Here is a 57671-nt window from a genome sequence, read left to right on the forward strand (position 1 = left end):
CTGCGCGCCAAGGCGCATTGTGCCGCCCAGATCGCTCTTCTCGGTACGGACTTCGACGTTGCCGTCTTCATCGCGCCATTCGGTAATCAGGGCCACCACCGGGTACTTACAGTCTGGCACAAATTCCGTGGAGTTGGCGTTGTCCATGCCCACTACGTTACGTGCAAACTCAATCAACGCAACCTGCATACCCAGGCAAATGCCCAGATAAGGAATATTGTTCTCACGCGCAAAGCGCGCCGTCGCGATTTTACCTTCAACACCGCGGTAGCCGAAGCCGCCCGGGATCAGGATTGCATCAAGACCTTTCAGGATCTCAACGCCACGCGTTTCGACATCTTGCGAATCGATCAGCTTGATGTTGACGGTGACACGATTCTTCAGACCACCGTGCTTCAGCGCTTCGATAACTGACTTATAGGCATCCGGCAGTTCAATGTACTTGCCGACCATACCGATAGTCACTTCGCCTGCCGGATTCGCTTCTTCGTAGATAACCTGTTCCCATTCTGACAGATTAGCTTCCGGACAGTTCAAGCTGAATCGTTTACAAATATAATCGTCAAGGCCCTGAGATTTCAACAGGCCCGGGATTTTATAGATGGAATCGACATCTTTCAGAGAAATCACCGCTTTTTCCGGAACGTTACAGAACAATGCAATTTTTGCACGTTCATTAGCCGGAACTGCGCGATCGGAGCGGCAAATCAGGATATCTGGCTGAATACCGATAGAAAGCAGCTCTTTTACAGAGTGCTGAGTCGGTTTAGTTTTGACTTCACCTGCCGCCGCCATGTAAGGAACCAGCGTCAGATGCATAAACAGCGTGTGCTCACGGCCAATTTCTACGGCCATCTGGCGAATCGCTTCAAGGAACGGCAGAGATTCGATATCCCCAACGGTTCCGCCGATTTCGACCAGAACAACATCATGACCTTCACCGCCTTCCAGAACGCGCTCTTTAATGGCATTCGTGATGTGCGGGATAACCTGAACTGTTGCGCCCAGGTAGTCGCCACGGCGCTCTTTACGCAGAACGTCGGAGTAGATACGACCCGTAGTGAAGTTGTTGCGGCGGCTCATTTTGGTACGAATGAAACGCTCATAGTGACCCAGGTCCAGGTCGGTTTCAGCGCCGTCTTCGGTAACGAACACTTCCCCGTGTTGGATTGGGCTCATAGTACCTGGATCGACGTTGATGTACGGATCCAGTTTCATCATGGTTACATTGAGGCCACGGGCTTCAAGAATGGCTGCCAGGGAGGCTGCGGCAATGCCTTTTCCCAGAGAGGATACGACCCCGCCGGTCACAAAAATATAGTTCGTTGTCATGCTGGACCTGAGAAGTTAGGGTGAAACGATGGAATTACCAAGACGGGAAAGTAGTATACCCGAACATGACGAGCGCCACAAACTTTCATTATCCCCTCTCCTTCGTTCTTCAAGCCGCACCGGTGTTGGCTTCCTTCACTCACCCCAGTCACATAGCATTTCTATGTTCCTGGGGATTCTTTCAGTCGCCGCCTTGTTGCGACTCGAATAACTCGAAGAGGCAGTATACAAGGTGTTTCATCAACATAACGGGAAGAGAAAATAGCCTCTTTTGGGTAAATGTTTTTGACGTAAATCAAGCGCTTGTTATTTAAAAAATCACACAAATCGCCCTTGACCGACGAAATCCCTTAGAGATCAATTTCCTGCCGTTTTACCTGTTGCCAGACTTCTTCCATAGTTTCCAGATCAACACCAGTCATTTCCAGACCGCGCGAAGCCACAATTCGCTCAACTTCACGAAAACGCCGCTCAAACTTCTCGTTCGCTTTCTGCAATGCGGTCTCTGCTTTAGTGCCTAAATGCCGGGCCATATTAACCGTAGCAAACAGCAGATCGCCCATTTCCTCCTCCAGTTTAGCCTGGTCGACAACAGCCTGCTTAGCCTCAAACATGACTTCGTCGATCTCTTCGTAAACCTTGTCGACAACCGGTCCTAACGTTTTCCAGTCGAAGCCAACATTTGAGCAGCGTTTCTGGATTTTTTGGGCGCGCATTAATGCCGGTAAACTGCGGGGAATATCGTCGAGTGCGGAATGCTGTGCCTTCTGGGCGCGTTCTTCACTTTTGATTTTTTCCCAACGGGTCAAAACCTCAGTACTGTTACTGGCAGAAACATCAGCAAAAACATGTGGATGACGGCGTTCAAGTTTATCGCTTATCGCAGCACAAATATCATCAAAGTTGAAGCGTCCTTCTTCCTGCGCCATCTGGGCGTAAAACACAACCTGGAACAGCAGGTCGCCCAGCTCTCCGCGCAGGTCGTCAAAGTCTTCACGCGCAATCGCGTCCAGCACTTCATAGGTTTCTTCGAGGGTGTAAGGGGCAATAGTGGAGAATGTCTGCTCTTTGTCCCACGGACAGCCGTTCTCCGGGTCGCGCAGGCGCTGCATAATACCGAGCAGTCGGTCGATTTGATTCATTGGAATGTCCTGAAATTTCAATACAGTAGACCGAATAAGGCGACAACCGACATCCGGCAACATAGCAATGCCTGATGGCAACGCTAACGCGTCTTATCAGGCCTACAAGGTTATCCGGCCTACAAAATAATTAATTACCGTGCAAGCGACGTGCGTCGATCACATCCGGTACCTGGTTCAGCTTGCCGAGCACGCGCCCGAGCACCTGCAGGTTATAAATTTCGATGGTCATATCGATGGTGGCCAGCTGTTGTTTGGTATCACTTCGGCTGGCAACGCCCAGCACGTTCACCTTCTCGTTGGCGAGAATCGTAGTGATATCACGTAACAAGCCGCTGCGATCGTTGGCCTGGACGCGAACCACCAGCGAATACCCTGCCGAGTAGCTTTCGCCCCAGACTGCATCAACAATACGTTCCGGCGCATGGGAGCGCAGCTCAGCCAGCTGTTCACAATCCGCCCGGTGCACGGAAATACCGCGTCCCTGGGTAATAAACCCGACAATCTCATCGCCAGGAATCGGCTGGCAGCAGCGGGCGATGTGGTGCATCAGGTTACCTACCCCTTCCACCACCACACGACCGTCGTCTTTACGACGGCTCTGCGGTGCTTGCGTTTTCTGCTGAAGCTGTTTCAGCGCGGCGGCATCCTGTTCGGCAGCGCTTGGCTTATTAAACTGCGCCTGCAGGAAGTTCACCATTTGGTTGAGGCGGATGTCTCCTCCGCCAATCGCCGCCAGCAACTCGTCCAGCTCATTGAAGCTGTAGCGCGGTAGCAGGTGTTTTTCCGCCTCTTTCAGGCTGATACCTAAATGCGCCAGCTCATCGTCGAGGATCTGGCGACCAGCAAGGATGTTTTTGTCGCGGTCCTGTTTACGGAACCAGGCGTGGATCTTCGAACGCCCACGACTGGTGGTTACGTAGCCAAGGTTAGGATTCAGCCAGTCGCGGCTTGGGTTTGGCTGTTTCTGGGTGATAATTTCAATTTGATCGCCCATCTGCAGCTGGTAAGTAAACGGTACGATGCGCCCACCAATTTTCGCGCCAATGCAACGATGCCCCACATCGCTATGAATGTGGTAAGCAAAATCGAGCGGCGTGGAGCCCGCAGGTAAGTCTACAACGTCCCCTTTTGGCGTAAAGACGTACACGCGGTCATCAAAGACCTGGCTACGGACTTCATCCAGCATTTCACCGGAATCCGCCATCTCTTCCTGCCAGGCAATCAGCTTACGCAGCCACGCAATGCGATCTTCATGACCAGAACGCGCCGCGCCTGAAGCGGTGCCCTCCTTGTACTTCCAGTGCGCCGCGACGCCCAGTTCGGCATCTTCGTGCATCTGTTTGGTACGGATCTGAATTTCGATGGTTTTCCCGCCCGGCCCCAGTACAACCGTATGGATTGACTGGTAGCCATTGGGTTTCGGATTAGCAACGTAATCATCGAACTCATCCGGCAGATGGCGATAGTGAGTATGTACTATCCCGAGTGCGGCATAGCAGTCCTGTAAACGCTCTGCCACGATACGCACTGCGCGTACATCGAACAGTTCATCGAAGGCCAACTGCTTTTTCTGCATTTTGCGCCAGATGCTGTAGATATGCTTCGGACGTCCATACACTTCGGCTTTGACGCCTTCCGTTTTCATCTCTGAGCGCAAATGACCGACGAACTCATCAATGTAATGTTCCCTGTCGATACGACGTTCATGCAGCAGCTTGGCTATGCGTTTGTATTCAGCCGGGTGCAGATAACGGAAGCAATAATCTTCCAGCTCCCATTTTAATTGCCCGATTCCCAAACGGTTGGCCAGCGGTGCATAGATATTGGTGCACTCTTTTGCCGCCAGAACGCGTTCATCTTCCGGCGCGTCTTTCACTTCACGCAGATGGGCAATCCGCTCTGCCAGCTTGATGACCACACAGCGGAAGTCATCTACCATTGCCAGCAGCATACGGCGGACGTTATCGACCTGCTCGGAAGAAACTGAATCGGTATGCGTGGCTTTAAGCTGGCGTATTGCCGCCATATCACGCACACCGTGGATAAGATGAACAATGGATTTGCCCACGCTCTCGCGCAGGATGTCTTCACTGACCACGTTGGCATCAGCCAGAGGGAACAGCATTGCTGCACGCAGCGTGTCGATATCCATGCTCAACATGGAGAGAATTTCTACCATCTCCACGCCACGCCACAGCAGCAGATCCGCATCCGGATGCCCCTGTGTCTGCTGGAGGCAGTACGCCCAGGTTTCGGCTAAGCGTTCACACGACTGCTGGCTGGAGATCCCCAGACTCGCGATCCATTTCTTTGGATCAAACTCACCAGCTTTATTTATATGTGCACTTCTTACCGCAACCATTGTCCTCTCCTTAAGGGGCCAGGCCTGTCGAAGTCGACAAGCCCTACCCATTGTCTTTCATGCTGCATTACAACCCGAAATCCAATGGGTACAAAATTCATTACAAACGCTCAAACAGGACCATTGATTCCAGGTGTCCAGTGTGCGGAAACATATCGAGCATCGCCAGTCGCCGTATGGCGTATCCAGCGTTGAGCAAAGCATCGCTGTCACGAGCCAGCGTTGCTGGGTTACAGGATACATAAACAACGCGTATAGGTTCTAATTTTATAATATGTTGCATCACACCTGCAGCCCCCGCACGCGCAGGATCAAGCAATACTTTGTCAAATCCGTTTTTCGCCCACGGCTGTCGGGTAACATCTTCCTCAAGGTTTTCATGAAAGAATGTCACATTGTGTAATCCGTTATTCAGCGCGTTTTCTCGGCCTTTTTCCACCAACGCCGGAACACCTTCCACGCCAACCACGCTTGCTGCCCGAGTTGCCAGCGGTAGGGTAAAATTTCCCATTCCACAGAACAGATCGAGTACACGATCTTCAGGTTGCACATCCAGCCATTCCAGCGCACGGGCGACCATTTGTTGGTTTACCCCTTCATTGACCTGAATAAAATCGCGCGGGCTGAAGGTTAACCGTAGTCCATTTGAATCATACCAGGGCGATTCTTCTGATATTGATTCCAGTATCTCGCTTTGCGGGGCCAGAAACAAAGACAGCCCCTGAGAATGCGAAAAGCATTCCAGTTTTTCTTTATCCGCAGCACTCAATGGCGCCGTGTGGCGCAAAATCATCAGGGTTCCGCTTCCCGCCTGTACCAGCTCAACATGGCCTAGATGGCGTAACCCTTGCAGACTTTCCAGACACGCTCTGAGATGGGGCAATAACGCCTCAAGCTGGGGCACCAAAATAGGGCATTGTTTGACATCGATAATGTCGCTGGAACCGGATTTGCGAAACCCCATCTGCAATTTTTGTTCTTTTGGCCGATAGTTCAGACTCAAACGTGCGCGACGACGATAGCCCCACGGGGCATCAGCTATAACATCCGACACCTCACATTTCATTAAACGCGACAACGCCGCGCTTTTGCTACGCTGCTGCAATGAGATGCTGGCATGCTGCTGCTGGCAACCGCCGCACACGCCAAAATGCGGGCAACGTGGCACTTCACGCTGTGGGCTGTCGTTTAAACGTCGTTTTACTTGCGCGCGGGCAAACTGTTTTTTATCTTCGGTAATCACCACCTCGGCGCTTTCCTGGGGTAGCAATTCCGGTATAAACAACGCCTTTCCGTTATGGCGAGCGACGCCCTGACCGAAAGGATCAAGGTCATTGACGGTAACGGTTATGATCTGACGCGTCGTCACGCGTCGTTTTGCAGAGTAGAATTGCGCCATCGACGAGATATTTCTCTATTTAACAGTGTGACCCTAATTGTCCCATAACGGAACTCCATGACCAACTACAGCCTGCGCGCACGCATGATGATTCTGATCCTGGCCCCGACCGTCCTGATAGGTTTGTTGCTCAGTATCTTTTTTGTTGTGCATCGCTATAACGACTTGCAGCGTCAACTGGAAGATGCTGGTGCCAGCATCATTGAACCACTCGCGGTCTCCAGCGAATATGGCATGAACCTGCAAAACAGGGAATCCATCGGCCAGCTTATCAGCGTGCTGCATCGTCGCCATTCCGATATCGTGCGGGCAATTTCTGTTTATGACGAAAATAACCGACTGTTCGTCACCTCTAATTTTCATCTCGATCCGTCTGAAATGCAGTTGGCGACAGGTTCACCGTTTCCCCGGAAGCTGAGCGTCACCCGGCACGGGGATATCATGATCCTGCGAACCCCTATTATATCGGAAAGCTATTCACCGGATGAATCCGCCGTAAGCGACGCCAAAAACACCAAAAATATGCTGGGGTATGTGGCGCTTGAGCTGGACCTTAAGTCCGTTCGATTGCAGCAGTACAAAGAGATCTTTATCTCCAGCGTAATGATGCTGTTTTGTATTGGTATTGCGTTAATTTTCGGCTGGCGTCTGATGCGCGACGTGACCGGCCCGATTCGCAATATGGTGAATACCGTTGACCGAATACGTAGAGGACAACTCGACAGCCGCGTGGAAGGTTTCATGCTGGGCGAGCTGGATATGCTCAAAAATGGCATCAACTCGATGGCTATGTCTCTCGCTGCTTACCATGAAGAGATGCAGCACAACATCGATCAGGCCACCTCTGACCTGCGCGAAACGCTGGAGCAGATGGAAATCCAGAACGTCGAGCTGGATCTGGCGAAGAAACGCGCCCAGGAAGCGGCACGTATTAAGTCTGAGTTTCTGGCAAACATGTCCCACGAGCTGCGAACACCGCTGAATGGCGTGATTGGCTTCACCCGTCTGACGCTAAAAACCGAGCTCAACACCACACAGCGCGATCACCTGAATACCATTGAACGCTCGGCTAACAATCTGCTGGCCATCATCAATGATGTACTCGACTTCTCCAAACTTGAGGCGGGCAAGCTGATTCTGGAAAGCATTCCGTTCCCGCTGCGCAGCACGCTGGATGACGTCGTTACGCTGTTAGCGCATTCATCCCATGATAAAGGGCTTGAGCTGACGCTGAATATTAAGAATGACGTACCGGACAACGTCATCGGTGACCCGTTGCGTTTACAGCAGGTGATCACCAATCTGGTCGGCAATGCCATCAAATTTACCGAGGGCGGTAATATCGATATTCTGGTCGAGAAACGCGCCCTCAGTAACACGAAAGTGCAAATTGAAGTACAAATCCGCGATACCGGGATCGGTATTCCTGAGCGCGATCAATCCCGTCTGTTCCAGGCTTTCCGTCAGGCGGATGCCAGTATTTCCCGGCGTCATGGCGGAACCGGGCTAGGTCTGGTCATTACGCAAAAACTGGTCAACGAAATGGGTGGAGATATCTCCTTCCACAGCCAACCTAATCGGGGTTCCACGTTCTGGTTCCATATCAGCCTCGATCTCAACCCTAACGTGCTTATTGATCGTTCGACAACCCGATGCCTTGCCGGTAAACGACTGGCCTACGTCGAACCTAACGCCACCGCCGCACAATGCACGTTAGATATCTTGAGTGAAACACCGCTGGAGGTGATTTACAGCCCCTCGTTCTCCGGGTTGCCAGCGGAGCACTACGACATTTTGCTGCTCGGCATTCCGGTCACTTTGCGCGAACCACTCACCATGCAGCATGAGCGGCTGGCAAGCGCAGCAGCGATGACCGACTTCTTGTTGCTAGCCTTGCCTTGTCATGCACAAATTAACGCTGAGAAATTGAAACAGGGCGGCGCGGCGGCGTGTCTGTTGAAACCTCTCACCTCAACCCGCTTACTGCCTGCGCTGACAGAGTATTGTCAGCTAAACCACAGCGCGGATCCGCTGCTGTTGGATGAAAGCAAAATTGCGATGACCGTCATGGCGGTAGACGACAACCCGGCGAACCTCAAGCTGATTGGCGCATTGCTGGAAGATAAGGTACAGCACGTCGTGCTGTGTGACAGCGGGCATCAGGCGGTGGATCGCGCCAGACAAATGCCGTTTGACCTGATCCTGATGGATATTCAGATGCCAGACATGGACGGTATTCGTGCCTGCGAACTGATCCACCAGCTTCCTCATCAACAGCAGACACCGGTCATTGCGGTCACCGCACACGCCATGGCCGGGCAGAAAGAGAAGCTGCTCAGCGCCGGGATGAACGATTACCTGGCGAAGCCTATCGAGGAAGATAAGCTGCATAATCTGCTGTTACGTTACAAACCGGGCGCAAGCACATCGCTGCGGGTACTCACCGCAGAACCTCTTGAGCCGGTCGTCAATCCGAACACGACGCTCGACTGGCAACTGGCATTAAGGCAAGCCGCGGGTAAGAACGATTTGGCGCGGGATATGCTGCAAATGCTGATCGATTTTCTGCCTGAGGTGCGTAACAAAATCGAAGAGCAACTGGTCGGAGAGAACCCCGAAGGGCTAGTGGATATGATTCACAAGCTGCACGGCAGTTGCGGTTATAGTGGTGTCCCCCGCATGAAAAACCTGTGTCAGCTCATTGAACAACAGCTACGCAGTGGAACCAAAGAAGAAGAGCTGGAGCCTGAGTTTTTAGAGCTTCTGGATGAAATGGACAACGTTGCACGCGAAGCGAAACGGATATTGGGGTAATATTCGCCGGATGCGGCGTAAACGCCTTATCCGGCCTACAGGTTTCACTGTTTACCGTAGAGCCGATAAGCGTCGCGCATCGGGCAGTAAACGCCTTATCCGGCCTACAGGTTTCGCTGTTTGCCGTAGGCCCGATAAGCGTCGCGCATCGGGCACATCGACGAATGCGGCTAACAATTCAGCGTAATTGCTGCCCTGCTTTAAGCGTTGCGGCTACGTTTCGCGCCGTCATTCGTACGTTGTCGCTCGCGTTCTTTAGCGCCTCATCCAGGGTACAGATGGTATAGATGACGCTGAAAACCGCATCCAGCCCATGCTCGTGTACGACCCCCACATCGGCCGTCAGGCTACCTGCGATACCGATAACCGGCTTGTTGTAACGCTTTGCGACCTTCGCCACGCCAACCGGAACCTTACCGTGAATGGTCTGACTATCCATGCGCCCTTCACCTGTGACCACTAAATCCGCATCCGCAACGCAGGCATCAAGGTGTAACGCATCGGTCACTATCTCAATACCGCAGCGTAACTGTGCGCCGCAAAACGCATACAGCGCCGCCCCCATACCTCCAGCCGCACCACCACCGGCCAGATCCAGCACGTTGACGTCCAGATCGCGGGCAATAAGTCGCGCATAGTGCGTGAGCGCCCGATCCAGGCGGGTAATCATCTCCGGCGTAGCCCCTTTTTGCGGACCAAAAACCGCAGATGCGCCCTCTTTTCCAGTCAACGGGTTGGTCACATCGCAAGCCACTTCAATACGGCACCCGGCAAGACGGCTGTCTAACTGAGAAATATCAATCCGGGACAGAGATTCCAGACCGATTCCGCCTTGCGCAATTTCGTTATTTTGCGCATCCAGCAATTTTGCTCCCAGCGCTTGCACCATCCCGGAACCGCCATCATTGGTGGCGCTACCGCCAATCCCAATGATGATATGCTCAACGCCCGCATCCAGCGCATGACGGATTAACTCCCCGGTTCCCCAGGAGGTGGTTTTCAGCGGATCGCGTAGCCTCGCAGGAACTTGTTCCAGTCCGCTGGCGGCCGCCATTTCGATAAACGCCGAGCGCTCATCACCAGATAAACCATAAAATGCCTGAATTGTGTTGCCCAAAGGGCCGGTAACATCAACATGCACAAGGTGACCTTGCGTTGCGGCAACCATCGCTTCGACCGTTCCTTCACCGCCATCTGCAACCGGGATCTTCATGTAATCCGCATCGGGCCAGATCTCACGAAACCCCTGCTCAATAGCCGTTGCCACTTCAAGCGCACTCAAACTTTCCTTATAGGAATCCGGTGCGATTACTATTTTCATAAAGCATCCTTACGCATGTTGACTGTGTTAAGCATACACCAGGAGAAAAACCGCTCACCCTATGGGAGCGGTCCCAGTTCGCTTAGCGTACCATGCACGGACGCTTATTATCAAACGTCCAGTTCGGGATCAGATACTGCATTCCCATCGCATCATCACGCGCCCCCAGTCCATGTTGCTGGTACAGCTCATGCGCTTTCATGACCTGATCCATATCCAGTTCCACGCCCAGACCCGGTTTTGCCGGAACCTGCACCATACCGCCTTTGATTTCAAACGGCTCTTTGGTCAAGCGCTGGTTGCCTTCCTGCCAGATCCAGTGGGTATCGATAGCGGTAATTTTGCCCGGAGCCGCCGCCGCGACATGCGTAAACATCGCCAGCGAAATATCAAAGTGGTTGTTAGAGTGCGATCCCCAGGTCAGCCCGAACTCATGGCACATCTGCGCCACACGGACAGAACCCTGCATAGTCCAGAAGTGCGGGTCCGCCAGCGGGATATCCACAGACTGTAACGACAGCGTATGCCCCATCTGACGCCAGTCGGTGGCGATCATGTTGGTGGCGGTCGGCAGACCGGTGGCGCGGCGGAACTCCGCCATCACTTCACGACCGGAGAAACCCTGCTCGGCACCGCACGGATCTTCCGCATAGGCCAGAGACCCCTTCAGATATTTGCCGATCTTAATCGCTTCATTTAGCGACCACGCGCCGTTCGGATCCAGCGTGACGCGGGCCTGCGGGAAGCGCTTCGCCAGTGCAACGATAGATTCTGCTTCCTCTTCCCCGGCCAGCACGCCGCCTTTCAGTTTAAAGTCGTTGAAACCATACTTCTCATACGCGGCTTCCGCCAGGCGCACTACCGCATCCGGGGTCATCGCTTCTTCATGACGCAGACGATACCAGTCGCATTTCTCATCCGGCTGACTCTGGTACGGCAGCGGCGTTGCCTTACGGTTACCCACGAAGAACAGATAACCCAACATTTCAACTTCGCTACGCTGCTGGCCATCCCCCAGCAAAGAGGCGACGTTTACGCCCAGATGCTGACCTAACAGATCCAACATCGCCGCTTCGATCCCTGTAACCACATGAATAGTGGTACGTAAATCGAAGGTCTGCAAACCGCGACCGCCCGCATCACGATCGGCAAAAGTATTGCGTACTGCATTCAGCACATTTTTGTATTCACCTAACGTTTTGCCTACCACCAGCGGGATCGCATCTTCCAGCGTTTTGCGGATTTTTTCGCCGCCGGGAATTTCACCCACGCCGGTATGACCGGAGTTATCTTTAATAATCACAATATTGCGCGTGAAGAACGGAGCATGTGCGCCGCTCAGGTTCATCAGCATGCTGTCATGACCCGCAACCGGAATAACCTGCATAGAGGTAACCAATGGGGTAGAAAATTGTGCGCTCATAATTAAGTCCTTATTCAAAATTAGTGGCGGCCGAAAACGGGACGTTTACGGTCAAAAGTCCATCCGGGGATCAGATACTGCATTGGGCCTGCGTCATTACGCGCGCCACCGGGCAGCGCCTTATAGGCTTCATGTGCTTTCTGTACCTGATCCCAGTCCAGTTCCACGCCCAGACCGGGCGCATCGGGTACCGCAATTTTTCCGTTTTTAATCTCCAGCGGATTTTTGGTCAGGCGGCAATCGCCCTCCTGCCAGATCCAGTGGGTATCAATAGCCGTTGGATTACCCGGTGTAGCCGCGCCAACGTGGGTGAACATCGCCAGGGAAATATCAAAATGATTGTTAGAATGGCAGCCCCAGGTCAGGCCCCAGTCATCGCATAACTGTGCCACGCGTACCGCGCCAGAAAGGGTCCAGAAGTGCGGATCGGCCAGCGGAATATCTACTGAATTCAGCATTACCGCATGGCCCATCTCACGCCAGTTGGTGGCGATCATGTTCGTTGCGACCGGCAGCCCGGTAGCACGGCGGAACTCGGCCATCACTTCACGGCCAGAAAAACCCTGTTCAGCGCCGCATGGATCTTCGGCGTAGGTCAGAACATCGTTCAGCCCTTTACACAGGGAGATGGCTTCATCCAGCAGCCAGGCACCGTTGGGATCAACCGTAATACGCGCATCCGGGAAGCATTTTTTCAGCGCACGAGCGGTGTCGATTTCCTGCTCGCCAGGCAGTACACCGCCCTTGAGTTTGAAATCTTTAAAGCCGTAGCGATCCTGCGAAGCCTGAGCCAGACGTACCACAGCCTCACTGTTCATCGCTTGCTGATGACGCAGGTGATACCACTCATGGTTTCCCAGCGTACTTTCCAGATACGGTAAATCGGTCTTTGTGCGATCACCCACGTAGAACAGATAGCCGAGTACGGTGACCGCATCGCGCTGCTTGCCCGGCCCTAACAGTTCACAAACCGGCACGTTCAGCGCCTTACCCAGCAGGTCGAGCAATGCGGCTTCCAGCGCCGCTACCGCATTGACCCGTAGTTCAAAGGTCCAGGCGCCTTTGCCAAAGGTGTCAAAATCAGCGGCCTGATTGCCTTTATGCACCTGCTGCACCACCTTATTCAGGCGCGCCACTTCCTGGCCCAACACCTGCGGAATCGCATCCACCAGCGTCTGATAAATCACTTCGCCACCTGGCGCTTCACCGACACCGGTGTTTCCGGCATTATCGGTGAGCACCACAATATTACGAGTAAAGTATGCGTTATGCGCGCCGCCAATATTGAGCAGCATGCTGTCATGACCGGCCACCGGGATGACCTTCATATCGGTAATAACGGGACTCGATTGTGTTGTCATCATCATTGTCCTGCGACAGGTTTCAGTTCGATACGTTTAATATCGCCCACCAGCACCAGATAGCTCACCACCGCAATCAGCGCATGTACCCCGACGTAAATCAACGCGCCGTTAAACGAGCCGGTAGTCCCGACGATGTAGCCGATAGCAATTGGCGTGACGATGCCGGAGATGTTGCCAAACATGTTGAACAAACCGCCGCTCAGACCGCTGATCTCTTTAGGTGCGGTATCAGCCATCACCGCCCATCCCAGCGCGCCGATGCCTTTGCCGAAGAAGGCCAGCGCCATAAAGCCAATGATCATCCACTCGACGTTGACGTAGTTACAGAACACCATCACCATCGATAGCAGCATCCCCATGACGATTGGCGTTTTACGGGCGATATTCAGCGAACCGGTACGGCGCATCAGCCAGTCGGAAATAATGCCGCCGAGCACGCCGCCGGCGAATCCGCAAATGGCCGGAACCGAAGCAACAAAACCGGCTTTCAAAATCGACATACCGCGAGCCTGCACCAGATAAACCGGGAACCAGGTGATAAAGAAGTAGGTCAGCGCGTTAATGCAGTATTGGCCGATGTAAATCCCGATCATCATCCGTGAACCCAGCAGCTGTTTGATTTGCCCCCACTTCACGCTAAACGGCACTTTTGTTTTGGCTGCCGCCTGATCCATGTTGATCAGCGCCCCACCTTCGGCAATGTACTCCAGCTCTTTTTGGTTTACGCCTGGATGCTGGTTAGGTTCATGAATCACCTTCAGCCAGACGAAGCTGATAACAATCCCAAGACCGCCCATAAAGAAGAACACGTGCGACCAACCCACTTCGTGGGTCAGCCAACCCATGATTGGCGCAAAGATAACAGTGGCAAAGTATTGCGCAGAGTTAAAGATAGCGACCGCTGTGCCCCTTTCCTGTGCCGGGAACCACGCCGCCACAATACGACTGTTGCCGGGGAAAGAGGGCGCTTCAGCTAAACCAACGAGGAAGCGCAAAGTAAACAGCGCAACGATAATGCCGAAACCACTGAAGATATCGACAAAACCCTGCAACAGGGTAAACATGGACCAAATAAAGATGGACCAGAAATAAACGCGTTTTGAACCAAAGCGGTCGAGCAACCAGCCGCCGGGGATCTGGCCGATAACATAGGCCCATGAGAAAGCGGAGAATACATACCCCATCCCTACCGCATCCAGACCAATGTCTTTGGCCATCTCAGAACCGGCAATGGATAAGGTGGCGCGATCGCCGTAGTTGAAGGATGTGACGATAAACAGCATCACCACTATCCAGTAGCGAGCGTTAGTGCGTTTTTCCGCGCTGCTCGCCGCCTGACTTAATGAACTCATTGTTGCACTCCTGAATCCTGGCTTTCGCCAGTTCATTCTGTACAGCACCTGTAGGGTGATCAGAATGAGAGGTTAGTGTGTGGCAGTGTTGGTACAGCTCAGGGCCGTTTTATTCTGACTCGCTGCCATTCCGGGAACTGACGGGAAAAGTATATGAAGGAGTGCCACTTGCCCTCACCGTGCATGAACACAACATTAGGGAGGCAGTGAGAAGTTGTTTGGGGCATAAGCCCAAAGTAGTGGAAGTTAGTTCACGTAATTGGGGTTTTATTGCCGGGTGGCGGCTTCGCCTGGCCCGGCTTGCGGTTCAAAGGGGGGTTGCATGCCCGTACGAGCGAGGGAGTTATTTAAGCAAGGTTCCCCAGTTTTCTACCCAGGGATTGGATTCGCTTTCCGGTTCAGGATGCTCGCTGGCATCAATCAGCAGCATTTCTCCTACACGGTGGGCGCTTTGTTCCTGCAACAAGGCATCGAACTGTTTGCCGCCATTGCAGAAATTAACGTAGCTACTGTCGCCCAGCCCAATTACCCCGTAATGCAGATTTGGCTGGAAACCGAGATTATCTTTGATCCCTTGAAACAGCGGCACGATGCTATCCGGCAGATCGCCCTGCCCGGTCGTGGAAGTCACCACCAGTACATATTTATCCTGATATGCCTGCCAGTCGCTAAGCTCCGGATCTTCGAACACCGTAGCTTTATGACCCTGCGCCGTCAAAATAGCTTCGGCCTCTTCAGCAACCAGCAGCGCGTTTCCGTACATCGTGCCGACAAAAATTCCAATTTCCGCCATAACCGTAATCTCCTGGGACTTAAGAATCTATCTGCTCATCCTGACCTGACAGCCCGCTGAACTCAACCCTTTCATTCTCAGGGAGAAGTCCACGCCAGCCAAACTGTGATAACGCCTGCATCCAGACGTCATCCAGTCCGGCGCGAATAACCAGCGGTTCGCCGGTGAAAGGATGGGTCAGCGCAAGCTGGCTGGCATGCAGCATCAATCTCTGGCAACCGAAATGCTCTGCGGCGCTGCGGTTTTGCCGCAAATCACCGTGCTTGCTGTCGCCGATAATCGGATGGCGCAAGTGCGCCAGATGGCGTCTGAGCTGGTGCTTGCGACCGGTTTTAGGGTCCAGTTCCACCAGCCCGTAACGGGTAGTCGGATAACGCCCGGTCGCTACCGGCATTTCTACCGTTGCCAGGCCACGATAATGGGTGACAGCAGGCTGCGGGCCTTTATCATCACGGGCAAACTTATCGGCAATCTTATCCAGCTCTTCGACCAGCGGGTAATCCAGCACGGCATCATCCATCAGCCAGCCACGCACAATCGCATGATAGCGTTTCTGAATTTGATGATGTTCAAACTGCTGGGACAGCAAACGCCCGGCTTCGCTGGACAGTCCCATCAGCAGCACGCCGGAGGTTGGTCTGTCGAGACGATGGGCGGTAAATACGTGCTGACCAATTTGGTCGCGCACCGTTTGCATCACCACCACTTTCTCATCCCGGTCAAGCCAACTGCGGTGAACCAACCAGCCCGAAGGTTTATTGACGGCGACCAGCCATTCGTCCTGATAAAGAATTTCCAGCATCAGGCGTTATCACTTGTAAACAGCGCATCCAGCTCCTGCAATGCCGCCAGAAGAATGTCGCGTTGCGGGTGATCGGCTGCCAGCGCCATTTCGTAATACGGTGCGACGGCAAAAGCTTGCGGAAGCGGCTGCGCGTTATCAATCAACGTATGCATGCGGGGAATCAACACCCACTGCAGCCACTCGACCGGCTCCATGGTATCCATACTAAAAGGCTGCGTACTGGTAAACAGATGCTCTGCTGGCTCATCCATCCGCCAGTGATGATGTTCACGCAGTAGCGCTTCAAGTGCGTGTAACTGCTGGCGCACACGGTCATGAGTCGTCATGAAATTAACCTCAATGATGAAAAAATCTGGCGCGAAGAATAGCACTAGTGAAGGGAAATAAAAAAAGGGAGCACTGTAAAAACAGTGCTCCCGGTTCGTTTCGCAGCATTCCAGCTACTTTTAGTGCTCCCTGCTCATCCGTGACAACTTTTCCTGTGGGCTTGCGACCGTGTTCATCCTGAACTTTTGCATCCTGCTCACATCACCCCGATGTGAAAACTTCATCCTGAAGTATCCTGGCCATCCAGACCCGCCGAACATCCTGACCGGCTCTCATTCTCCATCCTGGAGGTGTCCTTTAACGCATCCAGCGTCTTCCTCTTTGCTTCGTCCTGAAGCCTGTCCTTGCAACACCGTCCTGGTGTGTCCTGGCGAAGAGCCATCATCCTGATGTTCTCTTCGTTGTGCGACTCCTTGTCGACAGATATAGAATCGCCTGTTTCGCTTTGTCTTACAAGATGCTTACAGGCTTACCCTTACGATTATTTTCGTATGAAAGTTGACAACAAAACACTAACCAATTGAATAATAATAAATTATTATTTTATCAATTCATTAAGTCTTTACTTATCACCTGGCAATGTCCTACAGGGCTTGTAAGAGATCTCTCACAAGATTCAGGGCAAACTGGATTACAGAACTGGCTTAAGTTGAGTGAGGAATTCCGCAAGTGAGGCCGCCAGCACCGTTCGTTTACGGGTTCCCAGCGTTTCTTTGCACACTTCACCGGACAGATTGCACACCGAAATGACGTCAAGCTCATTATCTTGTGTGGCAATAAAAAGCGTAGGTGATAGCTTGAGGCGCTTTTGCGTAACCAGATGACCAATCAGGTTTTCCTGAACGCGCCTGAAGTCATCTTCACTCCAGGTTTGCAGCAGCGTGAGCTTTTCATCCGCAAACTGCGCGTGCATATCGCCAGCAAACTGGGTGGTGTAAAAAGCGTGAACGGCAGGTTGTACCACAATATCAAAGGCCCGTTCAACCGCATTGAGGTTATTTTCGCCGACAAAAGGTTGAGGCTGCCAAAATACCGCATCGTCTGTGGAAGAAATGATGCACGGAGAAGGTACGCCATACAGCTCTTCGCTGAGCGGCCAACTGTTGTTTTTTTCATGCCATGTGTCGCAATAACGCGTCGTAAAGGATATCAACGCCTGCGCTGTCAATTCGTCCACTGATTTCTCTCTTCACAAAAGCCAGGATACACTTGTCGCATAGTGTATCTGGTTTATGACGGTGAAACATGTCCTCTTATGAAAATCATCAGGCGCTTAACGGCCTGACACTCGGTAAATCAACAGATTACCGAGACAATTACGATGCAAGTCTGTTGCAGGGCGTTCCGCGCAGCCTGAATCGCGACCCGCTGGATTTAAAGGCCGATAACTTGCCTTTTCACGGTGCGGATATCTGGACGCTGTATGAACTGTCGTGGCTGAATGCCAACGGCTTACCGCAAGTCGCGGTCGGTCACGTGGAACTGGATTACACCAGCGTAAATCTGATTGAGTCGAAAAGCTTTAAGCTTTACCTGAACAGTTTTAACCAGACGCGTTTTGATTCCTGGGACGCGGTACGCCAGACGCTGGAAAACGATCTGCGCGCCTGCGCTCAGGGCGATGTCAGCGTGGCGCTGTACCGCCTTGACGAACTGGAAGGGCAGCCGATAGCCCACTTTAATGGGACCTGTATCGACAATCAGGATATCGTCATCGACAACTATCAGTTCAGCACTGCGTATCTGGAAAATGCCGTGAGCGGTGAAAAGGCAGTCGAAGAGACGCTGGTCAGCCACCTGCTGAAATCCAACTGTCTGATCACCCACCAGCCCGACTGGGGCTCCATACAAATTCAGTATCGTGGACGGAAAATCGACAGAGAGAAGCTGCTGCGTTATCTGGTCTCCTTCCGCCACCATAATGAATTTCATGAGCAGTGCGTGGAACGTATTTTCAATGACATTCTGCGCTTCTGCCAGCCAGAGAAACTGAGCGTCTACGCACGCTACACGCGACGTGGTGGTCTGGACATTAACCCATGGCGCACCAACACCGATTTCACTCCGGCAACCGGTCGTCTGGTACGTCAGTAATCTTTTTTCTCAATTTTGCGTGCCGGATTCCGCGCGCAAGGTTGTGAAAGGTCATAAGCCAGGGCTATTGTAATCAATAGGGAATGACGTGTTGCGTCCCATAAGGAGTTTACTTGATTACACATATTAGCCCGCTTGGCTCAATGGATATGTTGTCGCAGCTGGAAGTCGATATGCTTAAACGCACGGCCAGCAGCGACCTGTATCAACTGTTTCGTAACTGTTCGCTTGCCGTTCTGAACTCCGGCAGTTTGACCGACAACAGTAAAGAACTGCTGTCCCGCTTTGAAAGTTTCGATATTAACGTACTGCGCCGCGAACGGGGCGTGAAGCTGGAACTGATCAACCCACCTGAAGATGCGTTTGTTGATGGACGCATTATTCGTGCGCTACAGGCTAACCTGTTTGCCGTACTGCGCGACATTCTGTTCGTCAATGGCCAGATCCATAACGCCGGTCGTTTTCAGCATCTGGATCTCGAAAGCTCGGTGCATATTACCAACCTCGTTTTCTCGATCCTGCGTAATGCCCGGGCGCTGCACGTCGGTGAAGCGCCGAACATGGTCGTCTGCTGGGGCGGTCACTCAATCAACGAAAATGAGTACCTGTATGCCCGTCGCGTCGGCACCCAACTGGGTCTGCGCGAACTGAACATCTGTACCGGCTGCGGTCCGGGGGCGATGGAAGCGCCAATGAAAGGCGCTGCGGTCGGCCACGCCCAGCAGCGATACAAAGACAGCCGCTTTATTGGCATGACCGAACCGTCAATCATCGCCGCTGAACCGCCTAACCCGCTGGTAAACGAACTGATCATCATGCCGGACATTGAAAAACGTCTGGAAGCGTTCGTGCGTATCGCCCACGGTATTATCATCTTCCCGGGTGGCGTAGGGACAGCAGAAGAGCTGCTGTATCTGCTGGGGATCCTGATGAATCCGGCCAACAAAGATCAAGTGCTGCCGCTGATCCTGACCGGACCAAAAGAGAGTGCGGATTACTTCCGCGTGTTGGACGAATTTATCGTGCACACGCTGGGGGAAGATGCGCGTCGCCACTATCGCATTATCATTGACGATGCGGCAGAAGTGGCGCGTCTGATGAAAAAAGCGATGCCGCTGGTGAAAGAAAACCGTCGCGACACCGGAGATGCCTACAGTTTTAACTGGTCGATTCGTATCGCACCTGATTTGCAGATGCCGTTCGAGCCGTCCCATGAAAACATGGCCAACCTGAAGCTGTACCCGGATCAACCCGTTGAAGTATTGGCCGCCGACCTGCGTCGTGCATTCTCGGGTATTGTGGCCGGTAACGTGAAGGAGGTCGGCATTCGCGCCATCGAAGAGTTTGGCCCGTACAAAATCCACGGTGACCGCGAAATGATGCGCCGCATGGACGATCTCCTGCAGGGCTTTGTTGCACAACATCGCATGAAGTTGCCAGGCTCCGCGTACATCCCTTGCTACGAGATCTGCGCCTGACCTTCAACACCCGCTAGCAGCGCTATAGCGGTGACAGTTTTGTCCATATCAAAGCCGGGTTTGGCGCATGCGCCTCCCGGCTTTTTTTAGTGATACCAGTCACATAGCTCAGACGATTATATAAATACCAATGATATGTCGTTAAATATAACGCGATACGCAAACGATTACCTTGAAAAACCAACCGTGATTTATCTTAGAAAATTATTATTAGTCGCCGAAATCATCTAAAAACAACAGTTTTTACAGCGCAACGCTCGTATCTTCGCGCCTTCGCTTTCATGAGATATGTCGTTAATGTTAGCCTTCGCGCCCGTAAATTCGCTTTGACTATTTTTTAACAGATTAATGGCCCAAATTTATCCACATAAAAGGTGGATTATTGCATTTGGGATCCCGATCACTGATACATTCATTACTAAAATGTATCTTTCCGCCCGCAAATTATTACGGCGAAAAATTATATAAAAAATCGCTCAACGAATTTCGATTTACAGTCGGGTGCTTTCTCATTGGATTGAACCCAAACCCGACTTTTTAAGCTTCCTCCAGGAGAAATAGATGGAAAACACTCAAACCAGCACTATCGTTACGGGCCAGACCCGCAGCGCATGGCGCAAGACAGACACCATGTGGATGCTGGGCCTTTACGGCACGGCGATTGGCGCGGGTGTATTGTTCCTGCCGATTAACGCAGGCGTAGGCGGTATGATCCCGCTGATCATCATGGCGATCCTTGCCTTCCCAATGACTTTCTTTGCACACCGCGGCCTGACTCGCTTTGTGCTGTCCGGTAAAAATCCGGGTGAAGATATCACCGAAGTTGTAGAAGAACACTTTGGTGTTGGTGCAGGTAAACTGATTACCCTGCTCTACTTCTTCGCTATCTACCCGATTCTGTTGGTTTACAGCGTAGCAATCACCAACACGGTTGAAAGCTTCCTGACCCACCAGCTGGCGATTACGCCGCCGCCGCGCGCAATCCTGTCACTGATCCTGATTGTCGGCATGATGACCATCGTGCGCTTCGGTGAGCAGATGATCGTTAAGGCGATGAGCATCCTGGTATTCCCGTTCGTTGCGGCTCTGATGCTGCTGGCGCTGTACCTGATCCCTCAGTGGAGCGGTGCGATTCTGGAAACCATGTCATTTGACTCTGCGGCAACCACCGGCAACGGCCTGCTGTTGACCCTGTGGCTGGCAATTCCGGTAATGGTTTTCTCCTTCAACCACTCTCCGATCATCTCCTCCTTCGCCGTGGCGAAGCGTGAAGAGTACGGTGATGAAGCAGAGAAAAAATGCTCCAAGATTCTGGCATTCGCTCACATCATGATGGTACTGACCGTTATGTTCTTCGTCTTCAGCTGCGTGTTCAGCCTGACTCCGGCAGACCTGGCAGCAGCGAAAGAGCAGAACATCTCGATTCTGTCTTACCTGGCGAACCACTTTAACGCGCCGATTATTGCCTGGATGGCACCGATCATCGCGATTATCGCTATCACCAAATCCTTCCTGGGCCACTACCTGGGCGCACGTGAAGGCTTCAATGGTATGGTGATTAAGTCTCTGCGTGGCAAAGGCAAATCCATCGAAATCAACAAACTGAACAAAATCACTGCTCTGTTCATGCTGGTAACCACCTGGATTGTGGCGACGCTGAACCCAAGCATCCTCGGCATGATTGAGACCCTGGGTGGCCCAATCATCGCGATGATTCTGTTCCTGATGCCGATGTATGCCATTCAGAAAGTACCGGCAATGCGTAAGTACAGCGGCCATATCAGCAACGTCTTCGTTGTGATTATGGGCCTGATCGCTATCTCCGCTATTTTCTACTCTCTGTTCAGTTAATTCCCCTGCGCCGCTCCTCGGGGCGGCGCACCTCGATACACAATGGACGCCTCATGATTAGCGTATTCGATATTTTCAAAATCGGCATTGGCCCTTCCAGCTCCCACACTGTTGGCCCGATGAAAGCAGGCAAACAATTCACGGATGACCTGATTGCACGCGGAATTCTCACTGACGTAACCCGCGTAGTGGTTGATGTCTATGGCTCTTTATCTCTGACGGGGAAAGGTCACCATACCGACATCGCGATTATTATGGGCCTGGCGGGTAATCTGCCGGATACCGTAGACATTGATGCCATTCCGTCCTTTATCCAGGATGTGAATACTCATGGGCGTTTGCTGCTGGCAGACGGTCAACATGAGGTCGAGTTCCCGGTCGACAAGTGCATGAATTTCCATGCGGACAATCTGTCCCTGCACGAAAACGGGATGCGCATTACCGCACTGGCGGGCGAAAAGGCCATTTACAGCCAGACTTACTATTCCATTGGCGGTGGGTTCATCGTTGATGAAGAACACTTTGGTTTACCGAACAACTCTCCGGTAAACGTGCCATATCCGTATAAATCCGCAGCTGATTTGCAACGTCATTGCCAGGAAACCGGCCTGTCGCTTTCCGGCCTGATGATGCAAAATGAACTGGCGCTGCACAGCAAAGAAGAGCTGGAACAGCACTTTGCTAACGTCTGGGAAGTGATGCGTAGCGGGATTGAACGCGGCATCACCACCGAAGGTGTATTGCCGGGCAAACTGCGCGTTCCGCGTCGTGCTGCTGCGCTGCGTCGCATGCTGGTCAGCAGCGACAAAACCACCACCGACCCGATGGCGGTTGTTGACTGGATCAACATGTTCGCGCTGGCCGTGAACGAAGAAAACGCAGCCGGTGGACGCGTGGTGACTGCACCAACCAACGGTGCATGCGGGATTGTTCCTGCCGTACTGGCGTATTACGACAAGTTTATCCGTGAAGTGAACGCTAACTCGCTGGCACGCTACATGCTGGTCGCGAGCGCCATTGGTTCACTGTACAAGATGAACGCCTCTATCTCTGGTGCCGAAGTCGGTTGTCAGGGTGAAGTTGGCGTCGCCTGCTCCATGGCAGCGGCTGGTCTGGCTGAACTGCTGGGTGGTAGCCCAATGCAGGTGTGCATCGCGGCAGAAATCGGTATGGAACACAACCTGGGTCTGACCTGCGACCCGGTTGCCGGCCAGGTTCAGGTACCGTGCATTGAGCGTAATGCCATTGCTTCGGTTAAAGCGGTGAACGCTGCACGTATGGCGCTGCGCCGTACCAGTGAACCACGCGTGTGCCTCGATAAAGTTATCGAGACCATGTACGAAACCGGTAAAGACATGAACGCCAAATACCGCGAAACCTCTCGTGGTGGTCTGGCGATGAAGATTGTCACCTGCGATTAATTCTCAGCACATTTTCGTATCTGTAGGCCGGATAAGGCGCTCGCCGCATCCGGCTTTTATTGCCTGATGGCGCTTCGCTTATCAGGCTTACGGATAGCGCTCTTTCGCAATGCTCGTCTCCACTCGTCGTGAATGTTACCCTACAGACTAATTTGTTAGGGAGAACACCGTGGCCGTCCACCTGCTCATTGTTGATGCACTGAATCTCATCCGCCGTATTCACGCCGTACAGGGCTCCCCCTGCGTGGAGGCATGCCAGCACGCGCTCGATCAGCTGATTATGCACAGTCAGCCCACGCACGCCGTGGCGGTATTTGATGATGAAGCGCGTAACAGCGGCTGGCGTCACCAACGGTTACCTGACTACAAAGCCGGTCGCCCGCCGATGCCTGACGATTTACACCAGGAAATGCCCGCCTTACGCGCCGCTTTTGAACAGCGCGGCGTCTGCTGCTGGGTATCCAGCGGGAATGAAGCCGATGATTTAGCCGCCACTCTGGCGGTGAAAGTTAGCCAGGCGGGACACCAGGCGACTATCGTCTCAACCGATAAAGGCTACTGTCAGCTACTCTCCCCGACGCTGCGTATTCGTGATTATTTCCAGAAACGCTGGCTGGATGCGCCGTTTATCGAAAAAGAGTTCGGCGTACTGCCGCAACAGCTGCCTGATTACTGGGGACTGGCCGGGATCAGCAGTTCTAAAATACCGGGGGTTGCCGGTATTGGTCCTAAAAGTGCCACACAACTGCTGGCACAGTTTCCAACGCTGGAAGCGATGTATGAACATCTGGATGACGTACCGGAGAAATGGCGTAAGAAACTCGAAGAACATCGGGAGATGGCGTTTTTGTGCCGCGATATCGCGCGGCTGCAAACAGACTTACATATCGACGGAAACTTACAACAGCTACGGCTGGCGCGGTAGCCTTATTTCCTGATGGCGCTGCGCTTATCCGGCCTACTTATTGTACAACCCTGTAGGCCAGATAAACGCCAGGTGATTACCAGGCGGTATGGTACAGCTCAACGATATCCCCAAGGCTCGCTTCACGCGGGTTTCCCCCGGTACAAACATCGTCAAATGCGGCTTGCGCCAGCGCAGGAATATCCTCTTTACGGACGCCAACATCGCGTAGATGCAGTGGGATACCTACATCGCGATTAAGGGCGAAGACGGCATCCACCGCCGCTTTGCGTGCCTCTGCCAGCGTCAGTCCTTCAACCTTAACCCCCATTACCCGGGCGATATCGCGGAATTTTTCCCCGGTGAATTCGGCGTTATAGTGCATCACGTGCGGCAGCAAAATGGCATTCGCGACGCCGTGCGGCGTGTTGTAGAACGCGCCTAACGGGTGTGCCATGCCATGCACTAATCCCAGACCTACGTTGGAGAAACCCATCCCGGCAACGTACTGGCCCAGAGCCATCGCTTCCCCCGCCTGGCTGTCGCCCGCAACGGAACCGCGTAATGACCCGGCAATAATTTCGATGGCTTTAATGTGCAGCGCATCGGTAAGCGCCCACGCAGCCCGCGTAATGTAGCCTTCAATGGCATGAGTCAGTGCATCTACGCCAGTAGCCGCTTTTAATGCAGCAGGCATGCCGTCCATCATGTCAGCATCAATGAACGCCACCTGCGGGATGTCATGTGGATCGACACAAACAAACTTACGCCGATTCTCTTCGTCAGTGATCACGTAGTTAATGGTCACTTCCGCCGCCGTTCCCGCAGTGGTTGGGATAGCCATAACTGGCACGCTCGGGAAGCGTGTCGGCGATAACCCTTCAAGGCTGCGTACATCCGCAAACTCCGGGTTATTGTTAATAATGCCAATCGCTTTACAGGTATCCTGCGGGGAGCCTCCACCAATGGCGACCAGATAGTCTGCGCCGCTTTGCTGAAAGACACTCAATCCTTCCTGCACTACCGCAATGGTTGGATTAGGAATAACGCCTGAATAGATTTCCCATGCCAGACCTGCAGCATCCATTCGGGAAGTCACCTTCTCAACAACGCCGCACTGCACCAGATTTTTATCAGTCACAATCAACGCTTTGCGATAACCACGACGAATAACTTCATCGGTTAATGCGCCAACAGCTCCCCGGCCAAACCATGCCGTTTCGTTCAGAATCATTCTGTTCGCCATCGTTTTATCTCCTATTCTTCAATACGCAATCCATATGTTTTGAATTTTTCCAGCACAATAGCGATAGCCTCATCGTCCAGTACCGGAACCGGATCGGTAATCGCCAGCGTGCTGAGATAAAGCTGCGCCAGCACTTCCACTTCATGCGCTAACCACAGGGCTTTTTCCAGATTTTCCTCGCAGGCGATCAGCCCATGATGCTGCAACAGCGTTGCTTTTCGGTTTTTCAGCGCTACCGCAACGTGCTCGGAAAGCTCACGCGTGCCAAATGTCGCATATGGCGCACAGGGAATTGAGTTACCGCCAGCCGCCGCAATCATGTAATGGATTGCCGGGATTGGCCGGTTGAGAATAGAAACAGCAGTACAATGCACGGCATGATTATGGACCACCGCCTGAGCATCAGGACGCGTCTGATAAGCGGCCATATGGAACCGCCACTCGCTGGAAGGTAATTTCCCTTCTTCGTGCTGCCCCTCAGCATTGATGTACACAATGTGGGATTCGGTGAGTTTGTCATAGGGAATACCCGTCGGGGTAATTAACATCCCGTCCTGGTAACGCACACTTACATTACCCGCAGTCCCCTGATTCAACCCCAGACGGGTCATTTCCAGGCAGGTATTGATAATCTGCCGTGCCAGCGTATTTCGTTCCATTACTTACCTCTCTCAGTGAGTCAAAATGCGACAACAGAACATTGCTAATACCTCGACGCTCTGTTGATTTAAGCGGGTATTTGCTAACTATCATCATGCTGAATAAAGAGAAGGGAATTTTTAGCACTGGATTTTGTGATGTTCATCAACTAATAACGCTGAATAAAAACATGCAGGCATAATATTACAATTGCAAAATGTCCGTTCTTAATAAAACCATTGTAAAACGGTCATTTGCGAATAAATTGTTACCATTGCCCGTTTTCCACTTAACTAATTAATTCGGGCATTATCCCTGTGGCTTTTTAATTTATTTTTCTCAAACGGTCATTGTTTTAAAGAAATTAAAGTGATGATAATCACATAAACCCACACCCTGAGCATAAATGTGACCACCATCATATTAATGGCCGGTTTTTATTTGAAAATGAATTCATGAGTTCATTCATGAAGGCCAATTTTATCTGGCAGGTTACCGGAACTCACCTGGATTAGCAGGTTGGTAAAAATCACCAATCGTACTCTTAAGCTGTTGAACATGCTTATGAACTGATGAGGATGCTATGGGAAACACATCAATACAAACACAAAGTTTTCATGCGGTAGAGCGGGGGCAGACAAAAAATTATGTCATTCCCTTCGCGTTACTCTGTTCACTGTTTTTTCTTTGGGCGGTTGCCAATAATCTTAATGACATTTTATTACCACAATTTCAGCAAGCTTTTACATTAACAAACTTTCAGGCTGGTCTGATTCAATCTGCTTTTTATTTTGGTTATTTCGTCATTCCAATCCCAGCCGGGATCTTGATGAAAAAACTAAGTTATAAAGCAGGCATTATTACCGGATTATTCTTATATGCCATCGGTGCAGCATTATTCTGGCCAGCGGCAGAGGTAATGAATTACACCTTATTCCTGATTGGCCTATTTATTATTGCGGCGGGCTTAGGTTGTCTGGAAACGGCTGCCAACCCCTTTGTAACCGTACTGGGCCCGGAAAGCGGCGGTCATTTCCGATTAAATCTCGCGCAAACTTTTAACTCATTTGGTGCCATTATTGCGGTTGTTTTTGGGCAAAGTCTTATTTTGTCTAATGTGCCACATCAATCTCAAGACGTACTCGATAAGATGGCGCCAGAACAGCTAAGCGCCTACAAGCACAGCCTGGTGTTATCGGTTCAAACCCCTTATATGATCATCGTCGCGGTCGTTTTGCTGGTCGCCCTGCTGATCATGTTTACCAAGTTTCCGACCCTGCAAAGTGACGATCACAGTGACAACGCTCAGAGTTCATTCTCCGCGTCTCTTTCCCGCCTGGTGCGCATTCGTCACTGGCGTTGGGCGGTACTGGCGCAGTTCTGCTACGTCGGTGCACAAACTGCCTGCTGGAGCTACCTGATTCGCTACGCAATCGAAGAGATCCCAGGCATGACGCCAGGTTTCGCCGCCAACTACCTGACCGGCACCATGGTGTGCTTCTTTATCGGTCGTTTCTCCGGCACCTGGCTTATCAGTCGCTTTGCGCCGCATAAAGTGCTGGCCGCATATGCCCTGCTTGCCATGATTCTGTGCCTGATTTCCGCTTTCACCGGTGGCCAGATCGGCCTGCTGGCCCTGACGTTGTGCAGCGCATTTATGTCGATTCAGTACCCAACCATTTTTTCTCTGGGGATCAAAAATCTGGGACAAGACACCAAATACGGCTCGTCTTTTATCGTCATGACCATCATTGGCGGCGGCATTGTGACCCCGGTGATGGGCTTTGTCAGCGATGCCGCTGGCAATATCCCGACCGCTGAACTGGTCCCGGCGCTTTGCTTCGCCATCATCTTTATTTTTGCCCGCTTCCGTTCACAAACGGCAGCCAACTGAATATTTATCCGAATAACGTGAGGAATCTGTGATGAAAAAAATCAGCTTACCAAAAATTGGTATTCGCCCGGTTATTGACGGACGTCGTATGGGTGTACGTGAGTCGCTCGAAGAGCAAACCATGAATATGGCTAAAGCTACCGCAGCGCTTATCACTGAAAAACTTCGTCATGCCTGCGGCGCACAAATTGAATGTGTGATTGCCGATACCTGTATCGCCGGCATGGCGGAATCCGCAGCCTGTGAAGAAAAATTCAGCAGCCAGAATGTTGGCGTGACGATTACCGTTACCCCATGTTGGTGCTACGGCAGTGAAACCATCGACATGGATCCGATGCGCCCGAAAGCGATCTGGGGCTTCAACGGCACGGAACGTCCGGGGGCGGTTTACCTGGCCGCCGCACTGGCAGCTCACAGCCAAAAAGGACTTCCGGCCTTCTCCATCTATGGTCATGACGTACAGGATGCAGACGACACATCTATCCCTGCCGATGTTGAAGAAAAACTGCTGCGCTTTGCCCGTGCCGGCTTAGCGGTCGCCAGTATGAAAGGGAAAAGCTACCTGTCTGTCGGTGGTGTATCAATGGGCATCGCCGGTTCTATCGTCGACCATAACTTCTTTGAATCCTGGCTGGGTATGAAGGTGCAGGCGGTTGATATGACCGAGCTGCGTCGTCGCATTGACCAGAAAATCTATGATGAAACCGAGCTGGAAATGGCGCTGGCGTGGGCGGACAAAAACTTCCGCTACGGCGAAGATCAGAACGCGCAGCAATATAAGCGTAACGCTGAACAAAGCCGCGCAGTGCTGAAAGAAAGCCTGCTGATGGCTATGTGCATTCGCGACATGATGCAGGGTAACAAAAAGCTGGCAGACAAAGGTCTGGTCGAAGAATCCCTGGGCTATAACGCGATCGCCGCGGGCTTCCAGGGGCAACGTCACTGGACCGATCAATACCCAAATGGCGATACCGCCGAAGCGTTGCTCAACAGTTCCTTTGACTGGAATGGCGTTCGTGAACCGTTCGTTGTCGCAACCGAAAACGACAGCCTGAACGGCGTAGCGATGCTGTTCGGCCATCAACTCACCGGCACGGCCCAGGTCTTTGCCGATGTGCGCACCTACTGGTCGCCAGAGGCGGTTGAACGCGTGACGGGTAAACCGCTGACCGGCCTTGCTGAGCACGGCATCATTCACTTGATTAACTCCGGTTCTGCGGCACTGGACGGTTCCTGCAAACAGCGCGACAGCGAAGGTAAACCGACCATGAAACCACACTGGGAAATCTCGCAGAAAGAGGCGGATGAATGCCTGGCGGCAACCGAATGGTGCCCGGCTATTCACGAATACTTCCGCGGGGGCGGTTACTCATCTCGCTTCCTGACTGAAGGCGGTGTGCCGTTCACCATGAGCCGTATCAACATCATCAAAGGGTTGGGACCGGTGCTGCAAATCGCGGAAGGCTGGAGCGTGGAATTGCCGAAAAATATGCACGACCAGCTTGATGCGCGTACCAACTCCACATGGCCAACCACCTGGTTTGCTCCGCGCTTAACCGGCAAGGGCCCGTTCAGCGATGTCTATTCCGTCATGGCTAACTGGGGCGCTAACCACGGGGTGCTGACGATTGGTCACGTAGGTGCGGACTTTATCACTCTGGCTGCCATGCTGCGTATCCCGGTGTGCATGCACAACGTGGAAGACGAGAAAATTTATCGTCCTTCCTCCTGGGCCGCCCACGGTATGGATACGGAAGGTCAGGATTACCGCGCTTGTCAGAACTACGGTCCGCTGTATAAGCGTTAAACATCGAGCGATTGCCTGATGGCGGCGCGGCCTACGAAGCACACGGTTTTGTAGGCCGGATAAGGCGAAGCCGCCATCAGGTAATAGGTAATCTCCCAGGAGCAATTATGAAACAAGAGGTTATTCTGGTTCTCGACTGTGGCGCGACCAACGTACGGGCCATTGCCGTTGACCGACAGGGGAAGATTGTCGCCCGCGCAGCGACCCCGAACGCCAGTGACATCGCCGCAGAAAACAGTGCCTGGCACCAATGGTCGCTGGAGGCCATTCTGCAACGCTTTGCCGACTGCTGTCAGCGGCTTTCCTCACAATTGGCCGCCTGCCAAATTCGCGGGATCGCCGTCACCACCTTCGGCGTGGACGGCGCGCTGGTGGATAAGAACGGCAAACAACTGTACCCGGTGATCAGCTGGAAATGCCCACGTACCGCAGCGGTAATGGAGAATATCCATCGCTACATGTCACCGCAGCAGCTGCAGGAAATCTCCGGCGTTGGGGCGTTTAGCTTCAATACGCTGTACAAACTGGTGTGGCTGAAAGAGAACCACCCGCAATTACTGGAACAGGCGCACGCCTGGCTGTTTATCTCGTCGCTTATCAACCAACGTTTAACCGGCGAGTTCACAACTGACATCACCATGGCAGGAACCAGCCAGATGCTGGATATCCAGCAACGTGATTTCAGCCAGGACATTTTGCAGGCAACAGGCATACCGCGTCGCCTGTTCCCGCGTCTGGTTGAAGCAGGCGAACAAATTGGGGTACTGCAACGCGAGGCCGCCAGCCAGCTCGGACTTCCAGAGGGTATTCCAGTCATCTCTGCCGGACACGACACACAGTTTGCGCTATTTGGCGCAGGAGCCCAACAGGATGAACCGGTACTCTCTTCCGGCACATGGGAAATTCTGATGGTACGCAGTGCGCAGGTAAATACCTCCCTGCTCAGTCATTATGCGGGCTCCACCTGTGAGCTGGATAGTCAGGCTGGGCTTAACAATCCCGGTATGCAGTGGCTGGCCTCCGGCGTGCTTGAATGGGTTCGAAAGCTGTTATGGACCGCGGACACGCCCTGGCAAACGTTGATTGATGAAGCTCGGGATATTCCCGCTGGTGCCGAAGGGGTGAAGATGCACTGCGACCTGCTGGCCTGTCAGAATGCGGGCTGGCAAGGGGTTACCCTCAATACTACCCGTGGACACTTTTATCGCGCCGCGCTGGAAGGACTGACAGAACAGCTGCAGCGGAATCTGCAAACGCTGGAAAAAATCGGCCATTTCCAGGCCACTGAACTGCTATTAGTTGGCGGGGGCAGCCGCAACATCTTGTGGAACCAAATCAAAGCGAACGTTCTCGGGATCCCTGTCAAAGTGCTGGATGATGCCGAAACCACCGTGGCAGGCGCCGCAATGTTTGCCTGGTCAGGCATCGGGGAATTTACCTCCCCGGAGCAGGCGCGCGAACAGGTGCGCTATCAGTACCGTTACTTCTATCCGCAAACCGAATCCGAACTCACAGGAGTCGAGTAACATGCTTAAAACGATATCTCCCTTAATTTCCCCCGACTTACTGAAAGTGCTGGCCGAAATGGGACACGGCGATGAGATTATCTTTTCCGATGCCCACTTCCCGGCCAACAGCATGGGGCCACAGGTCATCCGCGCTGACGGTCTGCTGGTCAGCGATCTGCTGCGGGCGCTTATTCCGCTATTTGAACTGGACAGCTACGCCCCACCGCTGGTGATGATGGCTGCGGTTGAAGGCGACACTCTCGACCCTGACGTTGAGGCTCGCTATCGTCAGGCACTTTCATTACAGACCCCCTGCCCGGACATCACGCGTATTGACCGCTTTGCCTTTTACGAACGAGCACAAAAGGCGTTTGCGATCGTTATCACAGGAGAGCGGGCAAAGTACGGGAATATTCTTTTAAAAAAAGGGGTAACGCCGTAATCTCTGGTCAGAATGCCCGTCAGGTACGGGCATTCATCATTAGATGAGGATCAGAACATGAAAGCGGCGCGCCAGCAGGCAATCGTAGATCTGCTTACTAACCACAAAAGCCTGACAACCGAAGCCCTGGCTTTGCAGCTTAACGTCAGCAAAGAGACCATTCGCCGCGATCTCAGCGAGTTACAGACCCAGGGAAAAGTGTTACGCAATCACGGTCGGGCCAAAGTTATTCACCGGGAAAATCAGGACAGCGGTGACCCATTTCATATTCGACTCAAAAGCCACTATGCGCACAAAGCGGATATCGCCCGTGAAGCGTTGGCATGGATCGAAGAAGGTATGGTGATTGCCTTAGACGCCAGCTCTACCTGCTGGTATCTGGCGCGACAGTTACCGGACATCAACATTCACGTTTTTACCAACAGCCAGCCCATCTGCCAGGAATTGGCTAAACGTGAACACATTCAGCTTATCAGCTCCGGCGGTCGCCTTGAGCGCAAATACGGTTGCTACGTTAATCCCTCGCTTATCTCGCAGCTAAAACCACTCGAGATTGACCTGTTTATTTTTTCCTGCGAAGGGATCGACAGCGACGGTGCGCTCTGGGACTCAAATGCAACCAACGCAGACTTCAAATCCATTCTGCTTAAGCGTGCATCGCAGTCTTTATTACTGATCGATAAAAGTAAATTTAATCGTTCGGGAGAGGCCAGAATTGGGCATCTGGATGATGTGACGCATATTGTTTCAGATACACAGCTGATTGAAGCAATCCAGGCCGAATAGGGCGATTGCGCCGCCATCCGACCAGGATTGTAGCCTTATCGCTCGTCGCGACGACCGCCGACAGCAGCCCACAGACGACGTACGTGAACGGTTACTTCTTCACGGTCATGGTACAGCTGACGCGCCTGAATCTGGGCATTTACGCCATGTTCATCAAGCTGGGCCTGAATGTAAGCCAGGTTCTGTGATACCTCTTCGTAGCGTTTTTTCATCGGCAGCTTGAGGTTGAAGATCGTCTCACGACACCAGCCGTTGACCAGCCATTGTGCCATCAGCGCGGCAACCTTCGCCGGCTTCTCCACCATGTCACAGACCATCCACGAAATGTTATTGCGATTCGGACGGTACTTAAATCCGTCTTCACGTAGCCAGGTGACCTGCCCGGTATCCATCAGGCTTTGCGCCATCGGGCCGTTATCCACGGAATAAACCCACATGTTGCGTTTAACCAGCTGATAGGTCCATCCGCCCGGGCAGGCGCCTAAATCCACCGCATACATTCCGTTCGCCAGACGCTCATCCCATTCATCGGCAGGGATAAACACGTGCAGCGCTTCTTCCAGCTTGAGCGTTGAACGGCTCGGCGCATCGGCTGGAAACTTCAGACGCGGAATCCCCATGTAAAACGGTGAGTTATTGTCAGGCCAGGAATAGCCGGTATAACAACAACCAGGGGCGATAAAGAAGACGTGAACCACCGGACGTTTTGGCGTTTCATACTTTGCCAGTACGCCCGCTTCGCGCAGCGCTGCACGCAACGGTACGGTAAATTTACGGCAAAATTTAACCAGCTCTTTGCTTTCATTGGTGTCGGCAACTTCTACTCGCAGATCGCCACCCTTTTCCACCACGCCCTGCAACATGCCAACGATCGGCGTAATGCGATCTTCCGGCGGTAAGTATTGCAGCAGCTCGCCCACCACAAACATTTGACGCGCAAAAATCAGCGAACTAAACGGCAGCTCTTTCACTAACTTTTCAGCATCGTCCTGCTGATAGCATTCGAAGATGACGTAACCCGCATTGTCTTTCACGCGGGCAAAACCGAAGATTTCCCGGCGTCCTGCTTTATCCGTAATTTCTGCGGCGCACTCTTTTTCAAAACCTGGGCGACACAACAATACAACCTTATTCATGGCTAACGCCCTTACGTTTCAATCGAATAGCGCCCACTAACATCAGCGCCCAGCCTACGAGGAAGCTGAAGCCGCCGACAGGGGTAACAAACGCCCACAGGCGTAAATGAGAGAGCGCGAGACAATACAGGCTGCCGCTAAACAGCACTGTACCTAATGCCAGAAACACGCTACTCCAGTAAAACCAAATACTAATGCGCCGTTGCATGGCGACGGCCAGGCCAAAGATAGCCAGCGTATGAAACGCCTGATACTCAAGGCCGGTCTGAATCCACCCCATTTCAACAACACCGAGGGTTTTGCTCAGAACATGTGCCCCAAAGGCGCCCAACGCCACAAAAATAAAGCCACTTACGGCGGCAAAAATCAGCATAAAACGGCTGGTCATTTGAATACCCTACGTAAATTATTGTTCATAACGAAAGCGGAATTTTTCTTGTTCCGTGGCCGCTTTCGCCAGAATCCACTGACGGAAGGCGGCTATTTTACCCAGTTCTGCCTGACTGTCATGACAAACCAGATAAAATGCGTTTTTGCTGACCAGAACATCGTTAAACGGACAGACCAGACGTCCGGCTTCAATTTCGGACTGCGCCATGACGTTGTTAGCCAGCGCGATCCCCTGTCCATGGATTGCAGCCTGTAGCACCATGGCGCTATGGCTGAAGATAGGTCCCTGCTGTACGTTGATATGATTCAGGCCAAGCTGGCGCGTATAGGCTTGCCAGTCTCGTCGCGACGCATCATGCAATAACGTGTGTTTTGCCAGGTCGTCCGGTGTCTTTAGCGGTTTATCACCGGTAAGCAACAGCGGAGAGCAGACCGGCAATAAATATTCTGCGTACAATTTTTCAACGCGCAGACCCGGCCAGTTGCCGCGTCCGTAGAAAATCGCCACATCAACATCATCAGCCAGTTTGTCTTCCTGACGGTCCACCGCCTGGATCCTGACATCGATTCCCGGATAAGCTGAGTTAAAGCTAGAGAGTCTGGGCACCAGCCATTGGATCGCAAAACTGGGCAATAAACTAACGGTAAGCGCACCTTTTGCACTGCGTGCCTGAAGTTTACGCGTCGCGTCGGTTAATTGCGAAAAAATCTCTTTAATGTCGAGAAAGTAGCTTTGACCTTCTTCCGTTAACAGCAAAGATCGATTGCGTCGACGAAACAGTTTTAGCCCCAAAAAATCCTCAAGTGACTTGATTTGGTGACTTACTGCGGCCTGCGTCACAAAAAGCTCTTCTGCTGCGCGAGTAAAGCTTAAATGACGCGCTGCAGCATCAAAAACACGTAACGCATTTAAGGGTGGTAATCGTTTTGACATGACTTTTAGGCTTTGATGTTAAATGAATTTAACAATTAGCTAACAGGCTGTAACCTATTAGTTTTTTTTATCTGAGCCATTATAAATTGTCCGTTGAGGTTCTACCAGCAAATACCTATAGTGGCGGCACTTCCTGAAGCCGGAACGAAAAGTTTTATCGGAATGCGTGTTCTGGTGGGCTTTTGGCTTACGGTTGTGATGTTGTGTTGTTGTGTTTGCAATTGGTCTGCGATTCAGACCATGGTAGCAAAGCTACCCTTTTTCACTTCCTGTACATTTACCCTGTCTGTCCATAGTGATTAATGTAGCACCGCCAAATTGCGGTGCTTTTTTTTGTCCGACTCTTTGTCGATGGACGACCGGTTAGTTATCCAGTTCTACCATCTCTTTCACATCAGTACGGTTAATCTGCTGTTTGTTGCCGTTAGCGTCTTTATACGAAATCATCCCCGTCTCATTATCGGTCTGTGGTTTACCATCAGCTACGATTGAGCGGCCATCATTGGTGTGCATCACGTAATTCGAACCAGAACAGGCGCTCAGGGCAAAAGTCAGCATACAGGCAGAAATAATGGCGGCAGTCTTTTTCATCTTCTTCTCCTTAAAGCGATTTATGCTAGATAAAATGAATTCCATAACAGGCAAAAGTATTCGCCTAACACTATTTAGCATAAGACACTGAACGGGCTTTGCCAGGATATCCAGAGTATTCCGATGGTTAGCACAACCCTTGTATCAATGCCCTTTTTGCGCCACGATCGGTTTACTGAACTGAGGAATACCATGAACGCTTTTAACCCCGCGCACTTTCGCGCACAATTTCCCGCACTCAACGATGCTGGCGTTTATCTCGACAGCGCTGCTACGGCGCTGAAGCCGCAGGCGGTCATTGAGGCTACCCATCAGTTTTATAGCCTGAGTGCCGGGAACGTCCATCGCAGCCAGTTTGCTGAAGCCCAGCGCCTGACCGCACGCTATGAAGCCGCGCGGGAAAAAGTCGCACACCTGATTAATGCGTCGGATGACAAAACCATCGTCTGGACCCGCGGCACAACGGAAGCGATCAACATGGTTGCCCAAAGCTATGCGCGTCCACGCCTTCAACCGGGTGATGAGATTATCGTTAGCGCAGCGGAACATCACGCCAACCTCGTTCCCTGGCTGATGGTCGCGGAACAAACGGGGGCTAAGGTCGTCAAACTCCCACTCAACCTCCATTTATTGCCAGACGTTGAGCGCCTCACGCAGCTCATTACCCCGCGCAGCCGCATTCTGGCGCTCGGGCAAATGTCGAACGTCACCGGTGGCTGCCCGGATCTGGCCCGCGCCATTACGCTCGCCCATGCGGCTGGCATGGTGGTGATGGTTGATGGTGCCCAGGGGATTGTGCATTACCCTGCCGATGTACAGCAGTTGGATATTGATTTCTATGCGTTTTCAGGCCACAAGCTATATGGCCCCACCGGTATTGGCGTGCTGTACGGTAAGCCGGAACTGTTGGAAGCCATGTCTCCCTGGCTTGGGGGCGGTAAGATGATTAGCGAAGTCAGTTTTGACGGTTTCACCACTCAGCCCGCACCATGGAAGCTGGAAGCCGGTACGCCTAACGTTGCAGGCGTTATCGGGCTAAGCGCGGCGCTCGAATGGCTGGCGGACGTCGACGTTGCGCAGGCCGAAAACTGGAGCCGGGGTCTGGCGACGCTGGCAGAAGATGCCCTGGCGAAACGCCCTGGCTTTCGTTCCTTCCGCTGCCAGGACTCCAGTCTGTTAGCCTTTGATTTCGCGGGTGTTCATCACAGCGATATGGTCACTCTGCTGGCCGAATATGGCATTGCGCTGCGCGCGGGGCAACACTGCGCACAGCCGTTGCTGGCGGAGCTGGGCGTATCCGGAACACTACGCGCCTCATTTGCCCCTTATAATACCCAAAGCGATGTGGATGCGTTGGTCGCAGCCGTCGACCGCGCGCTGGAAATATTGGTGGATTAATGACAAGCCCTCTGTTCGCCGGACACCCGTTTGGCACAACCGTAACCGAAGAGACGTTACGCAATACCTTTATCCCGCTTACTCAGTGGGAAGATAAATATCGCCAGCTGATTCTGCTGGGTAAGCAGTTGCCGGCGCTCCCGGATGCGCTAAAGGCGCAGGTCAAAGAAATTGCGGGCTGCGAAAACCGCGTCTGGCTGGGGCATACTCTTCATGAGAATGGCACTCTGCATTTCTTCGGCGACAGCGAAGGTCGAATAGTACGTGGGCTGTTGGCGGTATTACTCACCGCGGTCGAAGGTAAAACGGCAGCCGAGTTACTGGCGCGTTCGCCGATGGCGTTATTTGACGAACTGGGTTTACGCGCGCAGCTCAGCGCCTCGCGTAGCCAGGGACTACATGCTCTGAACGAAGCGATTCTCGAGGCGGCCCAGAAAGCCGGATGACGACGCAGATACGTCTTATCCGGCCTACAACACTGCACGAACCGTAGGTCGGATAAGCGTAGCGACATCCGACACAATCAGGCCTGACGCGCGGCCTTCGCCATCATCTTCTTCAGCGCATGGGAGACAGCAACAAAGCCAAAGGTGGCTGTCACCATGGTGGCCGCGCCAAACCCGGACGCGCAATCCATACGCTTCGGCCCTTCCGCCGTCGCTTTCATCGCACATACCGAGCCATCCGCCTGCGGGTAAACCAGCGCTTCGGTCGAGAACACACAGTCCACGCCCAGCTTGCCTTTGCTGTTTTTCACCACGCCAAAATCGCTTTTCAGCCGCTCACGTAGCTTGGCCGCCAGCGGATCCTGGATGGTTTTTGCCAAATCAACGACCTGAATCTGCGTAGGATCGATCTGTCCGCCAGCACCACCGGTGGTCACCAGCGGAATTTTATTACGTCGACAGTACGCGATCAGTGCCGCTTTTGGGCGCACGCTATCAATCGCATCGATGACGTACGAAAATCCCGCATTCATATATTCAGCAACGTTATCTGGCGTAACAAAATCATCGACCACGTTCACCCGGCACTCCGGGTTAATCTGTCGGATACGCTCCGCCATCACTTCAGCTTTTGCCAGACCGACGTTATCACGCAGCGCATGGATCTGGCGGTTTGTATTGGTGACGCACACATCATCCATATCGATGAGTGTGATAGCGCCAATACCGGTTCGCGCCAGCGCTTCCGCCGCCCATGACCCTACTCCGCCAATCCCAACCACGCAAACGTGCGATTGGGCAAACAGCTGCAACGCATTTTCGCCATACAGACGTGCCGTACCGCCAAAACGTTGGCGCCAGGCATCGCTAATAACCACAGACATAGAACCTCAAATTCATTAATACCGAGCAGTCTGACTGCCTGATGTCGGCTACGCCTTATCAGGCCTACTCAATAATGTAGGCTTGATAAGCGAAGCGCCATCCGGCAATTAACCGCTGAACACGTTACCCGCACCCGGCGCTGTTTTTAGTACCCATACGCGACCGTAGTGATTATACCACCCGGCACGGTGTCCGGCGTCAGCGCCAATACCCTGATAGATATCGAAGTGTTGCCCTTTAATAGCCCCACCCACATCTAACGCCACCATCAGGCGCAGTTCGTACTGGCCAGTAAACTTGCCGTTATTGTCCAGTAACGGGACTTCCGCCAGTAACGTTGTGCCCGCAGGAATGATACTACGGTCAGAAGCTACGGACGCGCGGCCGATCAGCGGCACCGCGCTGGCCCCTTTCACCGGAGCAAAAGATTGCGGTTTAAAGAAGACAAACGATGGGTTCTGCTCCAGCAGCTCACGCACTTCGGCTTCGCTGTGCGTTTCACCCCAGTGGCGAATAGCCTGCATCGACATATCTTCTTTTTTCACTTCGCCACGGTCGATAAGCACTTTACCGATACTGCGATAGGCGTGGCCGTTTTTCCCGGCATAGCTAAAGAAGTTGAGCGGGCTGCCATCGCCAAAATCGATGTAACCACTGCCCTGAACATCCATAATGAAGTTATCCATCAGGGAGTTGCTGTATGCCAGAATATAATTGTCGCTTAGCGCGCCCGCGTAGATCTCGGCACGAGAGGGTAAGCGCCCACGTTTTGGTGGCATGCGATAGATAGGATACTGAAACTCGCCCTGGCGCGTATGGCGCGCCTGGATAACCGGTGTGTAGTAACCGGTAAACTGGACGTTACCGTAGTTGTCCGCCCCTTCCATTTGCCAGGCATCAATACCAAACTGGCGCATACTGCGCGTATCACCGCCCGCACGTAACCATTGCTGGATAGCGTTGTAGACGTCGCTCTGGTTGCCGTACAAACGTGGCGAAGCGCTGCGAATTTGATTAACCTGCTCGGCGAAATCACCGGCATTGATTGGCGCGCCAACCGCATCAGGCTGGTTCACCAGTGAGAAAGGCTGGGTAAATTTCCCGTCTTTATACTGCTGCCCACGATCGGTGGGTTTTGAGGAACACGCGGCGAGCATCGCGACTACAGCTCCCGCCAGAAGATATTTTGCCCAACGTCCTTTCATTGTTCTCGTCTTATGTTGCCTGAATGCGAGACGAAGATAACAAACCCCCGAACCTAATGAAATGCGTATACATACCCGAACGCAAATTTTGAGCAAAAAATAATCCAGAATGCGTTGTTTTTGTTCATTTTCACCCTAAAAACGTGATCAAGGTGAAAAAAGGGTTGCATGAAAATGCGAGCAGAGTATAGTGCGCATCCACGGACGCGGGGTGGAGCAGCCTGGTAGCTCGTCGGGCTCATAACCCGAAGGTCGTCAGTTCAAATCTGGCCCCCGCAACCAATTAAAATTTGATGTAAGATTTTTGCAAAGTAGTTCGAGTCACAGCAAGGCGGCGACGCAGTGAATCCTTACGAGCTTACTCCAGTAAGTGACTGAGGTGAACGAGGAAAGCCAGCGCTGATGTGGTTTGAAATACGAAGCAAAAAGACGGACGCGGGGTGGAGCAGCCTGGTAGCTCGTCGGGCTCATAACCCGAAGGTCGTCGGTTCAAATCCGGCCCCCGCAACCAATCAAATTTGATAAAATATAAGCAGTACGGTGACGCGGGGTGGAGCAGCCTGGTAGCTCGTCGGGCTCATAACCCGAAGGTCGTCGGTTCAAATCCGGCCCCCGCAACCAACACATTAAACACCTTAACGGGTGTTTTTTTGTTTCTGCCGCCCATAAAAAAAGCGCTTTTCAGCGCTTTTTTGTTATCCCCTTCTCGCCAGCGTCGCCCCATCGGCAAAGTAGGCTTTAATCCCTGCCAGAATCGACTCTGCAACTTCCTGCTGGAAGGTCGCCGTTTTGAGTTTGCGCTCTTCCTCAACGTTACTGATAAATGCCGTTTCGACCAGAATAGACGGGATATCCGGCGCTTTTAGTACCGCAAACCCGGCCTGTTCAACCTGGTTCTTGTGCAGATTGTTGATTTTGCCAAGCTTACTCAATACCGCTTTACCAAACTTCAGGCTGTCGGCGATGGTCAGCGACTGCACCATGTCGAACATGGTGTGGTCGACGTAGCGGTCACCGCTCTTACTGACACCACCAATGAGATCCGAGGCGTTCTGGGTCTGCGCCAGATATTTCGCGGCGGTACTTGTCGCACCTTTGGTCGAGAGCGCAAACACCGACGAACCGCTGGGTTGTCGACTGGTAAAGGCATCGGCGTGAATAGAGACAAACAGGTCAGCACGCTGCTTCTGCGCTTTCGCCACGCGGACTTTAAGCGGAATGAAGATATCTTCATTTCGTGTCATAAAGACCTTCATGTTGCCCTCTTTCTCTATGAGGGCTCGCAGGCGGCGGGCAATCTGCAGCACCACATCCTTTTCACGCGTCTTGTATTTCCCCACCGCACCGGAGTCTTCTCCGCCGTGGCCTGGATCCAGCATAATGACAATGGGACGATCGCGCCCCGCTTTACCCGGCTGCGGGCCACTTTGTGCAGGTGGCACCTGTTTATCCAGATCGCCCTTGTTGTAATCTTCCAGCAATGCCAGCAGCGGATCCTGAACGTCCTGGGCATTCGCGGGATAGAGATCCATTACCAGACGTTCTTTAAAGCCTGCCACCGGAGCCAGCGCAAAAAGTTGCGGCTTCACATTCTGTTTCAGCTCGAACACCATCCGCACGGTCTTAGGATCAAACTGGCCAACGCGCGCCGACTTAATATACGGATCGTCAGGACGAATCTGCGTCCCAATGCCCTTGAGCACCGAGTTCAAATTAACGTCTTCAATATCCACAACCACACGCTCAGGATTACTCAGGGCAAACTGTTTGTATTTCAGCAGACGGTTAGATTCTACCGTGACGCGAGTGTAGCTGGACGCAGGCCAGATACGTACGGCAACGACCTGACTCACGGCCGCCAGACCCACCTGGCTGACGCTCAAAAGCCACATAGCACCCGCACCTTTCAATAAACGGCGGCGACTGATTGCTGAATTGGATCCCGACATGCTTCTCCCGAGCAAAGAAATCTTTTTTAGAGGTAATACGTAAAACGTCCGAATTGACCGGAAACTTTAGCGAATGACGCATAATCTGTCATCTATAAAAGGGTAAACATTCTTTTTATATTCACGGCATTACTGAGAAAAATCTTCGGCATGGGTAAAAATTACGCTTGCGCACAGCGCAAAAACAGAATAAAAATACACAAATTACGAATAATCATGCAATGAGGGTGTGCCGTGGTGAAGGAGCGTAGAACCGAACTGGTACAGGGATTCCGCCATTCTGTTCCCTATATCAATACCCATCGGGGAAAAACGTTTGTCATTATGCTGGGCGGCGAAGCCATCGAGCATGAAAACTTTTCCAGTATCGTCAATGACATTGGTCTTCTTCATAGCCTCGGCATCCGCCTGGTCGTGGTCTATGGCGCACGACCGCAGATTGATGCCAATCTTGCGGCGCATCATCATGAGCCGGTGTACCACAAAAATACGCGCGTTACCGACGCTAAAACGCTGGAACTGGTCAAACAGGCTGCGGGTTTACTTCAGCTTGATATTACCGCCCGTCTGTCGATGAGCCTGAATAATACGCCATTGCAGGGTGCTCACATCAATGTGGTCAGCGGTAATTTTATTATCTCTCAGCCGCTGGGTGTTGATGACGGCGTAGATTACTGCCATAGCGGGCGTATTCGTCGTATTGATGAAGAGGCCATTCACCGCCAGTTAGACAGCGGCGCAATTGTGCTGATGGGCCCGGTTGCCGTTTCCGTCACCGGTGAGAGCTTTAACCTGACGTCAGAAGAGGTCGCCACGCAGTTGGCTATCAAACTGAAGGCCGAGAAAATGATCGGCTTTTGCTCCTCTCAGGGTGTCACCAACGATGACGGCGATATTATTTCCGAATTGTTCCCTAACGAAGCCCAGGCGCGCGTCGAGTCACAGGAAGAGAAAGGTGACTACAGCTCAGGCACGGTGCGCTTCCTGCGCGGTGCGGTGAAGGCCTGTCGCAGTGGCGTACGCCGCTGCCATCTGATCAGCTATCAGGAAGATGGCGCATTGCTGCAGGAACTGTTCTCCCGCGACGGGATCGGTACGCAGATCGTAATGGAAAGCGCCGAGCAGATCCGTCGCGCTACCATTAACGATATCGGCGGGATTCTGGAGCTTATCCGCCCGCTGGAACAACAAGGCATTCTGGTCCGCCGCTCCCGCGAACAACTGGAAATGGAGATCGACAAATTCACCATTATTCAGCGCGATAACCTGACTATCGCCTGCGCCGCTCTGTATCCTTTCCCGGAAGAGAGAATTGGCGAAATGGCGTGCGTAGCAGTGCATCCGGACTACCGTAGCTCGTCGCGCGGGGAAGTGTTGCTGGAACGGATCGCCGCGCAGGCCCGGCAAATGGGGTTGAGCAAGCTGTTTGTGTTAACCACACGCAGCATCCACTGGTTCCAGGAGCGCGGCTTCACGCCGGTGGATATCGACCTGCTGCCGGAAAGCAAGAAAGAGATGTACAACTATCAGCGGCGGTCAAAAGTACTGATGGCGGATTTGGCATAGGAGTGGTTGCCGGATGCGGCATAACTGCCTTATCCGGCCTACATCGCTGGCACATCTTTTATAGGCCGGATGGTGCTGACGCTTATCCGGCCTACATCTACATCATGCCGTCATTAAATAATGCTGACAGCCCGCTGCGGCGTTCAGTGCGGGTGGCAATGGCGCGGCTCAATATCCGCTCATCGGCATACAGCGACAGGCGGCGACGCGCGCGGGTAACGGCAGTATAGACCAGCTCGCGGGTAACCACGGGTGAATGCTGGCTGGGTAAAATCAACGCCGCGTGGTCAAACTCAGATCCCTGCGATTTGTGCACCGTCATCGCCCAGGTGGTTTCATGTTCAGGCAAGCGGCTGGGCTGCACCGATTTGATAGAACCATCCGGCAGCGCAAACCACACCCTCAGGCCCTGTCCACGGTCGAGGGCAATGCCGATATCACCGTTAAATAATCCCAGCGAACTGTCATTGCGCGCGATCATCACCGGCCTTCCCTCATACCAGCGGCTATGGGTCAAACGATGAATTTTACGTTTCTGCGCCATCACCTGCTCAATGCGTTCATTCAAACCACTAACGCCAAACGGACCTTCCCGCAGGGCGCATAGCAGTTGATACTCATTGAAGGCCTGAATGACAGCCCCCGGCTCGGCCCCCCCGTGCAGCAAATCCAGGTAGTGCCCATATCCCGCCAGCGCCTCATCCAGCATCGCGGCATAATCCTCGCTGCTGTGTAGCGTGCTTTTTTCGATGTCGCTAAATCCCTGCTGGAACACCGTTTTTATCGCAGTTTTGTCGCCGCGATTAATTGCCGCAGCCAACTGACCGATTCCGGAATCGCTGCCGAAACGGTAGCTCTTTTGCAGCAGGCACAGACTGTCGCGCAACGCTGCTGCCTGAATTCCCGAACCGGCAGGAATAGCGCTCCCGGTCAGGCGACTGAGCTGGCGGGCGCGTTCCGGGGTAAACCCGTCACCAACGAAAGCACAGATATCCCCCAGCACGGCCCCCGCTTCGACGGAAGCGAGCTGGTCGCGATCGCCCAGAAAAATCACCCGTCCGTGTGGCGGCAGCGCATCGATAAGGCGCGACATCATCGGCAAATCAATCATCGAGGCTTCATCCACCACCAGCACATCCAAATGCAGCGGGTTTCCCGCATGATGACGCAGGCGCTGACTGCCAGGCTGAGCGCCTAATAATCGATGCAGCGTACTGGCATCATCGGGGATGCGTTTCTTTTGCTCATCGGTTAGCGGTAGCTCTCGTAACGCCGCGCCTAGTGAGGCGGTCAGGCGCGCAGCCGCTTTTCCCGTTGGCGCCGCCAGTCGAATACGACAGCGCTCACCGTCTGCCATTTGAATCAACGCCGCCAGCAGCCTTGCGACCGTTGTCGTTTTTCCCGTCCCCGGTCCGCCTGAGATCACCGATATCCGGCGGGTGAGCGCAACAGCAGCGGCTACTTTTTGCCAGTTAACCCCCTCCGATGGCGGAAACAGCGCCGCCAGCGTGTGGGTCAACCGTTGTTCATCCACTTCAATGGCGTGGTTCACTTCACTGAAAAAGCGAGCTACCGTACGTTCGTTGTGCCACATCCGGTTCAGATACAAGCGATCGCCGTACAGCACCAGCGGCGTGGGTTGCTCGCCACGGCTTACCGCACTGGAAGCCAGCAGACATTCCGCCCAGTCTTCTGGCTCACCCGTTTCAGCTAGCCAGGCGCTTAACAGAGGATGCGCGTCCTCGCTCAGAGATAACCGTGAAAGCGGTAAGCAGACGTGCCCTTCTCCCGCTTCACGACTGAGCAACGCCGCAGCCAGCGCAACGGCAGGGTTGTCACTTCCGGCAACCGCCAGCGCGAACTGAGCATCCAGAGGCCGGAGCTGTTTTTGCTCAACAGCCTCCAGAAATCGTTTCTGGATTGTCATAACATCGTCTCCTGCACCGCACCGGCAAACATCTCGTCCATCAACGCAATCAACTCTCCGTCAGGTCGGGTCGCGTAAATTCCCTGCTGCGGATTTTCACTGTCAACGCCGCGCAGGAAGAGATAGATAACGCCTCCAAAATGGCGTTCATAATCGTAATCAGCAATGCGATGGCGTAAGTAGCGATGCAGCGCGAGGGTATAAAGTTGGTATTGAAGGTCGTAGCGATGCGCCTGCATGGCAGAGGCCATTGCCTGCTGCGTATAGGCGGAGCTGTCTTCGCCCAACCAGTTCGATTTGTAATCGAGCAGGTAATAACGCCCCTGGTGGCGGAATACCAGGTCAATAAAGCCTTTCAGCATGCCGCGAACCTGCATAAAGTCCAACGCAGGGCACCCCGCCGATAGCGGATCGTATTGGCGAATTAACGCATCAAGCTGGTTGGCCATCAACGGCTGCGAAATCGGCAGATAAAACTCCATCTCCACCTGTTTTTCTCGCGCGGAAAGTTGGCTCAAACTCACGCCCGTCTCGTTGAGAGGCGCCTGCAAAATAGCGTCCAGCCATTCGGTCAAAACCGGCGTCCAGTGTGCGTCATAACCGCCCAACGCCAGTTGCTCCTCGACCCAATGCGGATCCACCGGTTGCGTAAAATCGAGATCTTCAAACAGGCCATGCAAGAACGTACCCGGCGAAGCGCCGCGCGGGAACTGATGCGGTGTAAGTCCTGACTCTTCAATAACCTCACCGACGCCTGCGGCATCGATATCCAGTCGCGGGATCAGATCCTGTGCGATACCCTGTCCACGCTGTTGCAGACCGGAATAACTGGTCACGCGCCAGCTATCGCCGGGCTTACGCTGCAGTATTTTCGCACTCAGTTCGCTGCTAACAGCCTGCGCAACCTGCCAAGGTTCACCGTCAGGCTGCGCGGGAGTCTGGCAAGCAATATCGTTGCTACAAAGCGCTTCAATCGCGCTACGCAGACCCACGGCATCCATCGGCTCACCTTTTTGCAACAGGCGACCAAGGGCGCTCTGATGCACATCGGTATCCCCTTTTTTATCGCTCCGACGTCGTACCAACGGCGCAACGCCAAGGCTGCAGTGCCATACCGAACGGGTTAGCGCGACATACAGCAAACGCAGGTCTTCCGCCAGACGTTCTGCTTCGGCTAGCTCAACGCTCTCCTCAGCATCGCTGAGATCCAGCACGGCTTCAAAAGAGCTACGATCGTGGTAGAAAGCCTGATCCTGAACGCGGAAATTGGTGATAAACGGCAGCCAGACCAGCGGATACTCCAGCCCTTTCGATTTATGGATGGTGACGATTTTGACCAGATGCTTGTCGCTTTCCAGCCTGAGCTGTTGGCTGGACGCGTTGCTGTCGGGTTCAAGAATATGCTGGGACAACCAGCGCACCAGCGCATGCTCGCTTTCCAGCTGCGAGCCCGCTTCCTGCAACAGTTCGCTGATATGTAAAATGTCGGTCAGTCGACGTTCGCCTCCCGCCGTCGCCAGCAGGTTCTCTGCAATCTGGCGAGCCGTCATCAGCGCACGTAGCATCGGCATCACGCCGCGTTTATGCCAGATCTGACGATAGCCGTCGAATTCTTCAACCACCGCATCCCAGGCATTCTCGTCGGTATTTAACGCTTCAATATCCTGCGCATTCAACCCCATCATTGAGGTCGCCAGCGCGCTACGCAACGTGTTCTCACGTTCCGGCGTCATCACCGCCTGCAGCACCCATAGCAACTCCTGCGCTTCCAGCGTTTCAAATACGCTGTCACGGTTGGAGAGGTAGACAGAGGGAATGGCCAGTTGCGTCAGCGCATCACGGACCAGCGCCGCCTCCTGGCGGCTTCTCACTAGTACGCTGATATCTGACGCGCGTACCGGGCTGGATGCTTTGCCACTGACCAGTTGCGCTGCGCCAGAATGCCCGGCCTTAAGCCAGTCGCGAATTTGTGTGGCGCACACCTGGGCCATGTAGCTCTGATAATCGCCTACGCCGCAACTTTCTCCTTCCATCAGCCACATACTCATAGCTGGCTGCGTTTCGCCGTGCAAAACAAACCGTAACGCCTGGTTTTTTTCTGCGGATTTTACCGGGCTGAAAGGGATTTCGCGGAACATAAAGGCGTCGTCCATCTGGCTGAAAAGCGTATTCACGCTATTGACCATGCCGGGGGCCGAACGCCAGTTGGTATCGAGCGTATAGTGTGCGCTGACTTCGCTGCGCGCCTTCATATAGGTGAAGATATCCGCGCCGCGAAACGCGTAAATTGCCTGTTTCGGATCACCAATTAGCAGCAGTGCGGTATCCGGCTGATGCTGCCAGATCCGACGAAAAATACGGTACTGCTGTGGATCGGTATCCTGGAATTCATCGATCATGGCGACCGGAAAACGAGTACGAATAGCCGTCGCCAGCGCATCGCCGCTTTCACTGCGCAACGCCACATCCAGACGGCTGAGCATATCGTCAAAACCCAGCTCGCCACGGCGACGTTTTTCCTCGGCAACTGCCGAGCGGATCTCCGCCAGCGCCCGGGTGATCACCAGATCGCGGAGAGTTAACGGTTCGCTAAGCAGTTCATCAATAGCGACAAACAGCGGGTGCTGAGGGGTTATCCCGCCCGCTTTGGTGCGCTCTTCCAGAAAACGCTGTGAGAATTTCTCCAACGCGTCAGGAAGCTGGTAACTTTGTGTTTCTTCCTGCGCCCACGCGCTGATCTTTTCGATCCACTTGCCCTGATTACCGCGATTAAATTTACGCCGGTCAATTCCGGAGGCTTCCATCAGGCCATCCAGCTCATCAACAGAATCACACCATTGCTGCTTGATCTGATTAATGCGTGCGAGAATTTGTTCATGCCGGGAGGCCAGCGTTTCGTCATCAGACGGTGGCGCCTTGATAACCGGCGCTTCCCCCTGCAGATAGCGATCGATATCTCTCAGCAGCGCTTGCGGTCCTTTCCACGTTTCAAAAACCACCTGCGCAATGTCGCGGGGCAGCGGGTAGCAGTGCCGACGCCAGAAGTCCGCGCAGGCCTGATAGCGCAGCAGCGATTCATCTTCTATCAGTTGCTGTTCGAACAGCATGCCTGACTCAAAGGCATTGAGACTGAGCATACGCTGACAAAAGCCGTGGATGGTAAACACCGCCGCTTCATCCATCTGTCTTTCAGCCAATAGCAGCCACTGCGCGGCCTGTTTTTTATCGGCAATTTCATCTAACAAACGGGCATATAGCGGGTTGTCGGTGGTTTCACGCAGGCAGGCAATTCGCAGTTCATGAATATTGCTACGAATTCGACCGCGCAACTCTTCGGTAGCCGCCTCGGTGAAGGTGACCACCAGCAGTTCTTCGACGGTCAGAGGACGAGGAAAGGCGGCAGAGCCGCCCAGTCCAAGCAGTAAACGTAAATATAGGGCGGCGATGGTAAAGGTTTTACCGGTGCCCGCAGAGGCTTCAATCAGGCGCTCGCCCGTCAGAGGCAAGCGCAGTGGATCAAGGGACTCAGCGGCATCATTCATTCTTATCACTCATCAGGGGTAAGGTTTGCTGCAACGCGCTGACGGTCTGCCACACTTTCCAGCCTTCCGGGTGCACATATTCTGCTTTCCCATTCTGACTGCCGGAAACCTGTGACAATATCGCCATGCCTTGCGGCTCAACCACCGCCTGATGGAAGAAGTCGGCAAGTTTTTGCGGCGTCAGCAGTTTAATCTGAGCCACTATTTTATCACGTGAATCGAAGCGCATATTGCCGCGATCAAAATCTTTGCTTAACTGTGAGGCTTCTGCCCCCAGCGTTTGCGGCGCCTGCAGCATTTGCGCAATAATCGCCTGCTGAATTTGCGCGAACTCTTCAGGTTTCATCGCCCGTAGCTTCGCTTCCGCCGTCGGGAAGAACGCTTTATAACGCTCCCAGAGGTAAGACGGCTGCTTATCACTGCTTTGCAGCAGGAACCCCATTCCCCACTGACGGCCAACACTCATCGGGAAAGCAAATACGGCGTAGCCTAGCTGTTCTTCAGTACGCAGCTGATTGTAGAACCACGGCTGAACAATCTGACCTAACATAGCGCTGTAGGCTGAACTGGCGTATTCATCGTATCCGGTTGGTACAAATACCGCGGCCAGCGCTGAATCCGTGCTGCTGCCTGCTTTTTCAAAGATGACGGACTGCTTCTTGTCCACAACCACATCTTTGTTGCGACACCACTGTGACCCGTTCGCACCAAGCTGTTTTTGGATATCCCGCGCCATGCTCGTTGTCTGAGCTTCGCTCATATTGCCAATGACCAGGAATTCAGGTCGCGCACCGGTTTTTAAAGCGTCGCGGTAGGTCATCACCTCTTTCAGGGTGATGGAAGGCAGCAGCTTACGGCGCTCGTCGCGGGAGAAGTACGGCACCTGAGAAAGCATCTGCACCGGCATAATAGCCTGATCGTAAGCTTTACCCTTTTCTGCGGAATCCATCATCTGGGCATACCAGGATTTCGCCTGTTCCAGCTGTTCGTCCGTTGAGGTATAGCTGAAATAGCCGCTCAGCAGCGCCTGAAAAAGCTGCGGCAAACGTTGGGTGTAGCCGTTGGCGTTAAGCATCAACCCATTGTTAGCGTTGGTAGAGAAACCAATTCCACCTACCGATGCCTGGTTACTTAACTGATCGAGCGCAATCCCTGCCAGGTAATCGTTCAGGGCGAATAAGACCTGGTTGCGGGCGCTGTCCATGGCTTTCGGGTTACGCAGGATCACGCTGACGTCAGCCTTCGGCTCGCTGGCAAAATACTGGCTCGGGGCATACACCACGCGTAAATCCGGCTCATCAACAATCAGCTCTGGGTGAGCGTATTTTTTATCCGTCTTAATCAGCGTGAAATCATCCGGAATGTAGGGGTTCAACTCCGGTAACGACAGCGCAATGCCCTGCGCTTTTTGCTGCCAGTCGGCAAAGGTTTTGTCGCTGATTTTATCCACCTGGTAAGGCGCATCGACAAAATAAGCGGTTTTATTATGTGGCTCTTTCGCGCTGATATACCAGATACGCGCATTCTGCGGCGTCATCATTGCCAGACGTTGCTCAACGGCTTTCGCATCGTACTGGTCAGCAATATTCACCGCATCCAGCGTATGCTCGACGGGAACGCGGATCATGGTATCAGCCAGCCATTCCACGTAGTCCATATCACGGGTGATGGAGGGATAACGGAAATCGAGATCCAGCACGTGCGCCAGCTCGTCAAAATAGCGTTTATCGACACCTTTCTCGCGTAACAAATTGAGGTAGCTAAAGATTGCCGCGACAACTTCATCGCGGTTCGCCAGCCCCTTGTCGGTTAACGTCGCGGAAATGGCTAATACGCCGCTGTTCCCGTTGACCACCGGATCGGAGTCTGCGCGAATACCTTCAACCAGGCCCTGCTTTTGCAGCCAGTCAGACAACGTGCCCGGGCTACGATTGCCAATCAGGTAGGTCACCAGTTCATCGGTTTTACTGCGGAACTGCGCGCTGTTGTTATCGATACGAAACTCGACGCGCAGCACTTTACGCGGCATTGCCGGAACATAGTGGATGATGATGCCCTTTTGCGCATCAGTGACGACCGGGACGGTAATCTCAGGCTTTGCGATATTCCTGTTCGGTACGCGCCCAAAGGTGTCAGCCGCTATCCGCGCCAGCTCTGGCAGCGGTTTATTGCTATAAATCACCGCCTTCATCAGGTTCGCAGAGTAGTACTTTTCATGAAATTTTTGTAATGCTTGCAGCACCGGGTTGCCCGGTTTATCGCTTAATGTCTCAAGATTCCCGCCAGAGAAACGCGAACCAGGGTGCGCCGGGTTGATCGTCTCAGCGCTCACCTGCGCCATACGCATCCCGTCTCGGGTACGCGCCAGCGTCAGCTCGGAGTTAACCGCGTTACGCTCGCGGTCGGCATATTTTTTATCCAGCAATGGATCGGCAATAGCATCCGCCAGGCGATCCACCGCCCCCACCAGCGCGTCGTTTTCAACTTCAAGATAGAAGGCCGTACGATAAGGCGCAGTGCTGGCATTGTGGCTACCGCCGTGCATTTTCAGGAATTCAGCCAGGCTGTCTGGCTGTGGGTATTTTTTCGAGCCCATCAGACACATGTGTTCGAGATAGTGCGCCAGCCCCTGATGATCGTCCGGATCTTCCAGCGAGCCCACGGGGACTACCAGTGCAGAAAGGGATTTCACGGCCTGAGGATCGGATACCAGCAGCACAACCATGCCGTTATCAAGGCGCACGGCCTGATACTGACGGGTGTCTTTATCGCTTTTACGGATGGTTTCAGCTAAAGGCTGCCAACCGGTATCTGCCTGACTTACGGGAACCCAAAGGGCGACGAACAACAGTAATGCGCTGAACCAGGTGCTGCGGGGCATTCACAAACCTCATCATTAACGAATTCACCTGTTCACTACAAACCACGCATAAATACATGATCTGAACAGGGCAAGACTATGTGCTGAACGAGCCAGCATCTTCTCTTTGTAAGAATCAGTCCGTGACAGAATGCGCATCATAGTGGAAGCCATCGAATTGCGCAATTTTTATACAATCATCATGACTGATTAAAGCGAAAAATCGGTAACAGGTAGCGCTGAGACTGTAAAACAATAGCCTCCTGCGTATCAGCATCCAGTTGACGCCAAAGACGCTGATACCAGATATCATCACCTTCGCCACGTACCATCATGTTGCCTTCATAGGCTTGCAGAAACTTACTGCGCGCTTTTTGCAACGTTGCATCGTCATCTAACATGGCATCATTTGCGGCGTCATAACAGGTTTTTATCCATGCACCACCGCTTTCGGGCAATACCAGCAACGGTGACGACATGCCTTCCCGATACCCCTCAATGAGTTGCGACAGGTACAGCAACGCCTGTTCTGCATCCAGCGGCGGAAAACGCCATTCTCCGTCTTTACGCAGGAACAATCGGCTCTCTCCCCTACCGCCACTGGCACAATAGACAAGATGTTCCAGCCAAAGTTGCACACCCTGCGCAATGCTTATCAAAGATGGGCGCCAGCGCAACAAACCATCCTCTTGCACCTGCGGCAGCCAACCGGTGATTTGCACGCCGTGACAGTTAAGATCGATTTCCATGCTCTGACAGGGCTGACGACAGGCGATAATGCGTTCAGCCAGCGACTGCATTTCCTGACGCTGCGTATCCCACAGAATTTCGCCAAACGGCCCATAGGGTAGCGCGCCCGCCGCACGAAAACGGCGGAACAGTCGTTCAGCATCGTTCTCTTCAACCAGCGTATTAAGCAATTGCTGATTAAGCTGGTAGCGGGTCACCCCTTCAAGAGTGAAAGGTTCCGTATCCGGGATCTCACTCTCTTCAGAGCGGAAGTTGACCCTTAAACGCATCTGGAAAAAGGCGCGTACCGGATGTGCCCAAAATCGCTGCAGCGTTTCCAGCGTTAGCGTTTCTGGCATTTCAAAGGGAAGAGGCTGCACAAAATCCGTGTGCGCTTTTCCTGACAGACTCGCCGCAGGCAGCCATTCCCGGGCATAGCTTTGCTGTTCGCCCGGCAAATAGTTTTGTGCATCAAAGGGCATACGGGTATGCAAACGGGTTATGTGCGCTTTTACCCTTGCCTCGCTTTGATCGCAGGTCAACGATTCATCGCCCGGCAGGTAGTGGCTTTGCCCGATGTAGTCCATCAGTTCTTGTACCAGCACCGACGGGAAGCGCTCGCTGTTATCCTGAATAGAGCGGCCAATGTAGCTGATGTAGAGCGTCTGCTGTGCCGAAACTAATGCTTCGAGGAACAAATAGCGGTCATCATCGCGACGACTGCGATCGCCCCGCATCGGTTTTTGGCTCATTAAATCAAAGCCCAGCGGCGCAAGTTGACGCGGATAAACCCCATCGTTCATACCCAGCAGGCACACCACTTTGAACGGAATGGAGCGCATCGGCATCAGCGTACAAATGTTAACGGGCCCCGCCAGGAAGCGCTGGCTGATGCGTTCCTGGTCAAGGCGCTGGGCTAGCTCATCACGCAACAGAGAGAGCGGTATAGCATCGCCGTACTCAGCCCCTAAACCTTCGGTAATAATGGCCTGCCACTGCTGTTCAATCAGCGTCATTGCCGCTTCGGTGTCCGCGTCCGGTAGGAAGAAATCATTAAGCATTTCCCGACAAACGGGTAGCCACTCTTCCAGCGGACGTTCCTGCGCTAACCCTCTACGCCAGAGATTAAGCTGCATCAGCAACGAGGCCAGATGCCCTACCAGCTCGGCAATCAGGCCGCTGGACTCATCGTAAGGCAATACCGATTGCCACTCGCCCTGCGAGCTTTCCATCGCGTAGCCGAGCAGCATACGCGTTAAACCAAATTGCCATGTATGCTGACCTGTAGGTGGAAGTTCCAGTTCACGCACGTTATCGTCGTCAATTCCCCAACGAATCCCGGATTCATTGACCCATAAGCGAAGATAGCGCAACCCTTCTTCATCAATGTTGAAACGCGCCGCCAGCACGGGAACATCCAGTAACGCCAGGACATCCTCTGAGACAAAACGGCTATCCGGCAGCGACAGCAGGCTGATAAAGGCCTGTAAGACGGGATGAGACTGGCGTGCCCGACGGTCAGATATTGCATAAGGTAAGTAACGCTCGGCTGGCGCGCTACCAAAGACCGACTGAATGAATGGGCTGTAGCTGTCGATGTCCGCCACCATCACAATAATATCGCGCGGCGTCAGCGTTGGGTCCGCTTCCAGCATGGCCAACAGCCGGTCATGAAGAATTTCCACCTCGCGCTGTGGGCTATGGCAGACATGGAAAGTCACACTGGTGTCGTTCAGCTCAAGCCGGCGTTTATTGTCGCTACGGGAATATTCTTCCAGCGTAACGCCCGCCACGGCATTACTTTCGAGTTCCAGAATATCTGATTGAATATTATGCAAAAGGTTGTCAGGCGTAATATCGACAAACGCATCCAGTTCCTGACTGTTTTCCAGCTCCGAAAGCAAATAAATGTAATCACGCCCCAGCTTGCCCCACGAGGCCAGCATCGGGTTGCCCACATCCTGTTCGCCATCGCTGTTAAATAATCCTTCGGCTTTCTGGTTATCACGAAACAGCGGCAGATGCCGTTCTTCAAAGCTGTGCCGACGCTGACGAGCCATCAGCTTCGCCAGCCAGGCAGGATCTTTAATGTCGCCCCAATAGTAGCGACAAGGGTTGGTAAACAGCAGATGAATATCAATATGCTTACCCAACGCCTGCAAGGCCTGCAGGTAAACCGGCGGTAGCGCCGAAATTCCGCAAATAAAGACGCGAGAAGGCAGCCCCTGCGGACATTCAGACGCATTTTCCAGGGTCTGAATAAATCGTTGGTATAAATTGGCACGATGCCAGCGCGGCTGGCCCAATTCCGCGGTGTATTCCACCAGCGCTTTCCACAACGGTGCCTGCCAGGCCTGAGACTCGCCGAGTCCCTCAACCAGTCGCCCCGATTCCCACTGGGTCAACCAATCAGGGCGGTAGACTAAATACTGGTCGAAAAGGTCAGCCGCGCGCGAGGAAAGCTGAAAAAGCTTACGTTTATCAGTATCGTCCGTCAGATAGTGGCGTAGCAATGCGAAGTCATCGCTATCCAGCAATTGTGGCAACAGCGTCATCAACTTCCAGCTCATACTCTGTTTGCTGAACGCACTCTCTTTCGGGATATCCGGCAGCACGCGCACAAACATATCCCAGATAAAACTCGCGGGCAGCGGAAAATCGATATTGGCGGCAATACTAAACTTCTGTGCAAGAGTCATTTGTAGCCACTGCGCCATACCGGTACTTTGAACCAGGATCATCTCAGGCTCAAAGGGGTCGTCCAGCCGCTCGCGCTCAACGATAAATTCCATTAACGCTTCCAGCACATCCAGACGGTTGGAGTGGTAGACCCTTAACATAGCGACTCCTGACTACTGACGATTCGGGCAATGCAGACGCGTCATCTGACCCTGCCTGCCGAGGGGTGAAGAAATTATAACGTTGATGCTGACACATCCCGCTCTCGTTGTCTGCATTCGGTTAACCTGCCAGTTCACAGGCGATGAAAACGGGTATAGCTGGGTTTGCTGCCAGGCGTGGCGCCAGAGTTGCTGATACTGGTTTCTGATGATAAAGCTGTTCATTAGCACCCGCTGGTATCCTGACAACGCGGTTACAATCATGATCATCAGTACCATTGCCAGCATCACTTCCGGCAGACTAAAGCCACGCTGTCTGTTCAGGGGATCTGGCATAACGTCTGCTCCTTTAGCGGACAAAAATCGCTCCAGCCACGCGCCGAGAATTCTATGTTGCCATCAATAACCACCCCCTGACGCCATAACGATATCCCTTCATAGTGGGCAATAAGCAGAACAAAATTATTGGTAAGCAGGCGCAGGCAAACCGCGGCATCCTGCGTGGGATCGCGCCGACACTGTACGGCGGGTTGTAAGCGCCAGGGCTGCGTACGCCCCCATTCCATCGCGGATTGCACTACCGCCTGACGCTGCAGCGCCTGACTTTGTGTGGCCACACGCGCAGCAAAACTGGCCTCCTGTCTGCTAACGCCTTGCAGCAGCAGACTACCGAGCACCAGCAGCAACAGGACCATTGCCAGAGAAGATACGCCTCGCTCACGGTTCACAGGTTGAATCCCGTAACGCTGTAGACCGCTTCAACAACTTTTTGTGGTTCGTCATTGCTCACTCCACGCAAACGCAGCGTAAGAAGCGGGGAATATCCGCTGAAATTCAGCCTTTCAACCTGGAATGCCTCAATCTGCATCGTGGCCGGATCGGTCATTTTGTCCCATCCTTTGCCAGTGCAGCCGGTGGCTCCACGCACGGTTTCCAACACCTTGTCCTGTAAACGAAACCCTATAGAATCAGCCTCTTTCACGGGACTGTTTTCCCAAACGCCATTGCTGTTGGCATCCCAGCGGGCAATAACACAGTCTCCCTTAGCCGATATCACCAGTCCCTCTCCGACACAGTGTCCCCGGCAATACCCCGCCCGCTGAAGATGCTTCGCCACGGTGTAGACCCGCTGCCATATTTCATCTTCCAGTACTAACTGGCGTGTGTTACGCAGAATCTCTCGCTGTAGCGCCGGTAAAAATCGTGCTGAGCTAAGCAGTAAAATACTGCTAATCGCCATGGCAATGAGCACCTCCAGCAGTGAAAATCCCCGTTCATTTACTGACATAATCTGGCCTCATCGCGCTCGCAAAGCCTGATTCGTCCCCAGCCAGACACCACCACGCGCCATTCCCCTGCCGTATTTTTCAGGCGTATATGTCCGGCCCATGCCGTATTGCGCAGTCCAAAAAAGGCCAGTGAAGGTGTTATCTCTGCCATTTCGACGTCGTCCCAGGGCGATGTAAAAACCAAAGACGAAGCGGGTCGACACGTGGTTTGCGAAGCCGCAGAGCTGACAAAACACCATGATGTGCCATCCCGAATCACGCTTATCACATGATCGCGGTTACGCCAGTTAGCATCTTCACGCAGTTGCAGCAGGTAGTCCCGCACCTGGCAGGCGGTCTGCCACAGCCGCTGTTGCTGCTGCCAGCGCTGCCAACCATACAGTCCAGATGCACCAAGCGCCGCGACAATCAGCATCGCAATCAGGGTTTCGAGAAGCGTGTAACCTTGTTGTTTTTTCATGTCGCCAGTATGGCGTGAGGAAAATGAATAACGAGCGGGAAATTCGGTTTCTACGGCGAGCTATGGGGAATATTTAGCACGTTACAGGCCGTTGCAATATTTCAGGAATCCACGCCGAAGAACGCGATTTGAGACAAAAAAACCGACGCACATGGGCGTCGGTTGTGACAGCATGAAACAGGTTAGATAGCTACCGGTGCTTTAATACCCGGGTGCGGATCGTAGCCTTCAATTTCGAAGTCTTCGAAGCGATAGTCAAAGATTGATTCAGGCTTACGTTTGATAACCAGTTTCGGCAGCGCGCGCGGTTCACGGCTAAGCTGCAGATGCGTTTGATCCATATGGTTGCTGTACAGGTGCGTGTCGCCGCCGGTCCAGACAAAATCACCCACTTCCAGATCGCACTGCTGCGCCATCATGTGTACCAGCAAAGCGTAGCTGGCAATGTTAAACGGCAGGCCGAGGAACACATCGCACGAACGCTGATACAGCTGGCAGGAGAGCTTGCCATCCGCCACGTAGAACTGGAAGAACGCATGGCACGGTGCCAGCGCCATTTTATCCAGCTCACCGACGTTCCATGCGGAAACGATAATGCGGCGAGAGTCCGGATCATTTTTCAGCTGGTTTAGCACGGTGGTGATCTGGTCGATATGGCGACCATCTGGCGTAGGCCACGCGCGCCATTGTTTGCCGTAAACCGGGCCTAAATTACCGTTTTCATCCGCCCATTCGTCCCAGATTGAGACGTTGTTTTCATGCAGGTAGGCAACGTTAGTATCGCCCTGCAAGAACCACAGCAGCTCATGAATGATCGAGCGTAAATGGCAGCGTTTAGTCGTAACCAGCGGGAACCCTTCCTGCAGATTAAAACGCATCTGATGACCAAAAATGGAAAGCGTTCCGGTTCCGGTACGGTCGTTTTTCTGTGTGCCTTCATCCAGCACTTTTTGCATCAGTTCTAAATACTGTTTCATGGTTCCTCAGGAAACGTGTTGCTGTGGGCTGCGGCGGTAC

At 53.1% G+C, this 57671-nt stretch carries 45 protein-coding genes and 3 tRNA genes (2 of these 48 cut by a window edge); 17 read left to right on the forward strand and 31 right to left on the reverse strand.

Annotated features, from left to right (window positions below; translation table 11 throughout):
* The 4 genes from pyrG to rlmD all read right to left on the reverse strand — a co-directional run.
* Nucleotides 1-1332, reverse strand: partial view of a glutamine hydrolyzing CTP synthase gene (gene pyrG / locus OGX86_RS19880; protein WP_003034127.1) — the 5' portion only. 306 nt of this gene lie to the left of the window's left edge; the window shows 1332 of its 1638 coding nt (coding positions 1-1332); the start codon lies at nucleotides 1330-1332; the stop codon falls past the left edge of the window.
* A gap of 350 nt (nucleotides 1333-1682) precedes the next feature.
* The gene (gene mazG / locus OGX86_RS19885; protein ID WP_003825693.1) at nucleotides 1683-2474 is read right to left on the reverse strand and encodes a nucleoside triphosphate pyrophosphohydrolase; all 792 of its coding nucleotides are present in this window, start codon (nucleotides 2472-2474) and stop codon (nucleotides 1683-1685) included.
* Nucleotides 2475-2604: 130 nt separating this feature from the next.
* On the reverse strand, nucleotides 2605-4839 hold the full coding sequence (gene relA / locus OGX86_RS19890; RefSeq protein ID WP_003825690.1) for a GTP diphosphokinase: 2235 nt from the start codon (nucleotides 4837-4839) through the stop codon (nucleotides 2605-2607).
* 100 nt (nucleotides 4840-4939) lie between these two features.
* Nucleotides 4940-6238, reverse strand: a complete 1299-nt coding sequence (rlmD, locus tag OGX86_RS19895) for a 23S rRNA (uracil(1939)-C(5))-methyltransferase RlmD (RefSeq protein WP_008785684.1) — start codon at nucleotides 6236-6238, stop codon at nucleotides 4940-4942.
* A gap of 57 nt (nucleotides 6239-6295) precedes the next feature.
* Between rlmD and barA the strand changes: the two genes are divergently transcribed.
* The gene (gene barA, locus OGX86_RS19900) at nucleotides 6296-9052 is read left to right on the forward strand and encodes a two-component sensor histidine kinase BarA (protein WP_048225336.1); all 2757 of its coding nucleotides are present in this window, start codon (nucleotides 6296-6298) and stop codon (nucleotides 9050-9052) included.
* A 178-nt stretch (nucleotides 9053-9230) separates the two neighbouring features.
* On the opposite strand, the gene OGX86_RS19905 is transcribed toward barA, so the two are convergent.
* The 8 genes from OGX86_RS19905 to syd form a co-directional block, all read right to left on the reverse strand.
* On the reverse strand, nucleotides 9231-10373 hold the full coding sequence (locus tag OGX86_RS19905; protein ID WP_071445294.1) for a glycerate kinase: 1143 nt from the start codon (nucleotides 10371-10373) through the stop codon (nucleotides 9231-9233).
* Nucleotides 10374-10455: 82 nt separating this feature from the next.
* Nucleotides 10456-11796: a glucarate dehydratase gene (gene gudD, locus OGX86_RS19910; protein WP_003034111.1), complete on the reverse strand. Its 1341-nt coding sequence runs from the start codon at nucleotides 11794-11796 to the stop codon at nucleotides 10456-10458.
* A gap of 20 nt (nucleotides 11797-11816) precedes the next feature.
* Complete coding sequence (locus OGX86_RS19915; RefSeq protein ID WP_286640513.1) at nucleotides 11817-13157, reverse strand: enolase C-terminal domain-like protein; 1341 nt, start codon at nucleotides 13155-13157, stop codon at nucleotides 11817-11819.
* Between the two features lie 2 nt (nucleotides 13158-13159).
* Nucleotides 13160-14512: a galactarate/glucarate/glycerate transporter GudP gene (gudP, locus tag OGX86_RS19920; protein WP_008785689.1), complete on the reverse strand. Its 1353-nt coding sequence runs from the start codon at nucleotides 14510-14512 to the stop codon at nucleotides 13160-13162.
* 343 nt (nucleotides 14513-14855) lie between these two features.
* Nucleotides 14856-15305: a flavodoxin gene (locus tag OGX86_RS19925; RefSeq protein ID WP_003825676.1), complete on the reverse strand. Its 450-nt coding sequence runs from the start codon at nucleotides 15303-15305 to the stop codon at nucleotides 14856-14858.
* Nucleotides 15306-15324: 19 nt separating this feature from the next.
* A complete protein-coding gene (gene truC / locus OGX86_RS19930) occupies nucleotides 15325-16107 on the reverse strand; it encodes a tRNA pseudouridine(65) synthase TruC (protein ID WP_003825671.1) in 783 nt (260 codons plus the stop codon).
* Complete coding sequence (locus tag OGX86_RS19935; RefSeq protein WP_286640514.1) at nucleotides 16107-16436, reverse strand: YqcC family protein; 330 nt, start codon at nucleotides 16434-16436, stop codon at nucleotides 16107-16109. The genes truC and OGX86_RS19935 overlap by 1 nt, the downstream gene beginning before the upstream one ends.
* A gap of 632 nt (nucleotides 16437-17068) precedes the next feature.
* A complete protein-coding gene (syd, locus tag OGX86_RS19940) occupies nucleotides 17069-17614 on the reverse strand; it encodes a SecY-interacting protein (protein WP_168978754.1) in 546 nt (181 codons plus the stop codon).
* Nucleotides 17615-17682: 68 nt separating this feature from the next.
* Between syd and queF the strand changes: the two genes are divergently transcribed.
* From queF to xni, 5 genes are all read left to right on the forward strand, one after another.
* Nucleotides 17683-18531, forward strand: coding sequence for an NADPH-dependent 7-cyano-7-deazaguanine reductase QueF (gene queF, locus OGX86_RS19945; protein ID WP_003825665.1), 849 nt, complete (start codon nucleotides 17683-17685; stop codon nucleotides 18529-18531).
* Between the two features lie 113 nt (nucleotides 18532-18644).
* The gene (gene ppnN, locus OGX86_RS19950; RefSeq protein WP_003840366.1) at nucleotides 18645-20009 is read left to right on the forward strand and encodes a nucleotide 5'-monophosphate nucleosidase PpnN; all 1365 of its coding nucleotides are present in this window, start codon (nucleotides 18645-18647) and stop codon (nucleotides 20007-20009) included.
* Between the two features lie 561 nt (nucleotides 20010-20570).
* On the forward strand, nucleotides 20571-21860 hold the full coding sequence (locus OGX86_RS19955) for an HAAAP family serine/threonine permease (protein WP_003034073.1): 1290 nt from the start codon (nucleotides 20571-20573) through the stop codon (nucleotides 21858-21860).
* A 53-nt stretch (nucleotides 21861-21913) separates the two neighbouring features.
* Nucleotides 21914-23281 carry an L-serine ammonia-lyase gene (locus OGX86_RS19960; protein WP_003034070.1) on the forward strand — a complete coding sequence of 456 codons (1368 nt, stop codon included), beginning with the start codon at nucleotides 21914-21916 and terminating at the stop codon, nucleotides 23279-23281.
* Between the two features lie 169 nt (nucleotides 23282-23450).
* Nucleotides 23451-24206, forward strand: coding sequence for a flap endonuclease Xni (gene xni / locus OGX86_RS19965; RefSeq protein WP_286640518.1), 756 nt, complete (start codon nucleotides 23451-23453; stop codon nucleotides 24204-24206).
* A gap of 76 nt (nucleotides 24207-24282) precedes the next feature.
* Here the strand turns inward: xni and fucO are convergent, their stop codons facing one another.
* Entirely contained in the window at nucleotides 24283-25431 is a 1149-nt protein-coding gene (gene fucO / locus OGX86_RS19970; protein ID WP_003825658.1) for a lactaldehyde reductase, read from the reverse strand.
* Between the two features lie 11 nt (nucleotides 25432-25442).
* Nucleotides 25443-26090 (reverse strand): L-fuculose-phosphate aldolase, encoded by a 648-nt coding sequence (fucA, locus tag OGX86_RS19975; protein WP_003825656.1) that lies wholly within the window; start codon nucleotides 26088-26090, stop codon nucleotides 25443-25445.
* Between the two features lie 563 nt (nucleotides 26091-26653).
* Here fucA and fucP point away from each other — a divergent pair.
* The 5 genes from fucP (at nucleotide 26654) to fucR (ending at nucleotide 32507) form a co-directional block, all read left to right on the forward strand.
* On the forward strand, nucleotides 26654-27964 hold the full coding sequence (gene fucP / locus OGX86_RS19980) for an L-fucose:H+ symporter permease (protein ID WP_008785696.1): 1311 nt from the start codon (nucleotides 26654-26656) through the stop codon (nucleotides 27962-27964).
* Between the two features lie 31 nt (nucleotides 27965-27995).
* Nucleotides 27996-29771 carry an L-fucose isomerase gene (gene fucI, locus OGX86_RS19985; RefSeq protein WP_286640520.1) on the forward strand — a complete coding sequence of 592 codons (1776 nt, stop codon included), beginning with the start codon at nucleotides 27996-27998 and terminating at the stop codon, nucleotides 29769-29771.
* Between the two features lie 107 nt (nucleotides 29772-29878).
* Nucleotides 29879-31297, forward strand: a complete 1419-nt coding sequence (gene fucK / locus OGX86_RS19990; protein ID WP_008785697.1) for an L-fuculokinase — start codon at nucleotides 29879-29881, stop codon at nucleotides 31295-31297.
* 1 nt (nucleotide 31298) lies between these two features.
* Nucleotides 31299-31721 carry an L-fucose mutarotase gene (fucU, locus tag OGX86_RS19995; RefSeq protein WP_048225364.1) on the forward strand — a complete coding sequence of 141 codons (423 nt, stop codon included), beginning with the start codon at nucleotides 31299-31301 and terminating at the stop codon, nucleotides 31719-31721.
* A gap of 57 nt (nucleotides 31722-31778) precedes the next feature.
* Nucleotides 31779-32507: an L-fucose operon activator gene (fucR, locus tag OGX86_RS20000; RefSeq protein ID WP_003825642.1), complete on the forward strand. Its 729-nt coding sequence runs from the start codon at nucleotides 31779-31781 to the stop codon at nucleotides 32505-32507.
* Between the two features lie 35 nt (nucleotides 32508-32542).
* Here the strand turns inward: fucR and rlmM are convergent, their stop codons facing one another.
* The 4 genes from rlmM to OGX86_RS20020 all read right to left on the reverse strand — a co-directional run bounded on the left by rlmM (nucleotide 32543) and on the right by OGX86_RS20020 (nucleotide 35558).
* On the reverse strand, nucleotides 32543-33643 hold the full coding sequence (gene rlmM / locus OGX86_RS20005) for a 23S rRNA (cytidine(2498)-2'-O)-methyltransferase RlmM (protein ID WP_003034040.1): 1101 nt from the start codon (nucleotides 33641-33643) through the stop codon (nucleotides 32543-32545).
* Entirely contained in the window at nucleotides 33636-34031 is a 396-nt protein-coding gene (locus OGX86_RS20010) for a DUF423 domain-containing protein (RefSeq protein WP_003034037.1), read from the reverse strand. Before OGX86_RS20010 ends, rlmM begins: the two co-directional genes overlap by 8 nt.
* Before the next feature lie 18 nt (nucleotides 34032-34049).
* The gene (gene gcvA / locus OGX86_RS20015) at nucleotides 34050-34967 is read right to left on the reverse strand and encodes a glycine cleavage system transcriptional regulator GcvA (RefSeq protein ID WP_003034035.1); all 918 of its coding nucleotides are present in this window, start codon (nucleotides 34965-34967) and stop codon (nucleotides 34050-34052) included.
* A gap of 363 nt (nucleotides 34968-35330) precedes the next feature.
* On the reverse strand, nucleotides 35331-35558 hold the full coding sequence (locus OGX86_RS20020; protein WP_003840386.1) for a YgdI/YgdR family lipoprotein: 228 nt from the start codon (nucleotides 35556-35558) through the stop codon (nucleotides 35331-35333).
* A gap of 192 nt (nucleotides 35559-35750) precedes the next feature.
* Between OGX86_RS20020 and csdA the strand changes: the two genes are divergently transcribed.
* Nucleotides 35751-36956: a cysteine desulfurase CsdA gene (gene csdA, locus OGX86_RS20025; protein ID WP_071692230.1), complete on the forward strand. Its 1206-nt coding sequence runs from the start codon at nucleotides 35751-35753 to the stop codon at nucleotides 36954-36956.
* The gene (gene csdE, locus OGX86_RS20030; RefSeq protein WP_048225371.1) at nucleotides 36956-37402 is read left to right on the forward strand and encodes a cysteine desulfurase sulfur acceptor subunit CsdE; all 447 of its coding nucleotides are present in this window, start codon (nucleotides 36956-36958) and stop codon (nucleotides 37400-37402) included. Before csdA ends, csdE begins: the two co-directional genes overlap by 1 nt.
* A gap of 77 nt (nucleotides 37403-37479) precedes the next feature.
* On the opposite strand, the gene tcdA is transcribed toward csdE, so the two are convergent.
* Together tcdA and mltA are read right to left on the reverse strand one after the other, a co-directional pair.
* Nucleotides 37480-38286 carry a tRNA cyclic N6-threonylcarbamoyladenosine(37) synthase TcdA gene (gene tcdA / locus OGX86_RS20035; RefSeq protein ID WP_003825630.1) on the reverse strand — a complete coding sequence of 269 codons (807 nt, stop codon included), beginning with the start codon at nucleotides 38284-38286 and terminating at the stop codon, nucleotides 37480-37482.
* 108 nt (nucleotides 38287-38394) lie between these two features.
* Entirely contained in the window at nucleotides 38395-39492 is a 1098-nt protein-coding gene (gene mltA, locus OGX86_RS20040; protein WP_008785702.1) for a murein transglycosylase A, read from the reverse strand.
* A gap of 205 nt (nucleotides 39493-39697) precedes the next feature.
* Here mltA and OGX86_RS20045 point away from each other — a divergent pair.
* From OGX86_RS20045 to OGX86_RS20055, 3 genes are all read left to right on the forward strand, one after another.
* Nucleotides 39698-39774 (forward strand) — tRNA-Met (locus tag OGX86_RS20045).
* 152 nt (nucleotides 39775-39926) lie between these two features.
* Nucleotides 39927-40003: transfer RNA gene (locus tag OGX86_RS20050), tRNA-Met, on the forward strand.
* 33 nt (nucleotides 40004-40036) lie between these two features.
* Nucleotides 40037-40113, forward strand: a tRNA-Met gene (locus OGX86_RS20055).
* 74 nt (nucleotides 40114-40187) lie between these two features.
* Here OGX86_RS20055 and amiC read toward each other — a convergent pair.
* On the reverse strand, nucleotides 40188-41441 hold the full coding sequence (amiC, locus tag OGX86_RS20060; RefSeq protein WP_048215635.1) for an N-acetylmuramoyl-L-alanine amidase AmiC: 1254 nt from the start codon (nucleotides 41439-41441) through the stop codon (nucleotides 40188-40190).
* A gap of 234 nt (nucleotides 41442-41675) precedes the next feature.
* Between amiC and argA the strand changes: the two genes are divergently transcribed.
* On the forward strand, nucleotides 41676-43007 hold the full coding sequence (gene argA, locus OGX86_RS20065; protein WP_103015204.1) for an amino-acid N-acetyltransferase: 1332 nt from the start codon (nucleotides 41676-41678) through the stop codon (nucleotides 43005-43007).
* 97 nt (nucleotides 43008-43104) lie between these two features.
* On the opposite strand, the gene recD is transcribed toward argA, so the two are convergent.
* The 10 genes from recD to lgt all read right to left on the reverse strand — a co-directional run.
* Nucleotides 43105-44934: an exodeoxyribonuclease V subunit alpha gene (recD, locus tag OGX86_RS20070; protein WP_168978760.1), complete on the reverse strand. Its 1830-nt coding sequence runs from the start codon at nucleotides 44932-44934 to the stop codon at nucleotides 43105-43107.
* Nucleotides 44931-48476 carry an exodeoxyribonuclease V subunit beta gene (gene recB, locus OGX86_RS20075; RefSeq protein WP_286640524.1) on the reverse strand — a complete coding sequence of 1182 codons (3546 nt, stop codon included), beginning with the start codon at nucleotides 48474-48476 and terminating at the stop codon, nucleotides 44931-44933. Before recB ends, recD begins: the two co-directional genes overlap by 4 nt.
* The gene (gene ptrA, locus OGX86_RS20080; protein ID WP_032944851.1) at nucleotides 48469-51357 is read right to left on the reverse strand and encodes a pitrilysin; all 2889 of its coding nucleotides are present in this window, start codon (nucleotides 51355-51357) and stop codon (nucleotides 48469-48471) included. Before ptrA ends, recB begins: the two co-directional genes overlap by 8 nt.
* 179 nt (nucleotides 51358-51536) lie before the next feature.
* Complete coding sequence (recC, locus tag OGX86_RS20085) at nucleotides 51537-54905, reverse strand: exodeoxyribonuclease V subunit gamma (RefSeq protein ID WP_286640525.1); 3369 nt, start codon at nucleotides 54903-54905, stop codon at nucleotides 51537-51539.
* A gap of 12 nt (nucleotides 54906-54917) precedes the next feature.
* Nucleotides 54918-55241, reverse strand: coding sequence for a prepilin-type N-terminal cleavage/methylation domain-containing protein (locus OGX86_RS20090; protein ID WP_008785708.1), 324 nt, complete (start codon nucleotides 55239-55241; stop codon nucleotides 54918-54920).
* Nucleotides 55226-55633 carry a DUF2509 family protein gene (locus tag OGX86_RS20095; protein WP_048225386.1) on the reverse strand — a complete coding sequence of 136 codons (408 nt, stop codon included), beginning with the start codon at nucleotides 55631-55633 and terminating at the stop codon, nucleotides 55226-55228. Before OGX86_RS20095 ends, OGX86_RS20090 begins: the two co-directional genes overlap by 16 nt.
* Nucleotides 55630-56193, reverse strand: coding sequence for a prepilin peptidase-dependent protein (locus OGX86_RS20100; RefSeq protein WP_286640527.1), 564 nt, complete (start codon nucleotides 56191-56193; stop codon nucleotides 55630-55632). Before OGX86_RS20100 ends, OGX86_RS20095 begins: the two co-directional genes overlap by 4 nt.
* Complete coding sequence (locus tag OGX86_RS20105) at nucleotides 56184-56654, reverse strand: prepilin peptidase-dependent protein (protein WP_048215628.1); 471 nt, start codon at nucleotides 56652-56654, stop codon at nucleotides 56184-56186. The genes OGX86_RS20100 and OGX86_RS20105 overlap by 10 nt, the downstream gene beginning before the upstream one ends.
* Nucleotides 56655-56836: 182 nt before the next feature.
* Nucleotides 56837-57631, reverse strand: coding sequence for a thymidylate synthase (gene thyA / locus OGX86_RS20110; protein WP_003033990.1), 795 nt, complete (start codon nucleotides 57629-57631; stop codon nucleotides 56837-56839).
* Between the two features lie 6 nt (nucleotides 57632-57637).
* Nucleotides 57638-57671, reverse strand: the end of a protein-coding gene (gene lgt / locus OGX86_RS20115) for a prolipoprotein diacylglyceryl transferase (RefSeq protein WP_003825606.1). Its footprint extends 842 nt past the window's final position; 34 of the gene's 876 nt are visible here — the last part of the coding sequence; its start codon lies beyond the right edge, outside the window — the gene reads right to left on this strand; the stop codon is at nucleotides 57638-57640.

This window comes from Citrobacter sp. Cpo040, from assembly GCF_030332915.1.
Taxonomy (GTDB): Bacteria; Pseudomonadota; Gammaproteobacteria; order Enterobacterales; family Enterobacteriaceae; genus Citrobacter; species Citrobacter portucalensis.

Coding starts and splice junctions, on each gene's coding strand:
- mazG (WP_003825693.1), bottom strand. CDS start 2,474: ATGAATCAAATCGACCGACTGCTCGGTATTATGCAGCGCCTGCGCGAC.
- relA (WP_003825690.1), bottom strand. CDS start 4,839: ATGGTTGCGGTAAGAAGTGCACATATAAATAAAGCTGGTGAGTTTGAT.
- rlmD (WP_008785684.1), bottom strand. CDS start 6,238: ATGGCGCAATTCTACTCTGCAAAACGACGCGTGACGACGCGTCAGATC.
- barA (WP_048225336.1), top strand. CDS start 6,296: ATGACCAACTACAGCCTGCGCGCACGCATGATGATTCTGATCCTGGCC.
- OGX86_RS19905 (WP_071445294.1), bottom strand. CDS start 10,373: ATGAAAATAGTAATCGCACCGGATTCCTATAAGGAAAGTTTGAGTGCG.
- gudD (WP_003034111.1), bottom strand. CDS start 11,796: ATGAGCGCACAATTTTCTACCCCATTGGTTACCTCTATGCAGGTTATT.
- OGX86_RS19915 (WP_286640513.1), bottom strand. CDS start 13,157: ATGACAACACAATCGAGTCCCGTTATTACCGATATGAAGGTCATCCCG.
- gudP (WP_008785689.1), bottom strand. CDS start 14,512: ATGAGTTCATTAAGTCAGGCGGCGAGCAGCGCGGAAAAACGCACTAAC.
- OGX86_RS19925 (WP_003825676.1), bottom strand. CDS start 15,305: ATGGCGGAAATTGGAATTTTTGTCGGCACGATGTACGGAAACGCGCTG.
- truC (WP_003825671.1), bottom strand. CDS start 16,107: ATGCTGGAAATTCTTTATCAGGACGAATGGCTGGTCGCCGTCAATAAA.
- OGX86_RS19935 (WP_286640514.1), bottom strand. CDS start 16,436: ATGACGACTCATGACCGTGTGCGCCAGCAGTTACACGCACTTGAAGCG.
- queF (WP_003825665.1), top strand. CDS start 17,683: ATGTCCTCTTATGAAAATCATCAGGCGCTTAACGGCCTGACACTCGGT.
- OGX86_RS19955 (WP_003034073.1), top strand. CDS start 20,571: ATGGAAAACACTCAAACCAGCACTATCGTTACGGGCCAGACCCGCAGC.
- OGX86_RS19960 (WP_003034070.1), top strand. CDS start 21,914: ATGATTAGCGTATTCGATATTTTCAAAATCGGCATTGGCCCTTCCAGC.
- fucO (WP_003825658.1), bottom strand. CDS start 25,431: ATGGCGAACAGAATGATTCTGAACGAAACGGCATGGTTTGGCCGGGGA.
- fucA (WP_003825656.1), bottom strand. CDS start 26,090: ATGGAACGAAATACGCTGGCACGGCAGATTATCAATACCTGCCTGGAA.
- fucP (WP_008785696.1), top strand. CDS start 26,654: ATGGGAAACACATCAATACAAACACAAAGTTTTCATGCGGTAGAGCGG.
- fucI (WP_286640520.1), top strand. CDS start 27,996: ATGAAAAAAATCAGCTTACCAAAAATTGGTATTCGCCCGGTTATTGAC.
- fucK (WP_008785697.1), top strand. CDS start 29,879: ATGAAACAAGAGGTTATTCTGGTTCTCGACTGTGGCGCGACCAACGTA.
- fucU (WP_048225364.1), top strand. CDS start 31,299: ATGCTTAAAACGATATCTCCCTTAATTTCCCCCGACTTACTGAAAGTG.
- fucR (WP_003825642.1), top strand. CDS start 31,779: ATGAAAGCGGCGCGCCAGCAGGCAATCGTAGATCTGCTTACTAACCAC.
- rlmM (WP_003034040.1), bottom strand. CDS start 33,643: ATGAATAAGGTTGTATTGTTGTGTCGCCCAGGTTTTGAAAAAGAGTGC.
- OGX86_RS20010 (WP_003034037.1), bottom strand. CDS start 34,031: ATGACCAGCCGTTTTATGCTGATTTTTGCCGCCGTAAGTGGCTTTATT.
- gcvA (WP_003034035.1), bottom strand. CDS start 34,967: ATGTCAAAACGATTACCACCCTTAAATGCGTTACGTGTTTTTGATGCT.
- OGX86_RS20020 (WP_003840386.1), bottom strand. CDS start 35,558: ATGAAAAAGACTGCCGCCATTATTTCTGCCTGTATGCTGACTTTTGCC.
- csdA (WP_071692230.1), top strand. CDS start 35,751: ATGAACGCTTTTAACCCCGCGCACTTTCGCGCACAATTTCCCGCACTC.
- csdE (WP_048225371.1), top strand. CDS start 36,956: ATGACAAGCCCTCTGTTCGCCGGACACCCGTTTGGCACAACCGTAACC.
- tcdA (WP_003825630.1), bottom strand. CDS start 38,286: ATGTCTGTGGTTATTAGCGATGCCTGGCGCCAACGTTTTGGCGGTACG.
- mltA (WP_008785702.1), bottom strand. CDS start 39,492: ATGAAAGGACGTTGGGCAAAATATCTTCTGGCGGGAGCTGTAGTCGCG.
- amiC (WP_048215635.1), bottom strand. CDS start 41,441: ATGTCGGGATCCAATTCAGCAATCAGTCGCCGCCGTTTATTGAAAGGT.
- recD (WP_168978760.1), bottom strand. CDS start 44,934: ATGACAATCCAGAAACGATTTCTGGAGGCTGTTGAGCAAAAACAGCTC.
- recB (WP_286640524.1), bottom strand. CDS start 48,476: ATGAATGATGCCGCTGAGTCCCTTGATCCACTGCGCTTGCCTCTGACG.
- ptrA (WP_032944851.1), bottom strand. CDS start 51,357: ATGCCCCGCAGCACCTGGTTCAGCGCATTACTGTTGTTCGTCGCCCTT.
- recC (WP_286640525.1), bottom strand. CDS start 54,905: ATGTTAAGGGTCTACCACTCCAACCGTCTGGATGTGCTGGAAGCGTTA.
- OGX86_RS20090 (WP_008785708.1), bottom strand. CDS start 55,241: ATGCCAGATCCCCTGAACAGACAGCGTGGCTTTAGTCTGCCGGAAGTG.
- OGX86_RS20100 (WP_286640527.1), bottom strand. CDS start 56,193: ATGTCAGTAAATGAACGGGGATTTTCACTGCTGGAGGTGCTCATTGCC.
- OGX86_RS20105 (WP_048215628.1), bottom strand. CDS start 56,654: ATGAAAAAACAACAAGGTTACACGCTTCTCGAAACCCTGATTGCGATG.
- thyA (WP_003033990.1), bottom strand. CDS start 57,631: ATGAAACAGTATTTAGAACTGATGCAAAAAGTGCTGGATGAAGGCACA.